Source organism: Streptococcus ictaluri 707-05 (assembly GCF_000188015.2).
Lineage (GTDB): Bacteria > Bacillota > Bacilli > Lactobacillales > Streptococcaceae > Streptococcus > Streptococcus ictaluri.
On record NZ_AEUX02000007.1, the window covers coordinates 173014 to 230684 of the forward strand.

The window sequence follows — 57671 nt, forward strand, 5'->3', positions numbered from 1 at the left end:
CCTTAGGCGCTATCATTTTTGGCTTTCTTTTCTTACTAGCATCAACTTTCTGTTTTTATGTCTTTGCGGAACCAACAGATTTGAAAGAGAGTATGATTTTTCGTCATGATGAACGAAATCGCTCTCTCAGACATAAAACCTGGTCTTATTTTGGCTATCCTCTTGTAGGCATCTTACTGCTAGTCGCCTTGTTTTTTCCTCAGTTGACACTTAAGCAGATGATGTCTATGAGTCTTTATAATATTTTAGTTTACTTGGTTAATCAGGGAAAACTAGGTAAGGACAAGAAGACTTTCAAATCTAAGCAGGCTTATATCGATTATCAACGACAACAGTTTCCTAAGGTCTCTAAACAGAACAAACACCTAGGATATGCTTTGATGATTTTTGCAACAGTCTTAGGTTTAGCTAGTCTTATGATGACTTTTTATGAGGTATCAACTTCAGCACCAGCTCATATGCTTCTAGTGATTAGTTTCCCACTGTTTTTCATGGGAAATATTCTGGCTTTTGTTCGACGTGACTTTAATGAGACGATGGTTGCTAAACGCTATGTCGTTGAAACGGATGAGCGTAATAAAGCCATAGCAGAGCGAGCAAGATGGATAGAAACGACTGTTATTGTCTTGGCTATCTTGGTCTTGGCCCTAGCCTTTCCACATTTACGCTTGAATAAGGTCATGGTTCCATTGCTAATCTTTGGAATACCATTAGACAGACTTTTACGATGGGCTCTGGGAAAATACGTTTTATAAGCAAAAAGCTCTTGCATAGGTTCATGCAAGAGCTTAGTTTTATGTGCTTATAATTCTTTGGCGCGTTGGATCGTGCGATCAATAGCAGAGCAAACCGAATGTGAAAATCTGTTTTTTTCCAAGTCCATAAGGCCAGCAATAGTGGTTCCGCCAGGACTACAAATCTGATCGATCAAGTCATGGGGACTATGGTGACTCTCTGCCAAGTGCTTGGCACTAGCGATAATGGTTTGAGTGACGATATCCAAGGCTTTTTCTTTTGGCAAGCCGTTTTTGACACCCGATTTGGCCAAGGATTTAATGAAAAGATAGATATAAGCAGGGCTAGAGCCAGCTAAAGCCGTAAAGGTATCAAAGTCTTTTTCAGAGATGGGAAAGGTTTTACCAAAAGAATCGGTCAATTCAGTGGCTAAATCAAAGAGCTCTTGGTCAACCCACTGATTTGCTGTGAGAGCCGTTGTGCTTTCTAAGATATTAGCGTTCATATTCGGCATGATGCGAAGCAAAGGAAGCCCAGAGCTAGTTAGCTCTGCTAATCTTGCTAGGCTGATGCCTGCGGCCATTGACATAATGGGTTGTTTAAAGTGTAAGTCACTAAGGACTGTCTCAAATAGTTGAGGCTTAATTCCTAAAATCACTAGGTCAGCTTGATCGATTAAGTCTTGATGAGACAAAGCGTAAGCGACCTGTAATTCTTTAGCGATGTCTTGTGAGCGTTGTAAAGATGAGCCTGAAATGATGATGTCATGTGGGCTATTTTTAATCCCTTTGATTATGGCACTCGCCATCTTACCAACACCAATAAATCCAATTTTCATAGGGTCTAGTGCTTATCCTCTTCTAATAGTTTTTGATGAGATCAACGGTTGAGCGATCTAGCTTTTTGACGATAGCTTGTAAAAAGGCTTGGGCTTCGACAAAATCATCCATAGCATAAAGGGTTTGGTGGGAATGGATGTAGCGGGCACAAACACCAATAGTTGTTGAAGGGATACCACCATTTTTAAGATGAGCCGCACCGGCATCGGTACCGCCTTTACCACAGTAGTATTGGAACTTAACGCCTGCTTCTTCAGCGGTTGTTAACAAGAAATCACGCATATCTTTTAGCATGACATGCCCTGGATCGTAGAAGCGTAGGAGTGTACCGTCACCAAGTTTGCCAGCGTCGCCATAAATATCTCCAGCAGGAGAACAATCTACCGCAAAGAAAAGCTCAGGATCAAATTGAGTGGTTGACACATGGGCGCCACGAAAACCAACTTCTTCTTGCACATTGGCACCAGCAATTAAGGTGTTAGCTAATTTTTGGCCTTTTAAGGCTTCCAAGAGTTCAGTAACCATTAAGACACTAAAACGATTATCCCAAGCTTTTGAGATGATGTTTTTTTGGTTAGCAGTGACAATAGTTTCGGATTGAGGAACAATGATATCACCAGGACAGACACCAAAGGCTTCTGCTTCAGCTTTATTGGTAAAACCGCCATCAAAAATAATATCACTGATTTTAGGCAGACTAGCAGAACCATTGGCAGCTCTTAGAAAATGAGGAGGGACAGAGCCAGAAATAACAGGAATGGCCTGACCTTGGCGAGTATATAGAGTAAAGCGTTGAGAGCTTACGACTAGCGGAATCCAGCCACCAATTTCAACTACACGGAAAGTCCCATCGGCTTTGATGTCGCTAACCATAAAACTGACTTCGTCCATGTGGGCAGCAACTAAGATACGAGGAGCCTTGTCGGCAGTGCTGTCTTTTATCCCAAAGATACCACCGAGTCCATCTGTCTCGACACGATCAACCAATGGGCTTATTTTATGTCGAAGGTAATCACGTACCTGATGTTCGTAGCCAGCAATGCCATCTAACTTCGTTATTTCTTTAATTTTTGCAATTAAATCTGTCATCTTTCTTCTCCATGTTTAGCAAGGGGAAACCCCGAAATACAGTATACCTTACTATTTTACCATTTTTTGAGTAAGTTTTAAGGAATGATTTCACAGAAAAATTAAAAAATCCTAAAGCTGTTGAGCTTTAAGATCTCTTAGGGGAATGCTTTTTAGAAAGCTGATAGCTGCCCTTTTTAGGCAGAAGGCTAATCATTAAGATGAGAAAGCAAGCAGCAATGGATAAAAAGAGAAGGGCACAAATCAAGGGAAGGGTGTCTACAGTGATTGCTAAAGATATGGGAAAGAGAGTTGGGTTCATGATTTTTTACCTTCTAAGTTATATGATAAGTTTATTTAATTTAAAAATAAACTATACTTAAAAATAGTATAACGCTCTCTCCTTAAGATTTCAAGTAAAGTTTGATGTTTTTTTAATTGACGTGAAATAAGCTGAGCCTATTTAAGAGTATTGGCTATTTCTTAGGATTAAGTCTAGCCTTTTTGAAGTGTCTTATGATAAAATGTAGGTTATGAAAGATAAAAAAAGAGGGATGATTTCAGGCCTAATTGCTATTGGAATCATAACTGGTTTAGCGCTAGTCGCTAAGAACAGGTATCAAGAACGAAAACAAGAAGAGATTATCAAGCAGATACGACAGACACTAGCGACCTTGGGGGAAGTTCAAGTCTTATACGTGGATGCTAAAGCGTCTAATCATAAGAAGGTTTGTGGAGGAGCGGTCTTAAAGGATGGTAAATCTTATGGCTACTGCTATGAGAAGGGGACAGTAAAGGTGGAGGAGGACTTGACATGATTGAGCCAAAGTCATATCAGGAATTAGCAGATATTATTGAGCAAGAGGACAAGGTGCTTTTGTTTTTTACAGCAGATTGGTGCCCTGATTGTCAGTTTATCTACCCTGTCATGCCAGATTTAGAAGCGGACTATCCTCAGTTGACCTTTGTTCGCATCAATCGTGATCTGTTTATCGATTTGGCTCAGCAATGGCATATTTTTGGCATTCCAAGCTTTGTCCTTCTAGAAAAAGGCAAGGAAATCAGCAGATTGGTGAATAAATTGCGAAAAACAAAGGCTGAGATTAGCGCATTTTTAGCGGATTTGATTTAAAAGAAAAGGAAGAAAGAGATGATTTTTGCATATAACAAGGAACAAGTTGGCGATGTCCTGATGGTGATCTTGCAAGATACCAAGGACATCAAACGTCAAGTGGAACGTAAAGGAAAGGTGGCTCGTGTATTTGAGGAAGCCACAGGTAAGACCTTGGCTTGGAATATTTTTGAGGTGTCAAGTTTAATTTCCGTTGAAGGAAATGGGCAAGTCTTTCTGTCAGATCAAGCCCTTGCTACTTTAAATGCTGAGCTAGCTAAGGAAGGTTTTGACGATCAGTTGGAAAATACGGCCGGTCCCGTTTTTGTAGTGGCTGAGATCAAAGAAATGGTGGATCATCCAGACAGCGATCACTTGCACATTTGCCAAGTGGCTATTCATGATGGGCAAATGGTTCAGATTGTGTGTGGAGCCCCTAATGCAGCAGTAGGCCTTAAGACAGTCGCTGCCCTTCCAGGAGCAATGATGCCAAGTGGCAGTCTGATTTTCCCAGGAAAACTTCGTGGTGAAGATAGCTACGGTATGCTTTGCAGCGCGCGTGAATTGGAGCTTCCAAACGCTCCACAAGTGCGTGGCATTATTGAATTAGCCAGTGATGTGACAGTTGGCGAAGCCTTTGACGCCACAAAACACTGGCAAGGTTAATAAAGAGATAAAAAGACAGAACTATCGGTCTTGGATTGAAGAAGAAATCTAATTTGGATTGTTTTCTTCAATCTTTTTTTGTTTTCCTTAACAATGTCCAACAGGTGGCTTTTCTAACTTTATTTATGCTCTGAGACGAATTTATTGGTTTGATTTGATGCCTTCAGTTGAGAAATCTTTTTCTTTTTCGAATAGTAAGATAAGGAGGTTGAAAATGTATAATAAAGTCATTATGATAGGACGTTTAGTAGCGACTCCAGAGCTAGTTAAAACGGCCAATGGAAAATCCGTTACACGTGTGACTGTTTCCATTAATCGACGCTATAAAGAGGCGTCTGGCGAGCGAGCTGTTGATTTTGTAAACGTAGTTATCTGGGGACGTTTGGCAGAAACCTTGGTTTCTTATGCTAGTAAGGGGAGTTTAATTTCTCTTGATGGTGAGCTTCGCACGCGCAAATATGAGAAAGAAGGCCAAATGCATTATGTTTCAGAGGTTGTGGTCTCTTCGTTTCAATTGTTGGAAAGTCGTGCGCAACGTGCCATGCGTGAAAATAACGTCGCTCATGAATTAGCCGACTTGGTCTTAGATGAGGAGGAGCTCCCTTTTTAAGCGCCTAAAGGAAGACATCTTATCCTATTTTGTTTACAGATAAGTCTTTTAAGTGGCTCAAAAAGACACCCTAAAAACTTTTTTCTCAAAAAACTTGACACTTTCTGCAAAAAGATTTAGAATATATAAAAAATTACAGAAAGAAAACAGGAGGTGCTGTCATGGTGACACAAAGCACAACTCATTTAACGACTAACCGTTATTACTATAGCTTCTTTAGATAGTGTTTGTAGACATGCTACCATGGATACAAACACGATGAACGTTATGTTTGTATCTATGAGGCTATAGCTATTAGAGTTGCTTGTCCACATAGATCATAAAATCTAAGTGGACACCATACAGCTATGTATTTTGTGATACTCTTGTACGCCTGTATAAGACCATTTAGATGATTCTAAATGGTCTTATTTTTATGCAGACGTAAAGGAGAAACAAAATGACAATGAAGAGAGTAAAGGTCTTTACCTTAATGATGTTGACACTAGGTCTATTGACAGCTTGTCGACAGCAAGGCCATCAAACTGGAGAAAAGGTGACGGTTGGAATTGTTCAGTATGCCGAGCATGCTGCCTTAGACCAAGCACGCCAAGGCTTTTTGGAAGTTCTTGACGAAGCCGGTTTTAAAGAAGGCAAGACCTTGAAGGTGATCAAGAAAAATGCTCAAGGTGAACAAGCCAACCTCCAAACCATGGTGGAACAAGTAGCAGGAAAGACGGACTTAAATTTTGCTATAGCCACACCTGCTGCTCAAGCTCTTTTAACGGCAGATTCTGAGACACCGTCAGTCTTTACAGCCGTAACTGATCCCGTTCAAGCGGGACTGGTGGATTCGCTGAAAAAGCCTGGTGGTAACATGACAGGTTCCATTGATGCGACAGATGTTAAGCAGCAAGTGGACTTACTTAGTCGGGCCTTTCCTCAGGCTAAAAAGGTAGGGATCTTCTACAATTCCAGTGAAGTTAATTCTGAATGGCAAGCTAAAGCTGCGCAAAAGGCTCTTGAACAAAAAAGGATTAAGGTTGTTACTAAAACAGTGACAACAAGCAATGACGTTCAAGCGGTCATGTCTTCTCTAGCCAGTCAAGTAGACGCTGTTTTTCTTCCAACCGATAATACAGTTGCTTCAACAGCTGCCACTATTGGAGAAGTGTTAAAAGAGGCTAAGGTTCCTGCTATGGGAAGTGATGAGGCTTATTTGGATGCCGTCTTGTTTACGTCAGGTGTGGATTACCATGCGATTGGAAGACAAGCGGGTCAAAAAGCTCTTAAACTTTTAAAAGGACAAAAGCCAGCCAATCTATCAGTCGCAAAACCTCAGAAAACTAAAATTGCAGTTAACGAAGAAATGGCTAAGGTTCTTGGTATTGATCCAAAGTTGATTCAAGACTTAGCTAAGAACAATCAATAGAAAAAAGAGTTGAGGAAAATATTATGACAAAAAGAAGTCGATATCTCTTATTATTACTACTTATCCCATGTTTGGTGGCCTGCCGTTCTAAAGAAAATACAAGCCATCCTAAAGGAAAAGAGTTGCGCATTGGCATATTACAGTATATGGAACATGACTCCTTGAGCGCTGCTCGAAAAGGCTTTGAAAAAGAATTAGTTAAAGCCGGCTACAAAAAGGGTCACAACATGGTACTGGATTATCAAAATGCCCAAGGGGAACAAGCTCAGCTCCAAACCATTGCTGAGAAGATGGTAGCAAAGGATGACCTTATTTTAGCTATTGCAACGCCGGCTACTCAGGCTCTAGCAAGGGTGAGCAGTGAAACGCCTATTCTTTTTACAGCTGTGACAGATCCGGTATCAGCTGGTCTTGTTGATAGTATTCAAAAACCAGGTGGTTTGATAACAGGAACAAGCGATCTGGCTCCTATCGACAAGCAAATTGGCAGTGCTCAACAAGCTTTGCCTCAGGCTAAAAAGGTTGGGATTTTATACACTACTAGTGAAGGCAATTCAGAAGTTCAGGTGAAAGAAGCCAGTAAAGAATTTGAAAAAAAGGGCTATCAGATTATCAAAAAGGGGATTTCTAGCTCTAATGATGTGCAGGATGCGACAGCCAGTTTGATGAAGGATGTAGATTTTGTCTTTGTCCCAACCGATAATACCATTGCGTCAACCATGTCTATGATTGGAGAATTGTCACGAACCCATAAAGTTCCAGTCATCGGTGGTTCAACCGATATGGTAGATGCTGGAGGTTTACTGACTTATGGCACTAATTATGAGCAGTTAGGCAGACAAGTAGCAAGGATGGCTATTCAAGTGTTGAAAGGCAAAAACCCAGCAGACTTAGCTGTTCAATATCCTAAAAAACTTGATTTGCATATCAATCACGAGATGGCTCAGCAATTAGGCATTGACTTATCCCAGCTGACAAAAGACTAAAAAAGTAGCTTCTCTTGAAAGCTCAGCTGAGACCTTTCAAGGAAGAATTGATTAAAAGGAGAAAAAGATGTCGTTAGTATTATCCAGTTTATCGCAGGGCCTACTTTGGTCCATTATGGCTATAGGAGTTTATCTGACCTTTCGTATTTTAGATATAGCCGATTTAACAGCAGAGGGGTCTTACCCACTAGGAGCAGCCATTTGTGCCACCTGTATTGTCTCAGGGATCAACCCTCTTTTGGCAACCCTCTTGGCCATGCTCGGTGGCTGTCTGGCAGGAATTGTCTCAGGACTGATCCACACCAAACTCAAAAACCCAGCCCTCTTAACAGGGATCATCACCTTAACTGGTCTTTATTCTATTAATTTAAAGGTTCTAGGAAAAGCCAATGTGGCCCTTTTACGCCAGAAAACGCTAGTAACCCAGTTATATGATATGGGCTTTACCAAACTAGGAGCGGTCTTAATCATTGGGGCAGTCTTTGCTCTTTTGGTCATTGTCTTATTGAGTTTATTGATGAAGACACGCTTGGGTCTTGCTTTACGCGCCACAGGTGATAACATCCCAATGAGCCAAGCAAATGGCATTGAGACAGATCATATGAAAATTCTGGCTTACTTGTTGTCTAACGGTCTTATCGCCCTTTGTGGGGCCTTACTTTGTCAAAATAATGGCTATGCGGATTTAAATGCCGGGGTGGGAACTATTGTTATTGGCCTAGCTTCTATCATTATTGCAGAAGTCATCATTAAAAATTTGAGTATTGGCTGGCGCTTAGCCTCTCTTGTCCTAGGGTCCATCTTATATCGTCTCATTATCTTAGCTATCTTATCTATTCCTGGAATGGATGCTGATTTGGTCAAACTCTTTTCAGCTATCTTGTTAGCTAGTGTCTTATTTATTCCAGAATTGCAAAAAAAGCTCAAGCTTGATCGTGTGAAACTAGTATAGGAGAAACGCTTATGTCAACATTATTAGCTATTAAAGATATTCACAAAACCTTTGAAAAAGGGACGGTCAATGAAAATCATGTCCTCAAGGGGTTGTCCTTAGACGTAGAAGCAGGGGATTTTATCTCCATTATTGGAGGAAATGGTGCGGGGAAATCAACCCTTATGAATAGTCTGGCTGGGACCTTAAAGGTGGACCAGGGTGATTTGCTTTTAGAAGGCAAATCCATCAAGCAGCTGTCAACCTCACGTCGCGCTAAAATGATTAGTCGTGTCTTTCAGGACCCCAAAATGGGGACAGCTTCTCGCTTAACCATCGAAGAAAATATGGCCATCGCTTATCGACGTGGTCAATCAAGAGGGCTGCATTGGGGAGTGACAGATAAGGAACGAGAGATTTATCGAAAAGCCCTAGCACCATTAGGACTGAACTTAGAGAACCGCTTGAAGGTAGACACTCAATTTTTATCTGGGGGTCAAAGACAAGCCTTGACCTTATTGATGGCTTCTTTAGTCAAACCAAAGTTATTGCTTTTAGACGAACATACAGCTGCGCTTGACCCTAAGACCAGTGCCATGGTAATGGAGCTAACACAAACCATTGTCGAAAGAGATCAGCTGACCACCATGATGATCACACATAACATGGAAAATGCTATTCGATATGGTAATCGTTTAATCATGCTCCATCAAGGGCAGGTAGTCGTGGATGTCAAAGGAAGTGCCAAAAAAGAATTGACAGTAGAAGAGTTAATGGCGTTGTTCCACCAAAATAGTGGGCAGGCTTTAACCGATGACAATCTTATTTTAACAACTTAATAGTCAAAAAGCATTGAAGAGGCTAAAGTCCTCATCCTTAGGGTTCAATGCTTTTATCATATTTAGATGTCAAAAAAATGACAAATAGGTCTCATTTATCTTGATTTTTTGAAAAGATCTTGACATACTTAACTGGTTAATTAAAATAAAGGAGACCTTTTTTATATGAAGTCCAAAAAACATATATTGTCGATTATGGGTTTACTGTTGTCATGCAACCTTTGCCTAGCAGCTTGTCATCAGCAAGAAAAGTCTGTTGATAGTAGCCCTAAGACAACTCATAAAACAAAGAAACCTTCTGCTAAGAAAAAGAAGGCTAATAAAAAAGAGGTATCTTTACAAAAAACTTCGGAGCGTAAAGGTGTTTCTGGTATTGATTTTAAAACAGATGATGGCTTTATCCTAACCAGTGAATCTCAGATTCAGAGTCGAACTTCCGATGGGATTATTGTCAAACACGGTGATCACACACATTTCTTTTTCTATTCAGATTTGAAAGGAAGCCGTTGGGAGTATTTGATTCCTAAAGACTACCAACCTAGTCATCAAGTGACTCCGAAAGCTAGCACTCTTTCAAGTGCTAGTGGTTATCGTTTAGCAGATGGTTATGTCTTTAATCCTAAGGATATTGTTGCAGAAGATGCGAATGGGTATACGGTTCGTCACGGAGATCACTACCATTACATTTACAAAAAAGATTTACCTGGTCCTGTCTACGCAGCCTCTCCATCACCAGTTAGCCCAAGTCCTATTGGTAGCCCAAGTCATTCTTCTCAAGCTGGGATTCCAGGATTAGATTTTCCAACCGATGATAATTTCCTTTACCAAGAAGGCCAGCCCTTTACTCGAACTGATTTAGGCATTGTTGTGGAGCATCATGGTCACCACCATATGATTCCTTATGATCAAATCCGTCAATCAGATAAGTGGCGTCATCTGCTACCAGATGATCAAGTCCCTAAAAAGGACTCAGTTGAGCATAAAGAGGTCCTAAGCCCTGAGATGCAAGCTTTACTAACAGCTAAGTTGCAAGAAGTGGCTAAGATGAACCCTCATATTCCGATTGAAAAGTTATTAGAAATGGTTCATATTGACGTTAAGTACAATATGATTACTTATCCACATGGTAACCATCACCACACTGACCCGATTGACCCAAGTAAACCAATTGATTGGCATGGAGTGGAAGAGCATCACCATTACCACCATCATGATCACGAAGAAAAGATGGGTGATGTGTCACAAGAAACTGAAACAGTCATAGGCCCTATTGTGACAGATTCGCAAGATGTGACTAAATTGCAGCGTGAAAGTTTGGTGAGCGATCATCATCTTCCCGTCAAGGATATCAATAGTTTTTGGGCAGTTAGCTATCGTATTGGTGATGAGCCTGAACGATTAAATTACGATAAAGATCGTGGGATTTTGACAGCCAATGGTCAAAAAGGGAAAACTGTTACTTATCTTGTTCGAAAAGATATTCCAATGGAAAAAGCGAATCTAGCTATACCTGAAACTGTAGCTAAAGAGCATTATTTCTTTAAAGACTGGGCATATGATTTGCCTAAAGAAGGATTATTAAAGGGAGATGCTATTATTAATGCTTCCTTTAGACATGAGAGACATCGCAACACGCCTTTAGTGTTTGCGGATGCATTTAATGGGGCAGATGTCAACGAAGGGGATTACACACACGTCTTATTCTCAACCCTTTATCATGGTAAATTAGGTATTGGAGACGATTTGCGTGCTGGCTTTACTTACTTTGTACGTCAAGGCACAACATGGAAAGACGCTCTTGCCAATGGTCTAAAATTACCAACACCAGACAGCACAGACCCTAATTATGAGTTTATTGACTGGGGCGGACATGGTTTCCCAGATGGAGAACAGTTAAACCAACCTGTTACTACTGAGATTTTCCTAGCTAATTTTGGTTTAAAACGTCAAGTCATTGCTAGTTATCTTCCAAGCGATGCTAAAAATCCTTTGGATACTAAGGATCCTAATCGTCCAGCTTCTGATGCGGTAGCAGCTCCTTATGATGCTAAGAAGTACTTCTCTATTGTTTTTGATGCAGGTGAGCATGCACACTTTGTAACGGACTCTGGATTGGTTAAACAAGTGGCCATGGTAGTAAGACGCGGTACTCGTTGGAGAGAACTTCAAGCGCATATTCCAACAGTTCAAGTGGAAGAAGGCTATCAACAAGGAGCTTGGCAGTCTATTATAATTAAATTAAATGAAGAAGTGAGTGAAGGAGTCTATTCCCCAACAGTCACTAAAGTTCAAGCAGATGCACCAAATACTGAATTAGCCAAGACGCAAGCACCTGTTTCTACAGAAGTGTCTAAAGCAGAAAAGGCTGAAAAAACAACGGAAACACTAGAAGTTCCTAAAGAATCAGAAGAAGCTAAAACGGAAGAGTCACCAAGCAAATCAGCTAATGATCAGGCACCTGATTTTCTTCCAGAAGATCAAAAGGCCTTATGGTCAGATGATTCTCCTTACGATGATCTTTAAAAAAACTTAGCTTAGTCTAGGCAACTGAGATATATTCTTTTACAAAAAAATAGACTGAAGCGCTTCAGTCTATTTTTGATGAGAAAACCAATGAAAAGGTTTGAAAATATAATGTTAAAATGAAAGAAAGTTTAAAAACAAATCAGTTATTAAAAGGCACTTTACAAGCTTATTAATTCGTGTTAAGGTATAATTTATAGTAATAGTATCTATGAGTTGATCCATTTAACAATCAAACGACAAGGATTAGAAAGGGATTACATGAAACAGACTATTCTTAATAAGAGGCTCACGGTTAAAGAAATCACTTTATCAGTCATTTTGATGGTGCTTTCCTACTCATTTCTAATTGGTACAGATTCTCTTTTTAAAAGTATAGGATCTTCCTTTCCAGAGCATAAGGAAGTGGTTACTAAATTAATTGCGACTATTCGATATCTTATCTTAGATGTCTTAGCGGCTTTATCCTTATATGTTCTTTATCCTAAGCGTGTCAGTCTCTTGTTTGGCAAACTAAAAAAGGGAGCTTGGAAACGTATTGTTTGGTGGACTTTCTTTGGTTTTATTTTGACCCTCTTGTTATTTTTAATAGGTGAAGTCCTTGATATGTCCTTGACAGCCAGTACTGCTGCTGGAAACTATTTCACCTTTGATTGGCATAATATTTTGTTTCGCTTGTTAGCAGGTTGGATGCCTTTATTAGGTGAAGAGTTGTGAACAGCTACCTTTACCCTTATCATCATCCATTGCCTGAGTCGTTATTTGTCTTCTCAGAAAGCTATCCTGATTGGTTCTATTCTAGGGGTTCTCATTTATGGGTTGTTACATTTACCTACCTATGAGTGGAGTTTTTATCAGTGTCTGGTTGTTATCGGACTTGGTCGTTTACCTTTTACCTATCTTTGGTTTAAAGAAGATAGTCTCAGGGCAGGTATCTATTCTTATGTTTTATATGATTATTGGCTCTTTGCCTTAATTATCTTTTTTACCCTGATTCCTTTTTAAAAATTATCAAAAATCCAATCACCTCTTTAGGGACTGGATTTTTTTCTTAGCCTAGAGAAGATCTAAGCTTTTTAATTTGTCATCAATCATAGCAAGAACCTGAGCCAAGTCTTCTGGTTTTTGCACGAAGTCAAAGGCATCGCCATCAATGCGCATTTTTGGAGAAACATCGTACTTGTCATACCAGTCAGGATATTCCCCGTGGACTTGTTGATAATAGGTTTGCAAGTCCGGGTTATCTGAGATTTGTTCATAACTACGGCCACGTTTTTGGATACGTTCTAGCATTTTCTCAAAAGACACATCGATGTAAACCAGAAGGTCAGGATGTTTTTTAGGCATGCCGTCAAGTTCTTCCAGCATGTTGGCTAATAATTCCTGATAGATTTCAAGTTCGGTCTTGGTCACGTTGCCGTTTTTATAATTGAGGGTTAAGAAGAGTTCATCCTCAAAGATAGACCGGTCTAGGATGTTATTATCAGCTTGGTAGGCTTCTTTAATGGACTTAAAGCGTTTGTTCAAAAAGAAGATTTGAAGCAAAAAAGCGTATTTTTGAGGGTCTTGATAATAAAGGTCAAGAACAGGGTTGTTATCTACGGCCTCGTAAAAAACATCTGTTCCTAAATGGTCTCCAAGAGCAGCTGCAAGAGAACTTTTCCCTGCACCGATCGTTCCAGCTAGTACAATCAACATGTTTCTCCTTCTAATGTCATTAGCGTACTTGGTTGAAAATAGCTTCAACTTCAGCTAAAGTCTCAGCGCGTGAAACGGAACCACGAACCTTAGCAGCGCCAGCTGTTCCACGTAAATAATGAGGGGCCAAGCCACGGAATTCACGCACAGCAATCATTTCTCCCTTAAGATTAATCAAGCGACGAAGATGATCTTCGGCAATGTCTAATTTTTTAGAGAAAGGAAGCTCAGGTAATTCTTGACCTGTTTCAAAGAAGTGATTGATTTGAGTAAAGAGGTAAGGGTTGTTCATGGCTGCGCGTCCAATCATCACCGCATCTACATCAATCTCTTCAATCATAAACTTGGCATCCTGAACTGTACGGACATCCCCATTCCCGATGAAAGGAATTTTGGTGATGGCTTTGGACACTCGAGCCAGGGTCTCATGGTCACAAGTGCCGGTGTACATTTGCTCACGGGTACGTCCATGCATAGCGAGCGCTGAAACACCAGCCGATTCTGCGGCTAAAGCATTTTCCACAGCTAAAGAGCTATCTGCCCAACCGGTACGCATTTTCACGGTTAAGGGAATGTCCAGGACAGAGGTCACTTCTTTGACGATGTGGCAAATCTTTTCAGGATCACGAAGCCATTTGGCACCGGCTTCATTTTTGACCACTTTATTAACGGGACAACCCATGTTGATGTCTACGATATCAGCTTTGGTATTGCTTTGGATGAAATCAGCCGCGCGCTTGAGACCTTCGGCATCCCCACCAAATAATTGGATAGACATGGGATGCTCATTGTCATCGATGTGAAGCATGTGAAGGGTTTTTTCATTATTATAAAGGAGTCCCTTTTCAGAAATCATCTCCATCACCACAAGACCTGCACCAAATTCTTTAGCAATGGTACGAAAAGCAGAGTTGGTCACACCTGCCATAGGGGCTAGGACTGTTCGATGTGGGATTTCTACTTGTCCAATCTTAAAAGAGGAATTAAGCTTTGTCATGAATGATAGCCTCCAAGTCATTTTCAGTAAATAGGTATTTTGTGCCACAGAACTGACAGATAATTTCAGCTCCCTTGTCCTCGTCCTTCATGGCTTGCAAGTCTTCTAGAGGCAATCTCATCAAAGCGGATTCGAAGCGTTCACGCGAGCAGTCACAAGCAAAAGCCAAAGGCTCTTCAGAGAGAAGCTTGTAATCGTCTTCCCCGTAAATAGCTGACAATAAAGCCTCGGTAGGATTATCAGAAGCTAGTAGGCTTGAGATAGCAGGCATCTCTTGCAGTCGTTTTTCATAGCGGGCAATCTCATCTTCAGAAGCACCAGGTAGGACTTGCACCATAAAACCACCAGCCACTTTAACCTTGTCGTCTTGGTCTAAGAGTACATTGAGACCAACCGCAGATGGCGTCTGCTCGGACTCTGTTAAGTAATAGGCAAAGTCTTCACCGATTTCACCTGTGATTAAAGGTGTGGTTGACGTATAAGGGTTTCCAGTACCGTAATCAGTGATGGTCACAAAGTGGCCATTCCCCATAAATGGTCCTACTAAGACCTCACCTGTAGCTGTTTTTTTGATGTCAACACCAGTATTTTGAATGTAGCCTTTGACATGTCCCTTGGTATCTGCCACAGAGATAATATGGCCAAAAGAAGAGTCACCAATGACTTTGACAGTGATTTTACTGTCTCCTTTTTGGTTGGCAGCTAATATTTGGTTGGCAATTAAGGTACGCCCAAGAGCCACTGTTGAGGAAGAAAGCGTCTGATGCTTTTCTTGTGCCACTTTAACTGTTTCCGTGCTATCAAGCACATAGGCGCGAAAAGCGCTAGAAGCAGCAATCGATTTAATCATTTTATCCATAACTTACATTATAACATAAAGGCAAATACTTGTGCTGCTCTAATAACTGAAAAAAATAGGAGTATGTAAGGCAAAAAATAGCTCTTCAAACAAAAAAACTTCCAGAATTTCTGGAAGTTTGGATTTACTTAAGCCTTTGTTGTTGCTGCTTTTTGAGATAATCTTTAACGGAGTTACCGGTGTGCTTTTGGAAAGTTTTGAGGAAATGTGTGGTGTCATAAAAATAGAGGAGTTTAGCTACCTCTCCAACTGGAATGCCACGTTTTAAGAGTAACTTTCCTTCATTGATTTTTTCTTTTAAAATGTATTGCTACAAAGAAATCCCAGCATATTTTTTAAAAATAGCACGCAAATGAGAATCAGAAATATAAAGATGGTTGGCGATATCGCTGACTTTTAATTTGTCGTAAAGATGATTTGCCACGTAGGATAAGATACATTGATAGAGCTGCTGTTTATCTGATATGCTTTTGTTATTTAAAGAATCGGAGAAGCTCAAAATAGCTGCGGCACGAATTCTAAAAACATCAATGGGGTTAGTGGCTTCTTCTATCATTCTTAAGTATTGTTTAGCTAGGTCATAACTTTGAGTGTTATGTGTATTTTCGGAAAACCCTAGTTCCACAAGTCTTGATAAGTAGACAATAGCTAGATCTTTTTCAGCTCTCAAGTTAGAAATAGCAGTTGTAGACACTTGTGATATAGGGATGTGATTAATCTCTTTTTTTAGTAAATCGCTGTTACCAAGTTTAACAAGCTCCATTATATGATTGAGATAAGTAAAAGCATCAGGCAACTGATAGGAGTCTCTAAGTTCATGGTTAAGATGTTTCAAAGAGTGGAGATCGGTAGTTATTTTTTGTGCATGGTGTTGTAATTGGTTGATTTTATCTTGGCATTCTTGCTCAAAATGCGTTTGAAAATAGGCATCAATCGTAATCAAAAGGCTTCGAATTTGTGCTAGAGAAAAAGTGGGCACTATTGCCATATAATCCAATAAGTCTTTTAAGGTTCGTATAGGGTATTGGCTTAGAAACTGATTTGCGAGAGTTTCTTGGTAGCTTTTTTCCAACTTGCGTGAATAAAAAGGCCCAATACAGATGATGTAGTTGCTTATAGGAAATAAAAGGAAAGATTCTTCGAGCAGGCCTTCAAGAAAGGAGAAATCAGCATCAAGTGTCATAGAGGCTTCTTTAATCACTTGATAATAAGGTGACAAATATTCTAAGTTACCGTAAGAATGGATAAGCTCGTAATCGCTTGACATAAGCAAAATTGGTAAATGAGTTAATGAATGTAACGCATGAATATGTTTTAAATCAAATACAGCCATAATCTTTTTCTCTCCTTTATTTAAGATTATGTAAAAGTTGTTGAACTGTCAATGAAAACGGTCTTTGAACAGTGGTTAAAACAAAACTAATAGCAAGCTTCTTTCCCTATTGTTATAATAACATTTTTGGAGATTAAAAGGGCTAGTTGCTTCAAATCATTTTGTGAAAATACGGGTAAAAGTAGTAAAAAACGACGTTTATTTAAAAAGTTAGAATTTTTAATTTTTTATTGTTTATAATGAATAGAGTGCCTAAATTTCTGGGCTAAAAATAAGATTTAAAATAAGATTAGGGAGAGATTTTATTAAATGAAAGTTTCAAAAAAATCATTGTACTCAGCAATGACCATGACCATGTTGATTGGGGCAAGTCTTGCACCAGTAGCTCAAACCATACCGGGGATGGTGGTAAGAGCAGAGACGGTGAAGACTGTACCAGAAAAAACGAAAGTGAACGTTTATAAGTTACAAGCGAAAGACTATGCTGATTATTTAAAATGGGATGGTATCGTTAATGATAATGGGGTAAAGTTATCCCAAGAGGAGATAGCAAAATTAGGTACTGATGTGACAATGTTAGATGGCGTTACCTTTAGAGTTTACAAGGTCAAAGATAAAAATCTGACAAATGATGAGATTAAGGCATACAGAACTAAAGAAAAAGCAGATAATGCTACGGATAAGCTAGAATATGTTAGTGAGAAGACAACTTCTAGTGGAGGATTAGCAACTTTTGAACTTGATTCAAAGTCCGATGAGCGCTATCTTTTTGTGGAATCAAATGCTCCTGAATTAGTTTCTTCAGCAATTGCCGTTCCTTTTGTGTTAGCGCTTCCAGTATCAAATTCTAAAGGTACTGGCTTTGAGACAGAAATAAATGTGTATCCTAAAAATATTTCTGGTGAAAAGCCCTCAGTAGGAAAGGATGTTAATAGTTTAGGAAATAATGCTATAGGAGCAGAAATCGGTAAAGATTTAACATTCTTCTTAAAAGGAACTATTCCAACAAATATTCAAGATTACACGCAATATCAATTTAACGATACATTAGATTCACAACTTTCATTTGTCTCAACCGCTGAACAAATTAAGGTGAAATATGGCACTAAAGAATTGACATACTCTGCTGATTATACTGTTGAGATTTCAGGTCAAACATTAACAGTGAAATTAACAGAAGCTGGAATTAATAAGATTGCAAAAGCAGTACCATTAGCAAATCGAAATAAAATTAACGCTACAACAATTGCAGATGTTAAACAAAATACTGACGAATCACCATTTATTCAAGTTGATTTTCAAGCAGAGATAAATGAAAATGCCATTTTAGGAAAAGACATTCTTAATAAAACAAGTATTACATATACAAACAGTGGCAATCAATTAGGAAATCCAAAAACGGACCCTAATAATCCATCGGTTCCTAGTCACCCTTCAAAAGAGACACCTCCATCAGATGAGACAAAAGTCTATACTGGTGGGAAACGTTTTGTTAAAACTGATGCTGGTAATGCTAATCAAAAGCTATCAGGGGCAGAATTTGATTTATTTTCTGATAGCGAAGCTCAGACAGCGATTAAATGGACTACTGAATTGTTAAAAGCCAATAAAAAAGGAATTGATGCAGGACAATTTGTTGATCCTAAGGAGAATGAAGCAATTGTTCTAAAATCTAATACAGATGGTACGTTTGACATTTTGGGGCTTTCTTATGGTTTAGAAGGTAAAACGGCAGTTGAAGGAACAACTGATTACTACTTGAAAGAAACAAAAGCTCCTGAGAACTATGTATTGTTGCAAAAAACAATTGCCTTTACTGTTAATCAAACATCCTACAATACAACCCCTGTTACAGTGACAAATCATAAGATGACGCCACCACCTGTAAAACCATCACATCCATTTGGTTGGATACCGCAAACAGGAGAAACACAGGCAATATTTTTAATGATAGTAGGGTTCATTTTTATCTTAGGAGCATTTATCCTTTTAGGTTATCGTCGTCTTAAGCATGATAAGGGGCAATATGACACCAAAAAAGAGAATGAATAAAAGAAATCTCTTTAGGGTTTGGTTATCTCGTTTTATCTTTCTGATCGGGTTACTGATTTTAGCATTTCCTATTATGAGTTAGATACTTTACTATCAGGCCTCACATCTTAAGATTAATGGGTTTAAAGAAGCAGTAACAAGGATTGACAAATCAGCAATCAAACACAGACTGTCTCTAGCAAAAGCTTACAATGCTAGCCTGGTTGGAAAGGCTAATCAGTCCGACCAAGCTTCTCTAAAATATCCCTACTCAGAAGACCAAAAACATGCAGGTCGTGTTGAGTATGCCAGAATGTTAGAAGTAAGAGAGCAAATAGGGCATCTTATCATTCCAAAGCTTAATCAAGATCTTCCAATCTATGCAGGAACGGGTGAAGAAAATCTCCAAAGAGGAGTAGGACACTTAGAAGGGACCAGTTTACCTGTTGGCAGCCCTCTATGCGGTGTTAACAGCGCATAGAGGGCTGCCAACAGCACGATTGTTTACCGATTTAAACCAGCTAAAAAAGAAGACCGATTCTATATTGAGCATATCGGAGGGAAAATAGCTTATCAAGTGGAGTCGATTAAGGTCATTACTCCTGATAGACTAGAAGACCTAGTCATTACACCGGGAAAGGATGAGGTTACTTTGCTTACCTGCACTCCCTACATGATTAATAGTCACCGTCTCTTGGTGCGAGGAAAAAGAATTCCTTATAAGGAGAAGGTGGAGGAAGGCGACAAAAAAGCAGGGCAAGTCCACCAATTGAAGCGTTACGCCAGTATAGGTCTGGTATTGATTTTCTTACGGGTTTTAGTCTGGTATAGGAAGAAGAAAAAGAAGAGAGGGAGAAAATAGATGCAAAGGATACGAGCCTTAGGTCAGCTCATTCGTGAACATAAGTTAAGAAGCATGTTATTTTTTCTAGGCATTCTTATCTTACTTTTTCCTATTGTTAGTCAGGTTAGCTACTATTTGGCCTCTCATCAAAAGATTAACCAATTTGAGCATCAAGTATCTTCTCTTGACAGGTCTGATATCAATAGACGAATAGATTTAGCTCAAGCCTATAATTCTGCTATTTCAAAACACCTGTTACTAGAGGATCCATTTACTCCGCAAGAAAAAAATGGTTTACAAGAATACGCTAGGATGTTGGAGGTAAACGAACAACTAGGCTACCTTGCCATTCCTACAATTGGACTTGATTTGCCAATTTATGCAGGGACATCAGCTAAGGTGCTTGAAAAAGGTAGTGGACATTTAGAAGGCAGTAGTTTACCAGTAGGAGGTCAATCGACTCATTCGGTTCTGACAGCTCATCGTGGCTTGCCATCGGCTAGACTATTTACTGATTTGAATCAACTCAAAAAAGGAGATCGTTTTTATGTCACTAATCTTAAAGAAACTCTGGCCTACAAGGTGAATCAGATTAAGGTGATAGAGCCTAGTCAATTGGATGCTCTTACAATTGTAGAAGGTAAGGACTATGTAACACTCTTAACCTGTACACCTTATATGATTAATAGTCACCGGTTACTCGTCAGAGGTGAAAGAATTTCCTTACCACTTAAAAAAATTAACCAAAAAAAGAGAAGCTCGATATCAATGTATCAGTATTATCGCTGGTTACTTTATGTGGTAATCGTTGGCCTACTTTTATTAGTGATGACCCTATCAAAAAGATACCTTGTTCGACGAAAATCATAACAGCTATTCATAACAGCCCCGGAGAGAGGACTAAAACTTAAAGGGGAAAGTGAGTATTGTGAATAAAGACAAAATCAAAAAGATATTACTTAAATTAACCGTTATTCTAGCCATTTGTCAATTACTTGTTCCAACAAGTCTAACAGCGATTACCGTGTTAGCTGAACAGATTGGCACAGAGACGGTTAGCAGTGGAAATGATAAGCTTCAGGATAGTGATTTGGACTTTGAAGAAGCGATGACAGAGTCAGGTGATGTCTTAAAAGACGCTTCGAAAACATGGCTATTGTTAACCTATAGCAAGATTGAAAAGGATCTTCCTTCTCAAGATTTGTTTCTAACATTACCTGCTGGTATGACAGTTGATACTGTGACAAAAGATAAACCACTAAATCTACAAAACTTATCTGTACCGAGCCAACTTGCTATTGATGAAGGCAAGGAAACCATCAATAATACGGATGTTATTTCTGGTTTTGAGCAGATTTCTGAAAGTGTTTATAAAATTAGTTTTAAGCCAACGACTCAAGTAGTCAATTTAGTATTTCAGGTGACAAATCCTGTTTCAGATGCAGCTATTGAACTCCAACTAAGTGACAAACAAGATGTCACCCAAGCTCTTCTTAAAAAGACACTGACTTTAATATCAGATTTAAAAGGTGAAGAAACACCTCCGTCATCAGCTTCATCAAATAAGATTCAGCCAAGAGCCATCCAATCATCACCATCAATGGGTAATCAAGATATCAGTAATAGCCTGACCCTTGCTAATCAGCAATTGACCTTAGTAGACAAAGATAAAAATGGCATTTATGATGTGGAAGCACCAGATTCCTTGTCATTTAAAGTTGATCTTAGTCTATTAGACCAGAGCTTAATTGTAGCAGGTAATTATTTTAACTTGAAGATATCCGATAGCATTCATTATAATATGCTCAATCCAACGGACATCAATTTTCCTGTTTTGAAGCAAGATGGTAAAGTCATTGCAGTACCAGAACTAACACAAGATAGTCCGGTAGATGGCTTGTTGAGAGCAACAGGAAAAATAGTTCGCTATACCTTTACAGATCAAGTATCGGGCTTAACCAACTTAAATTTAAAATTGGATTTAGGACATTCAGTCAATCCCAATGTTGTCCAAAAAAATGGTAAACACGATTTCAGCTATCAGATAGGTCAACAGATTATAAAACAGAATTATGATGTTCTTTATGCGAAACCGAAAGAAAATGATAAGCTTAATATCCATCAGCGCCTGACTTATACTGATTCCAAACAAAATCTTAAAGCAAGCAGTTTAATCTATGTCAATCCTAAACAGAATGTGCAAGAAGCAGGTCACCAAACATTAACGATAGATGTTGCTCCTAAAACATATGATGTAGGGGGTAAATTAGCGACTAATTTACTAAATCTAAACTCTCAAACAGATATAAAGGTTTATAAATTAAGAGATCCCAAAGGCATTACTGATGCAGTTAACCTAGACAAACAGTACTGGGAGGAAGTTAAAGGTTTATCAATTACAAAAGGAAATGATAAAATCGATATTGCTTTTGATTATAAGCAAGCAGAGAACACAGCATATGCTGTTGAGGTTACAACTACTCTTAATCAAGAAGGAGGACAGCCTCTACTAATAGCTCAGAGATCAAGTTTGCAAGCTTTAACAAAAAGTATTTCGGAAATAGATTCTATTGCCATAGTTGGTAGTGGTGGTTCTGCAATTGGGGACCAATCGCCAAAAGGGACACTCTACCTTAACAAGGTAGATAGCAAAAATTTGCACCTTGCCAATGCTACCTTCACCCTTTCTGGGACTACAACTGCAGGTCAATTTCTTTACCGTACGCTAGTAACAGATACAAAAGAAGTAGCGATATCGGACCTTCCTCCGGGTACTTATCAGTTAAAAGAAACAGCAGCTCCATCAACTTATGTTAGAATTGAAAGCCCTTGGACTGTAACAGTTGACTCTAGCGGTAAAGTCAGTATCACTGGAAATGATGCTGATACTAAGAAAACCCAAGAAGCTGCTGATATTGTGATTTTATGGGAAGCAACAAAGTGGCATTATGGAAGTTCACAATTTTATCAAGATAGAATTAAGGAGTTTGTTGATGCCATTGGAAATCCTAATGCTAGGTACACAGTTGTGGGTTATGGTGGAGATACTAGTGTAAAAGCTCAGTTCCTTCTTCAGTCAGTAACTGAGTCTGAATTAAAAAGTGCTATAAATAAGATTAGCTTAGCAACAAGCTTACCTGACAGTCGAAATTCTATACTTAATGCATATAATTTGGCACTTCAACACTTTCAAGAAAGTAAAGTAAAGCAAAAATATCTACTTCAATTAACAGAGTATCCGATTTACTATAATGAAAAAACATTGGTACCTAACAGTCAAGCGACTATGGATAGTATGAAATCTATAGATGTAATCCCGTACTTGTTAGTCGCAAGAGATCCTACACAAAATCGCAGTTCTTACTATCTCGACCCTCAAGGACCAAGCCCATCATTTGGTGGCCTATTTGCTAAAGACAATATAAAAGTTGCTTGGTCTAAGTATACTACAACTCTTTTTCAACCAGACTCATCAGATCACGGGTACGCGAATCAAATCCAAGCTATAGGATCAGCTATTAAACAAGCTATTCCAACATCTGTTTTGACTATCACAAATAAGCAAGGTGGCCAATTCAGTCTTAAGAAAATTGATGAAAATAAAAATGGTCTAGCAGGAGCGACCTTTACGCTTTCAAAGCGGACGACTGTTTTGAGTGCCTATCAAGTTCAGGGAGACTTTCCTTCTGTTAGCCAAGTGACTAGCTCCGATCGAACCACTTTAACCTTTGATCATTTAAAGCCTGGTGTTTACAATCTAAGAGAAAGTAAAGCACCAGAGGCATATGCCAAAGAAGATAAGACCTATGTGGTAGTCGTACAAAATTCTGGAAAAACAACGATTGTGGACGAAGTAAGTTTTAAAGAAACTGATTTTTCTATGACAGATGCCAGTACTCCTACAGAATACCCAACAAAAGAAATTGAGAATAAACCTAATCATATTAAATTCTTTAAAGTCGGTGACAAAGGTAAAGAACTTGCTGGTGCAGAGTTTGCCCTGAAAAAGGATAATCAAACGATTCAAACGGTGAAATCAGGCTCTGATGGCAGTTTTGGATTTAACAAACTTAAAGCAGGAAACTATGCGCTATGGGAAACCAAAGTAGCTGATAATGCCTATCAACTTCCAAAAGAAGTCGTAGCAACATTTAACGTGACCGATGATGGCGGCATTTCAGAACCTATAGGACGCCTCTTTATCCAAAATGCACAAAAGTCTGATCGCTATGAAATTAGAAATGAACTCATTAATAAAACCATTGATGATCAAAAAATTAAAGTCATCAAAAGAGATGAGCTGACGGACCTTCCTTTAGCTAATACTCAATTCCAGTTAGAAGCTTCTGATGGAATGATTTATCTGGGTCTGACAGATCGTAAAGGAGAGTATACCTTTGACAAGCTTCCTTATGGACAATATGTGTTAACGGAAATCGAAGCTCCAGATGGTTATATCCTAGATCGAACACCTCGTAAAATCAATATTACTGAAGCTAGTGGTTCTGAGACTGAGGTGGTAGCCAGCAGTCCAGTAGGTACTCAACCAGCCCCGGCTAATACGGAAAACGGGGGGGTGCCCCAACCACTACAGACACAGGCAAAGATGTTTCTGATAAAATCACCATCAAAAAATTGGAGATTACGTCTTCAAACGATGAAACACCAACTATTGTAAAACCCAACAGTGGTGAAAATATTGTCATGCGAGCTGAGTTCACCATTCAAGCAGGTAGTGACATCAAAGCTGGTGATACCTTTACAGTGACCTTACCAAATACCATTGATCCTTTTGGGATATCTGTGCCAGAAAATGTGGCTTTTCGGGTTATGGGACCACTTGGAACACTAGCACTTGGTAGCTACGATAGTACGACAAGAACCATCACCTACACCTTTACAGACTATATCACCAGATACGCGGTATCGACGTTTAGCATGATTTCGCCATTTTTCATTGATCGTCATACGGTTAAGTATAGTCAAAATATTGATATTTACCTTAAAATTGGGAAACAATCTTCACAGCCTCAAACTTTTGCTATTAATTATGATCCTTATTATGGAGCATTAGATACACATAATCCAGTTAACATTGGCTCAATGATTACAAGTTTGGATGAAGCGACAGGAGATTTTGTTAACTATATATATGTTAATCCGCTTGGAAAGAGATTAGAACAAACACAATTAACCTATACTGGAAGCGGATCAACTATTATCAATCAAGACACTAGAGTCCAAGTTTTTGAAGTTTCATATCCTACTGTACAAATGCCTCCGAGTTGGGGAGTTGACGACAAATCAATGAGAGAAGTATTTGACACTAATATTAGTAAGAGTGATGGTCGTATTCTTATTGATTTCTATGACGACCTTTTATACGGTAAATCTTATATCGTTAAAATCAGTGGCAAATCCGATTTAAAAAATAGCGATCCTATTCATACAGAAGCAGTTTTACAGCAGCGCTATTTTAATTATTACTCTTATTGGATGGAATCGGGTCTGTATGTTCCAAAAGGTCCTTTTACAGAAAGTTTTAGATTTACAGCTGATGTGACGAAGAAATCAGGCGAAAGTAATGCAGATGGTTCCATCGTTGTTAATTTGACGAACCGGAAAAATTATATCGACTTTACCAAAACAGATGCTCACGGTAATCCCCTTGAAGCGACTTTCGAGTTACGCAAAAAGTCAGGAAGTAGTGATACCGTAACTGTCGGTAGTCAGGTAAACTCAGATAAGACAACAGGTAAGTTTTATTTTGAAGGATTAGCTAAGGGAGATTATGAACTTTGGGAAGTGAAGGCTCTAACTGGCTTTAATAAACCAGTTCAAGCAGTGGCAACCTTTACCGTCAACGATGAAGGAGAAATCGTAGATAAAAGCCTAGCTGATGGTAAGATTGTCAATTACAAGGTTCCTGAATTACCAGCCACCGGCGGGATAGGAGTCCTACTTTATCTTTTAGGTGGTAGCCTATTGTGCTTTATGGCACTTTTTGGAAAGCGGCTTAAAAGAATGAAACCTTAATGGATGACTAGAGATGCTATCTTTAACGAGCTAATCTTACACAAGTAAAAGAGACAGATTCAACTGTCTCTTTTTTCTTGCCATTAAGCCTATTACTCATCTTTTTAACTTTTTGATGGTTAGTAGAAGTTTCAAACAAAAAACTTTCAGAAATTCTGAAAGTTTGGGAGGACTCATTGTAATTGTTTGGTGACAAACTCTTGGAACTTTTCTTCTTTAAGTTGATAAATCAGCTCCTGAATAGAGCGAACCGATTGGCTAGAATCATCAAAAGAAAATTCCGCAACAGCAACGCCTTTTGTAAGCTCATGCTGCACAAAGGGGATCAATCGACTGTTGGTGATGATCAAATCAGGTTTTAAATCAGGAATTTGGTAGACATTGTCTCGCAGTAGGTAGAAAGAATGAAAATCAATGCTTTTATTAGAATAGTGTGTAACAAATCATCTTTCGAATACTTATCCATTCTCAAGTCTTTGTATAGGATTGAAATGATTAACAATAATAGCAGTTTTCAGAACTTAAAATTACCTTTAAAAAAATCTAAAAAGCTTGATGATACAAGGTTTTCTCAAAAATAAGATAAAAAATGACATAAAATGGTGAAGAAATACTAAAAAAATATTTTAAATTCAGTTGGAATATGATAAGATGAGTTTGTTTGTTTGTTTGTTTTAAAAAGTTCTATAAATGATTTATTTTCATTAATAAATATACATAGAATACTAATATAAGAGAGGGTTAGTTAAAAAATGAACTATAAAAATGTGAATAAACTAGTAAGGCTAGGGGTTACTTTTGGGCTTCTTTTTTGGCAGCTAGCAACGCCAATAGGACAAGCAGCTTTTATGCAGGTAAAAGAACCTTCATCAACCTCAATTTCCAGTGACTCAGAAGACGAGTTAAGGAGTCAAAAACAAGAATCTACAGATAACAAAGAACTAGTTTCAGAAAATGGGAATGTAAAGATATCAGTAAAAAATGAGTCAGGATTTGAGCCAGATGCGTTAATCAAAGCTACTTTGAATAGCGAGTCTAAGGCGCGTGATAAGCAAAAAAATTATACTCAAGATATAGAGAAGATGTCTTTGGAATTGAGAAAGCAAGGACGATCAATAAGTGATGTCGACTTGGTTTCCATTGAATGTTCTACAAAGCAACTAAGTGATATCACAACAACACTAACTTTTATAAATGGCCTCACTTTAGCAGGCCTTGAAAAAAATAAGCAGAATATTAGAGTAGGTGTAGTTCTACCTGATGGACAAGTCCAGATAGTAACACCTGTAACTGAACAAGGAGAAGATGGTCATATTAGAAATCTAACTTTTACAGGACAAATTGGGGAAAGGCTTATTATTGTCAGCACAAACAGTCTAATGGAGGAACAATCAGTTTCATTAGCTCAGTATGGAACTTTATTAATTGATGGATCTGTTGTTGTGTCTAAGCAAGGTGTTAAGAATTACAGCAAGTCAATCACAGTAAATATTTTAAAGCCAAAGTTATCCTCAATCGAGAGCTCACTCGCATCTAAGGATTTTGAAATCGTTAAAAAGATTGACAATTTATACACATGGGATGAGCATTTTGATGTTTTAGATTTTGTTTCCGATGATTATGAAGTGCTAAAAGCAGAATTTCAGTCAGCTACAGATGCTGAACCAACTCTAAAAGAAATGTTATTTGGTCACTATAGGGTAGTGACAGCTAGGCCAGAGCAAAACAAAATAAGAGCAATTAAGAGCAATACAATTAATATTTATATTCGATCAACCAAGCCACTTGGTTTAAAACCAATGCCTATTTCTTCTTCGATAATCCAGCCAAGAGGTTTTCGTTCTTATCGCGCAGCAAGAAATATGCAAGCTGAAAATTCTCACAGTGAATTAGAGCACCACAAACGTATTGATTATCTAGGTGATCAAAAGGATAATCCTGATACCACAGTTGATGACAAAGAAAGAGGTCACGATACCTCTGACCTCTATCGTCTTTATCTCGATATGACAGGTAAAAAGCAACCATTGGATGTCCTAGTAGTTGTGGATAGGTCTGGGAGTATGCAGGAGGGAATAGGGTCGGTTCAAAAGTATAGATATTATGCTCAGAGATGGGATAATTACTATGGTCGATGGATTTATCATGGGACCTTTGATTATCCTAGCTATCAAGGTGAGTATTTTGACAGAGATCAAATTCGTTATCAATACAGAGGTACCGTATCTATATCTGATGGTATTAGAAGAGATGATGCAGTAAAAAATTCTCTTCTAGGCGTAAATGGATTGTTGCAGAGGTTTGTTAATATTAATCCAGAAAATAAATTATCAGTTATTGGATTTCAAGGTAGTGTTGATTACCCTGCAGGAAAATGGTATCCTAATCAATCTCAACGTGGTGGATTTTATCAGCCTAATTTACATAGCAGTAGGGATGCCGATACTCTCAAAGGATGGTCTACTAATTCTTTATTAGATTCTCATACTTTGACAGCATTGCATAACAATGGTACTAATTACCATGCTGCGTTATTAAAAGCGAATGAGATGCTAAATGAAGTAAAAGATGATGGTCGAAGAAAGATAATGATCTTCATAAGTGATGGAGTTCCTACATTCTATTTTGGAGAAGATGGCTATCGCTCAGGAAATGGAAGTTCAAATGATAGTAATAATGTTACACAGTCACAAGTAGGAAGCAAGCTTGCAATAGATGAGTTTAAGGATAGACATCCTAATCTATCAATATATTCATTGGGTGTCTCTAAAGATATTAATAGCGATACCTCTAGCTCGAGTCCTGTTGTTCTAAAGTATCTATCAGGTGATAATTATTACTATAGTATTACTGATACAGTAGAATTAGAGAAAACTGCAAATAAAATCGTTGAAGATAGTAAAATTTTTAACTTAATTATTTCAGATAGCTTAAGTCAGTATGTAGATTACTATGAGCAAAAACCTGACATACTTGTTACTAGAATCTCAAAGTCTACAAAAAAAGTTCAAACACTTTTTAAAAATGGGCAGATAACTAATGAGGGGAAATATATTGTTGAGAATGTCTTGTTTACTCCAAAAACTGATATTCAGTCAAAAGGCAAAGTTACTTTAACTTTTAAACCCGATTACAAGGTTGATGATGAATATACCTATACGCTTTCTTTTAATGTCAAAGCATCAGATAAAGCCTATGAATCCTATAAGGATATGCAAGGGAAGTATTCAGTGAATGGTGAGAATGATACGGATTACTCAGGTAATCAAACCAGTTCTGGAAAAGGTGGTCTTCCTTCTAACTCAGATGCTTCCATTAATTACATGGCTGATAGTCGTCAGCAGAAGTTGCCGTACCCGCACCCTGTTATTCAGGTAAAAACAATTCCTGTTAGCTTTACCAAAGTAGATGCTAGTGATACTAGTAAGAAACTTGACGGGGTTATGTTTGAACTCCGAATGGCGGACAAAAAAACTGTCTGGGAAAAAGGAACAACAGGATCCGATGGAAAAGTAACTTTTAAATATCTCCAAAAAGGGAAAACCTATTATCTTTATGAGACTAAGACCAGAATAGGGTACACTCTCCCAGAAAATCCATGGGAGGTTAAAGTTGATAGTAATGGTAAGATTACAGTAACCCATCCTATCGAAGGTAATTTGGCTTCTAAAGATGAGACCTATATCATAAAAAATCATAAGATTTATCGATTACCATCATCTGGTGGAAGAGGAAGTCAAGTTTTTATTGTTATTGGGAGTATGATGGTAACAACTACCATCCTGCTTTATAAACGTCATTCTAGAAAGAAGGTGGAAAATTAACAGATAAATACTAAGAGCTATATTAATTTAAAAATAGGAGAGAAAGAGTGAGAGAGAAAATAATGCAAAATTTGAAAAAAATATTAGTGACTTTTCTAGCTATTTTAGCCGTAGTTGGATTAGGTATGGGGACAGTTTCAGCACTATCAAAAGATGATACAGCTGAATTAAAAATTACAAATATTGAAGGTAAGCCTACCGTAACGCTGTATAAAATTGGGGAAGGTGAATACAGTGAGCGTGGAGATTCCTTTGTTAGATTTAAATTTATAAAAGGTGTTGTTTTATCAGAGGATAAACCTACCTCCACAGAAATCAATAAGATTGCCAATGATATAAATAGAGGTACTGTTAAAGCCGAACTCATTGATAAACAAGAGAATATTATAGGAGCTTATAACTATCGTGTAACTGGTGCAAGTGTTTACATAGCTAATATAATAACGGGAGCTGAGGATGGACGTACCTATAACCCGATTTTATTGACAGCTTCATATACTGGAGAAGGTGTGATTAAAGCTGGAGAAGTATCTGTAACTGATCATTATCTTTATGGGGAAACTGTAGTTGCTAAATCAAGTCAGCCCTTTATTAAAAAACATATCACGAAATCTTCAAAAGATGATAATAGAGATACTGCATCTGTGGGAGAAAAAATTGATTTCAAATTAACGATTCAGTTACCAAACTATTCTAAAGAAGCTACCAATAAAACAGTCTTCGTATCTGATGCTATGTCACAAGGTTTAACCTTTCTATCTAGTAGTTTAGTTATTAACTGGAATAGTCAAACTTTAAGAGCAAAAAACAATCGATTTGAATATAATAATAAAACAATTGCAGAGTTATCATTTAATGATAATAGCTTCCATCTTAATTTTAATTATGATAATTTAGAAAATCACGCCCCAGAAGTGATTTACAGTGCTCTTTTGAATGAAAAGGCAATTGTTGGTAAAGATGGTAACTCCAACAATGTAGAATACTACTTGAAAAGGCAACACTTTTCTGTACAACATTTATAAAGTGCTTTTTTCTTTAAGCAATTAATCTCCATGTCATGGGTGTCTGGTAGTTGAGACTGCCATGAATGCGATGGTAATTCCACCAGTGCACATAATCTTTCGTTTTAAGGATTAATTCTTCCAGTGACTGAAAGGTTTCTTGATGAATAAATTCAATTTTGAAAGCGCGATAGGTGCTCTCAGCTACCGCATTGTCATAGGGACAGCCTGCTTGGCTTAGAGAACGATTGATTCCAAAAGCTTCCAACATGTCATCAATCAGCTGATTATCAAACTCCTTCCCACGATCAGAATGGAAGATCTTGACCTTGGTCAGAGCGTAAGGGATGCTCTGAATCGCTTGTTTAACCAATTCGGCGGTCTTATGCCAACCAACTGACAAACCGATGATTTCACGATTGAAGAGATCAATAATCAAGCAAACATAAGCCCAGCTATTACCGACACGAACGTAGGTTAAGTCTGTTACTAAAGCATTTAGAGGCTTTTCTTGATGAAATTGTCTGGCTAAGTGATTAGGAATAGCTGCCACATTCTCCCTTTTGAATGTGGCTTGAAGGCTGCTTTCTGATAAACGGATACTAAGTTGAGTTTGTGCATGATGCGACGAATCCGACGACGAGACAGCTGGATGCCTTCATTTTCCAAACATTTCTTGATTTTCCTAGCCCCGTATCTGGCCTTACTTTCGAGAAAAATAGCTTTGATATTTTCTTCAAGTTCCGCTTCAGAGACTGGTTTAACAGCCTTGTAGTAATAGCTAGAACGAGGAATGTTCAACCAACGACACATGGCTGAAATGCTATATTTGTCTTTATTAGCAGTGATTACTTCTCTTTTCGTGCCATAATCACCGCCGCTTGCTTTAGGATATCTAACTGCATTTCGAGTTCTTTATTACGCTTTCGGAGTTCAATCAGTTCACGCTGCTCATCTGTAAGATTATCAATAGTTTTAAAGGAACCAGTTGTTTTAGCCTGACGTACCCACTTATCGAAGGTTGATGGGGTTAACTCATATTCTTTGATAAGCTCACTTCGTTTCATCCCTGCATTGTGAAGGTCAACGATTTGTTGCTTAAAGTCATCGGTGAAGTGGCGACGTATTTTTCTAGACATAATATTCTCCTATTTTCTTTAGTGTAGAACACTTTATAAATTCTGTCTAGTTTAGTGTAACCTATTCAACTATTCAAATAATCCCAATAAAGGGGAGACACATAAAACAACTGATAAACCTCAAGAAGGTGAAGGGTCTGGTATCACTAAAAAGACGGACAAAAAGACCGTTTACACCTATCGTGTAGCCTTTAAGAAAACAGGTAAAGATAATGCCCCACTAGCTAATGCTGTTTTCGGAATTTATTCAGATGAAACTGCCAAAACATTAGTTGATATTGTTGTGACAAATCAGGATGGGTATGCCGCTTCAAATCAAGTGGGTAAAGGGACTTATTACGTCAAAGAACTCAAAGCTCCTAAAGGATATTCACTGAACACTAAAGTATATTCAGTAGAAGCCCATTGGGATAAAGCAAAAACAACTTCTACAAATAATCGTTCAGAGACAATTTATACAACAGATGAAAGTCAAAAATCTCCAGGGACCGCCACAGTAGGTTGGTTGGTAGGCAATACCTTCTACAAAGAAAAGCCTGAAGGAAAAGATGCTAAAGTTGCTTATATCAAAAAATCTACAGAAGAGGCGTCTACAACAACCGAAGTTAAAGAAAATCAAAACGAAGGAGCAGGAACTGTTTTATTAAACGAAACAATCCCAAACACCAAACTAGGTGAATTACCTTCGACAGGTAGCGTTGGTACTTACCTCTTCACAGCTATTGGCTCGGCTGCTATGATCGGTGCAATTGGTATTTATATTGTTAAACGTCGTAAAGCTTAATGCTTTCAAAAGTCGAAATCAATCGAGACTGTCTTTATGCAGTCTCGATTTTTAATGATAAGGAACTGCTATGAAAGAAAGACTAAAAAATCTAGGGATATTATTACTATTTTTAATAGGCGTCATCATTTTTCTCTATCCTTTGGTAAGCAGTAGGTGGAATGCTTATCGAAATCAACAGTTATTGGGAACTTATGATCAACAGATTGCTAAAAGAGGTTTGTCAGAAACAGAGGTAATGTGGGAGAAAGCAAAAGCTTATAATGATCAGATAGGGATTCAGCCTGTCCCAGATGCTTTTTCATTTAGGGATGGCATTCATGATAAAAACTACGAAAGCCTACTTAAAATTGAAAACAATGATATTATGGGATATGTTGAAGTACCCTCTATTAAAGTGACGTTACCAATATACCACTATACGACAGACGAGGTGCTAACTAAAGGAGCAGGTCACTTATTTGGAAGTGCCTTACCGGTTGGTGGCGACGGGACTCACACGGTTATTTCTGCTCATAGAGGTCTCCCTTCGTCAGAGATGTTCACTAATTTAAATTTGGTCAGCAATGGTGACATGTTTTATTTTCGTGTGTTAAACAAGGTACTAGCATATGAAGTTGATCAAATACTAACTGTTGAACCAGATCAAGTGACATCGCTTTCTGGAGTCATGGGAAAGGATTATGCTACCCTAGTTACTTGTACTCCTTACGGTGTTAACACTAAACGTCTCTTGGTAAGGGGCCATAGGGTGCCATACCACCAAAAACAATACAAAAAAGCGCACACTTCGCCTAAAGGAATAGATAGAGCGAGGCTCTGGGTGGAAGTTTTATGCGCTGGCATGGGTGTGATAATAGCTGCTGTTTTGGTGCTCATCTATTCAAAGATAAGTGATAAGAAAAATAAATCTTCCCTTTAGGGAGTTTAGGACTATGAAGTAATAAAATTAAAGCGAATTTAGATGGTACTTGAGTTTTTTTGAATGTATTCTAACAAGTCGCAAAAAAAGTACACACTATAGTTAGTATCTTGGGAACTTAAAATCTTAAACAAAGTTATTTCTAGGAAATACCATTCTTAGACAAAAATAACCGATACTCTGTAAATAGAGTATCGGTTATTTTGATTAAACGATTAACTTTCTTATAATGTTTTTTCTAAAAACTCTTGGTACTTTTCTTCTTTAAGTTGATAAATCAGTTCCTGAATAGATCGAACTGATTGGCTAGAATCATCAAAAGAAAACTCAGCAACAGCAACGCCTCTTGTAAGCTCATGCTGCACAAAGGGGATTAGTCTACTGTGGGTGATGATCAAATCAGGTTTTAAATCAGGAATTTGGTAGACATTATCTCGCAGTAGGTAGTAAGAATGAAAATCAATGCTTTTATCTGAAAAATACCTTGGGAAGGAATCTGTTAGAAGATGAGCGTTCATAAAATTACTAGCTATTAAAACAACAACTAAAGGAGGTTGGATATTTCTTAGAATCTGCTCAACATGGTGGCAAAAAAGATGGAAATGCTTATAATTCAAGTAACGCTTTCCAGGCAGCTGAGCCATCCATTCTTCGACGATTAATTTTAAGGATGCATAGAGTTTTTGGTTTCCTTTATAATACGGAGAAATGAATAAATTGGTCTCAGGGATAAAATGTTGCAGATTAAACAAGAATGATTTGGAAAAAAAGATAAGTGCTTTGACTAAATTAGCCTCTTGCTCTTTTAGATTAGGTAACAGAGTAATGATAGAGTCTAGAAGTAAGCGAAAAGTATCATTTTCTTCAAACAGTTGACAACAATGTCTGATATGCTCAGGTGTCCACTGCAGGCTAGCAAAAGAGTTATTAGCGGTGATATAAGTTAAATAGAGATAATCCAAATCTCCTGTTGAAAAGCTTAGCTGACAATAAGATTCAATAATATCGTGGCTGCTTTTTTCCAAGCAATCGTAGATAAAAAGATTTTTTAATTGTCGAAAGATTCTTGTTTGGGGGATAGTAACCGTAAACTGATGTCGCTTCCATGATAAAGCTAGCAAAATATCATAGAAAGAAAAGGATTCTGATAACCAAGGTGAGGTTTTAAGATGTGTAGAACTGTGGGATAAAAAACGATGAATAATTCTTGTATCTTATTGCGTCAAATCATAAATTTTGATACCAAACTTACTATAAAGTAGGGCGATGAGATAGCGCATGCGATATTCTTCACCAACAATCTTGTTTTTAGAGAGTTTTAATTCAAAGTCTCTCAATAAAGGAATCAGTGATTCGCGCATGCGATAAGCTGAGGAACTTGACAAGAAACGTTTTCTCGCAAAATCCGTAAGAGGTCGAGAACAATCTTCATTTTTTAGACAAAAAGCTAATAATTGCAACGTATTGGAGCTTTCATAAAGTTGATGCAGATAAGTATCAATAAAAGTATGTTTGAAGGCACAAGAAACAGTATCTTTTTGAATAGACAATGTGATACTGGATGCGAAAAAAGCATTCAGTTCCTCACTGTAATGCTTTAATTGTAAAGGGGTTAAGCCGGTTTTTTCGACCACCTCAGTTATTGACAAAGAAGGTGTCTTGAAAAATAAGACAACTAGCTGGCATTTTGCTTTGATTGATGATTCCAAGTATTTTTCTAACAAGGAAAGGGTCCTCTCTTCCTACAATTAGATAGCTAAATAAACTATTACTAATTGTATTCTCCAACCTCCATTCTATCTAAGCTAGCAGCAGAAATCAACAAAATAAGCTAAAAATTTAGTAAGTAAAAAATGATTAAAAATGGCTTAAACTAAGGTTTTTCCCAAAAACAAGGATTTTAAACAGGTAATCTGGCGAAAAACTTAGTACGAATATATTTCTTTGACTTCAATAGAATGATATGATGTCACATTGAGAGGAGAGAAAATGAAAAAACAACGTTTCTAAACAAAGGAACCGATTTTTTGGTGCGCACAAAAGGTCGGCGTAAGCTAACTGTCACTTTAGTGGGAGTATTTTTTATACTTGCTGCAAGTACAAGCGGTGTGGGAGTAAGTCAAATAGTCTATGCTGCTGATGAGGTAAGCGTACCTAATTATAAAAGTCCAGATCCAGAATTTCCTTGGTATGGGTATGATGCATATAAAGGAATTAAACCAAGATATCATAGTCTTAAGGTTAACTTAAATGGCAGTCGTGAGTATCACGTATACTGTTTTAATCTAACAAAAGAATTTCCTCGTCCTTCTTATAGTATTACGAAAAATCTATATAAAAAAATTGATACTAGTGATGAGATCTTAAAGAAATATACTACAAAAGCACGAAACTTTGGTGGCAATGTAGATAAATTATCCCGAAGTATCCTCTTTATTTTTTGTTGTCGATTTTAGGTTAGCTCGGGAAATAGTTTCTCAATGATTTTAGGTGTGATGGCTTGGCCAGGCCCTTCTTGACAGTAGGTGTGCATATACATAGAAGGGTTGAAATTTAACTCAATACAGGTACAATTAGGGTTTTTAGGACTTGATACCTGGGTCATATCAGGAATGATCAAGTCAACGCCACAAACCCAAGCACCCATAGCTTTAGCCATCTCTGCAGCTAGTTGTTTGTAAGAATCATCCATTTGATCAGTGACATCTACAGAGTCGCCCCCTGTGGAGATATTAGAATTGCCGCGCAAGACAGCTTTTTCCCCAGGAGCAAGGATGGTTTCTGGGGTATAACCTTCTTGAGCTAGGTAAAGGCGCTCAATCTGTCCAAGTTGGATTTTTTCTAAAGGAGAGCGGTGATCATAACCACGAAGAGGGTTCTCATTTTTAAGGTCAATCAGTTCTTGGATGGTGTGACTGCCATCTCCAACCACATTGGCAGCAAGGCGCAGCAGAACCGCCAGACATTCCCCGTCAAGGACAAAGAAGCGGTACTCGGTTCCTGTGATAAAGTCTTCGACAAGGATAGAATGGTCTTCTGCAAAGGCGATTTCCACGGCTTTTTGGTAGTCTTCCTTACTGGCTTTTTCAGGGAAAATAGAGATCCCTAGACCAAAGTTTGTCGATTTTGGCTTAACCACAATAGCTTTGTTGGCAATCAGTGGAAAATAAGCTAAGGCTTCTGCCTTATTAGCAAATTCTTGTCCTTGAGGCGTTGGAAAACCAGCTTGGTCAAGGATTTTTTTAGTGACGGTTTTATTAGCCATGGCAAGGGGGATGACATAATTATCCTTAGCTGTCATATTGCCGTTTTTAACATATTCAATGTGATCCTGGTGCCAGAGCTTGATAAATTGATCCCTTTCATCCAAAATCTCTAAATGAAGTCCTTTTTGAATGGCATCAAACATGACCATTTGGGTAGACAATTCCATACTTTCGTAACCTTTTAAGGCATATGGGGCTTGCCATGCTAGCTGGTGATAGTTGTTAGCCATCTTCGTGCCAAAAGTCATGAGTGAGTTGTTCTCAATAGCTTTAAGCAGTTTGGCTGCCATGGTTTCTTCAGGATTTTGAATAACTCTGGTTATGTTCGTTAGGGTAGTCTGATAAATTTCATCTAAGTCAAAGTGTTCAATGACTTCTTGCATAGCTAAGAGTAGAGGCTTAGGGTCAGCTTCTTGAGGAAGAGCATCCAGAGGGTGAGCTAGAGCCACGGCTTCATTGATGGCTTTACTCATCTCTATGGTCTTATCAGAAGTCTCCCCTTCGTCCATCCATAAGAGGGCAAGGATAATAAGGTGGAAGGTATCTAGGGTTTCTTGTGACATCCCAAGAGAATCAAAAGGATTCAAGTCAAAGCTACGAAACTCCATATAAGTTACACCTTGTTCAAGGTAGTCGTGGTTGTGTTTGGCACCGCGTAGTCGAATAGGGGAGTAGAACTCTTTTTCCATGCTGAGATGACCTGAAGCAACCGCCTTTTCAATGTCTTCGATGTAGCGCTCAATACTTTGGAAAGATACCTTGACTTCTTCTTTATTGTTGTAACCATAGGCCTTACTGGAGCGTAAGGATCTGACAGCTCTCTTAGGTGAGTGGCTGTAAAACTCTCTTTCTGCCAAAGGACTAGCACCATAGAGATAAGTTAGTAACCAACGATAGGTGAGAAATTGACGAGCTAACTTCATATAGAGGTCATTTTTAAAGGTAACTCGAGAGGAGTAACCGCTTTCTTGAAAGAGCTTGTCAAGAGGCTGGCTGCCGATTTCAAAGTTATAATGAATGCCTGAAATTGATTGAAGTAGCACTCCGTATTTGTCAGCAAGATGTGAGCGGTAAGCGACCTCAGATGGATTGTCGAGCTTGGCAATGTGAATCTCAGCTTCTTGAAGATAAGGCGGCATAGATAATGGCCAGATGACTTCATCTGCCTCAAGTGAGCGCTGAGCGACGTCAGTAATAGCTCCTAGACGTCGTCTTATCTCTTTTGTTGATTTGGAGACGGGGGTGATTAATTCCAGTTGCGCCTCACTAAAGTCAGTTTGAATGTAAGGGTGTCTGTTTCTGGAACCCAGTGACTGGGGGTGTTCTCTTTGTGAGACATGTCCCTCTTGTGTGACTCTAAGACCTTCTCGTTCAATACCAAAATGGCCTTCCAAAATATGAGTGTCTTTAGGCAATGCCTGTAATAATTGATTTAGTTTCAATATCTTCTGTCCTATTTGCTTTTTATCATACCTAGTTTACAATTTTAAGACAAGAAACACAATTTTTTGAAATGCAAAGACAAAACCATGGAAAAGCCTTCCATGGTTTTTATCATTGATTAATCTGTTTCAATTTTTTTCAGATAGCGGTAGACGCTCGGTTCAGAAATATTGAGAATCTCAGCCACTTTTGAGACGGCTCCCTTCAATTGGAACACGCCTTTCTCGGACAGTTTTGAGACAATATCTACTTTGACCTCTTGGCGCAAGTGAACGTCTTGATTTAAAAGAGCTGGATCAATAATTTCACTGATAATATCTTGGATATTATTGGATAAGACTTCCACGGTTTCTTCTGATTGAGGTGAAGAGATTTTGCTACCTGTTTTGGGGACTAACTGGTTAAGGTTCAGGTTGGCTAGGTTTAAGATGTTTTCAGCGATACCTTGATAGGCTGAAATATCCATATTGATGCACAGCATACCTTCTAGCTTCCCATTTTGGTCCTTAATAAAAAAGGTGGAGCCACGGACTTCCTTGTTTTGAGGGCTTACAATAGCCTTATAGTTAGTGACATAGTCTTTTTCTTGATAGACCTTGTTGGTGATTAAATCAAGGGCGAAGGCTGTCAAGGGTGAATTAGTGGTTCGGCCGCTAATCTGATTATTAACAATTTCTCCTATGTAGATATCGTTTTTGTCAATGACGTGTAAGACAATCTCATAATTGTCCCCTAAAACCCCATGTAGGAACCCGATTACTGTTTTCCAGTATTGCAGTCTTTCTCTATCCATAACACACTTCCTATAAGCTTTATTACTAATATAGTAATATATTTCACTCTAAAAGACAATCTATATTGATTACAATAATTGACGATTAAAAATAATAAAATTTTATCAAAATAAAAATTTATTATTGACTATGAATACGGTTTCATGTAAAATTTAACTATAAAAAAATGAAGGAGGGTTATTTGATGAGCAAATACCCAAAAGCAATCGGTCCATATTCTATTTATAGCATTCAAGGAAATGTCTTATATACATCAGGTCAATTACCTGTCGATCCAGAGACAGGTGACTTAAAAGAAGGATTTGAAGCACAGTGCCGTCAGTCATTTGCTAATATTGCGGCCATCTTAGAAGAGCAAAAGCTAGGCTTAGGTGATGTCTTCAAATTGACCATTTATCTGTCTGACCTAACTTATTTTGGACAGTTAAATCAGATTATGTCAGAGCTCTTTGAAGAACCTTACCCAATTCGTACAGCTTATCAAGTAGCTGCTTTGCCAAAGGATGCTTTGATTGAGATTGAAGCTATGGCAAGTCTGAAAAACTAATGACGACTATATAAACTGTGATTAATAGGATGGTGGAATAATTTTATGGATATTATTATTGGGACGAGTCTTTTGATTCTTGTGTTGGCTATTTTTACTTTATTTAACTATAAAGCACCTTACGGTGCCAAGGCTATGGGGGCTCTTGCTTCTGCAGCTTGTGCTTCTTTTTTAGTTGAAGCCTTTCAAGATTCCTTTTTTGGAAAACTCTTAGGCTTTCAATTTTTAAGTGAGGTTGGTGGTGCAAATGGTGCCTTATCTGGCGTTTCAGCGGCAATCTTAGTAGCTATTGCTGTAGGTGTGACACCGGGCTATGCGGTTCTGATTGGCCTTGCCGTCTCAGGAACAGGAATTATCCCAGGCTTTATTGCAGGTTACTTAGTGGCTTTTCTCGTTAAATGGATGGAAAAAAATATTCCAGGCGGCTTAGACTTGATTTCGATTATTATTGTTGGGGCGCCATTGACCCGGTTAATTGCACAGCTCTTAACACCAGTTATCAACAATACGCTCTTAACTATTGGAGATATTCTCACTTCAAGTGCTAATAGCAATCCTATATTGATGGGGATTATTCTAGGGGGAACCATTGTAGTAGTGGCAACAGCTCCACTTTCATCTATGGCCCTAACAGCTATGCTAGGTTTAACAGGTATTCCAATGGCTATAGGTGCCCTGTCTGTATTTGGTTCTTCCTTTATGAATGGGGTACTTTTCCACAAGCTCAAACTGGGTGAGCGTAAAGACAATATTACCTTTGCTATTGAACCACTGACTCAGGCTGATGTGACCTCTGCCAACCCAATCCCTATTTATGTAACCAATTTCTGCGGTGGCGCTCTGTGTGGTGTCTTGATTGCTTTAATGAAATTAGTCAATGATACGCCAGGAACAGCGACACCAATTGCGGGCTTTGCGGTCATGTTTGCTTATAACCCATTAGCAAAAGTCCTTATAACGGCAGTCGGCTGTATCATTATCAGTCTCACAGTCGGATTCTTGGGGGGCACTTTCTTTAAAAACTTTAAACTGATTACCAAACAACAATTACAAGCCATGGACAAGTAAGCATTCCATTGTCTTTATCTACCATCTTTCAATTGTTTATAGCTAATTAAAAATCAAGGAAAAGACTTTCCTTTTAGAAATGAATTGACTTAGGAGGTTATGTATGTCTCTAGAAACATGGAAAAATGAAATTCCTGAAATCCAAAGAATGATGCGTTATGTGCCTATTTTTTGGATGAATGACCACTACAAAGGTGTCAAAGAGGCTAATAAGGTCTCACGTTTTGGTAAAGAAGATATTCGCGATGCCGAAGCACGTTTGCAACGTTTTGCTCCCTACTTTGCAGAAAATTTTGAGTGCACACGTGATAATAATGGGATTATTGAGTCTGAGATTACTCATATTCCCAATTTTAAAGCCTTTTTGGAAGAGGATTATCAGGTGACTATTCCAGGGAATATGTACTTGAAACGTGATGATACCTTACCTATTGCTGGAACCATTAAAGCACGTGGCGCTATTTATGAGGTCTTAAAACATGCCGAAACCCTAGCTATTGAAGCAGGGATACTAAGTGGCTTTGACGATGATTACCGCAAGTTTGGCAGTCAAGAATTTAAAGATTTCTTCCGTCAATATAAAATCATGGTGGGAACAACCGGAAACCTTGGTATTAGTGTTGGTCTTATGGGAGTGTCTTTAGGCTTTGAAGTGGTGATTCACATGTCTTATGATGCCAAAGAATGGAAGAAAAAGTACTTGCGTGATTACGGAGTTGTGGTGATTGAACACAAGACAAACTTCACTGAAGCTGTTAACCAAGGTCGTGCTGAGTCAGATGCTGATCCTAAGTCTTACTTTGTTGATGATGAGCATTCGGTTGACTTATTCTTAGGTTATACCGTGGGACCTTGCCGATTGAAGAATCAATTGGAAGAAGCAGCTATTAAGGTGGATGAGGATCACCCACTATTTGTCTTTTCTCCTTGTGGTATTGGAGGAAGTCCTGGTGGAACAGCCTTTGGTCTCAAACAAATTTATGGGGATCATGTGCATTGTTTCTTTGCCCAGCCAACACATATGCCTTCTATGTTAGTAGGTCTTCTTACTAAAGAATATTCAAAAGTATCTGTAGCTGATATTGAAGTAGATGCCAAGACCAATATGGATGGCTTAGCTGTGCCAAGAACGTCTGGATTTGTGGCAGAATTAATGCATCATTACTTTAATGGAGGCCTTACCATTTCAGAAGAAGAGCAGAAAAAATTACTAACTAAAATGGCTGATTTAGAAGACATCAAATTAGAGCCTGCTGCCTTAGCTGGAACGGTTGGCCCAGCCATGCTATTTGCAACTGAAGAAGGTCGTCAATACTTAAAAGCCCATCATTTAGAAGATAAGATGGCCAATGCAACTTATATTGCTTGGGCTACTGGTGGTAGTATGGTTCCTAAAGAAGACATGGATGCTTTCTACCAACAAGGCAAGTAAAACAACCAACCTATTTCTCTCCTAAAAAATGATAACTCCTTATCAAAAAAAGCCTGATAGCTGATGTTAAACAAGCTATTAGGCTTTTTTGTTTTTGATGGTATTACTCTCAATACTCGCTCTTTTTTGAGGTTAGCTTTCTTGGTCAATGCTTTCTTGCTTAATTTTTCCTTCATTAAGAAGGGCTTGAACGATTTTTTGGTCACGCAGTTTTACCGAATCGTTAATGGTCTCAGCAGATTTGACAATGACACTTTCAAGAGCAGCGCGTTCTTTACGACCTTGATCAATGGCTGCGATGATGCCATTATTTTGAGCCACTAAACTTTCAGCTAGAGCAGTAACGGATTTGATAGAGACGGTTGGACTCTGTGCAGAGCGCTCTAGGGCTGGAATAGCTTCTTTGCTGGTCTCAGCTAACATCTGGAGGGCGGCGTTATTAGCATTGACAATGGCATCAGCTGTCATTCCAGAGCGAACAGATTGTTGCATGATGCCTAATTGGGCAATAGACAGTTTCATTGTCGGAATAGTATTTCGACGAAGCATTCCCAATTTTTGTCGCATATCAGAAGAGACCTTGACCAAGTTACGCATCTGAGGTGTTGTCGCCCAAGCGACGTATAAACGGCTAAGGTACTCTGTGTGTTGTTGCTCTAAGGTATTGATGACTTCAGTCATTCGAGCCAGCGCATCACTCTCAACTTGGTATTCGTGAGTAGCACTATCTAAAGAAGCGATTTTATCTTGTAGCTTAGCAGCGCGTGAGGAGCTTTCTTTTTGGCTGGCTTCGATAAAGGCAATGACCCCAACCAGGTGTTCGATGGATTTGGTATTATCTTCGATTAATAGTTCAGCTGAGACAATATTACGAGCCAAGGTGTCTTCTTGCTTAACCACAGCAGCTGCCATGCCATCCATTTTTTGTTCAATAGATTGGGAATCAAAATAGAATTCTTGAAGGCCATTTTTACTTTGCTTGAAGAGTTTTTGAATGAGGTTTGGTTTTTTCTCTAAGTCAGCTGGGCTAGCGTCTTTGTATTTTGCGATAAAACCATTGAGCTCACGGTTAGTGTTTTTAAGCAAGTCATCCACTTGAGGAATCTGTAATTTTTTTTGCTCAGCAAGGATATGATTAACAGTGACATTCACGGCTTCAACAGCCGATTGACCAAAATCAAGAAGGGCATTTTGGTCAGACAAGAAGGTGTCGACAAGAGCCGGTGTTTTAGCAGTAATAGCAGTCTGCTGATCTGGGCTTAATTTCTCAAAAAAGACAATTTGACCAGTATTACTGGTGTTAGAGTCTGTGATAATTTCAGTCGTTTTATCTGTTTTAGTGATGGTATTATTAGCAATTTGGTCAATATCAAAATTAAATTCAGACATAAGGGCATCTCCTTTTTAAGGGTTTTCTGATGGGTGTTGGCGTGACTTCTCTTGCATGAGACGTAGACTAATGTCAAAATCTTTGAGGTCACTTTCGTTTAGTTGACGTAAATTTTCATCCAAATCCAAATCAAATTGTTTCATGGCTTCTAAAGCACCCTCTAAGGGTTGTTCTGCTTTGTAATAGTCTTTTGGGGAAGCTTTAATGCTTAAATAGCCATTTAAAATATCGTAGAATTTTTGCATACTACTGTCATGGATGGCTTCAAGTTCAGCCCTATTATCAGCTTTTTTGATTTTGTCTAAAATGGTCCGATGATCGGATCGAATACTTAAATAGATATCCTTGAGCTCAGGTGCTTTTTGGATAATCATCACATCCATATCTTGATGATCGGTGGAAGGGTCCTCTAACGCCTGTAATTGTTCTAACTGTAAGACAGTATCAACCTTGACATCATCTGCTTTTTGGTTGATACGATGAAAGGTGTCTTTTGAAATCTGTTTTTGTAATTGTAAGGATTCTCTTTTAATGTAATCTAGCTTGGGCAGCAACTGCTCAGCGGTTTGGCGGTAATGTTGATAATCATGAATCAACAAGTAATCATTTAAAAGCTTATGTTGTTTATCAGCCAAATGAACAGTATCCTTGAGGTCTTGAATACGTTTGGCTAGGCCTTGACTATGTAAGTATTTTTGTCGCTTATTAACTTTAAACACACCAATCCCAAGCGCAATGGCTGTTAATCCTAAAAGACTACCGTTGAGGATTTCTATTTCAGAGAGGAATCCCAAGGTAAATAGATAGATGAGTAGCCAAAGCCATTTTGGCAGTCGAGGTAATTTTTGAAGGAATAAATCGATTTGTTTTGCCATTTCTCTTTCTTTCTCATTTCTATGGATAAATACTTGTTACTAGTTATTTTACCTTAAAAGTTTGAATACTAAAAGAAAACACCTTATCTATTTAAGGCTTTTCTGAGCTTTTAGAAGAAAGGTGTTTGGCTTACCAGTTCCTAAATCTACCTTTAATGGCGGAATGTTCGTTTTTTCTATTTATTTTTCGCATTTAAAAAATGAATGAAACTATTTTCCTAATAATTATGTGGAAGGTTGGCGAAACATATCCTTTTTTGCTATAATAGGGTGTAAGATAAACTGCAGGTGAGATTCCTGCCATGTTTTCAAGAAAGGTGAAGGCCTCTGCTCTGCCATTCTAGAGTAAGCCTATATCGTATACATATGACATCAGTAGTAGTAGTTGGTACCCAATGGGGTGATGAAGGTAAAGGTAAAATCACTGACTTTTTATCTGCAGATGCAGAAGTGATTGCGCGTTATCAAGGTGGAGATAATGCTGGACATACCATCGTCATTGATGGTAAAAAATTCAAATTGCATTTGATCCCATCAGGTATTTTCTTCCCAGAAAAAATTTCTGTTATTGGTAATGGGGTGGTTGTTAACCCTAAATCATTGGTTAAAGAACTAGCTTACCTTCATGAAGAGGGTGTGACAACCGATAATTTACGTATTTCAGACCGTGCCCATGTTATCTTGCCTTATCATATTAAATTGGATCAATTACAAGAGGATTCAAAAGGTGATAACAAAATCGGTACAACTATCAAAGGGATTGGCCCAGCTTACATGGATAAAGCTGCGCGTATTGGTATCCGTATTGCCGATTTATTAGACAAAGAAATCTTCGCTGAACGCTTGAAAGCTAATTTGGCTGAAAAGAATCGTTTGTTTGAAAAAATGTACGATAGTACAGCTTTAGAATTTGATGACATCTTTGAAGAGTACTATGCTTACGGTCAAGAAATTAAAAAATATGTTACTGACACATCAGTTATCTTAAATGATGCTCTTGATGGTGGTAAACGTGTTCTATTTGAGGGTGCTCAAGGGGTTATGCTTGATATCGACCAAGGAACTTACCCATTTGTAACATCTTCAAACCCAGTTGCTGGTGGTGTAACCATTGGTTCTGGTGTTGGCCCAAGTAAAATCAATAAAGTCGTTGGTGTATGTAAAGCCTATACTAGCCGTGTTGGTGATGGCCCATTCCCAACTGAATTATTTGATGCAGTTGGCGACCGTATCCGTGAAGTTGGTCATGAATACGGCACAACAACTGGCCGCCCACGTCGTGTTGGATGGTTTGACTCAGTTGTGATGCGTCATAGCCGTCGTGTATCAGGGATTACAAATCTTTCACTTAATTCAATCGACGTTCTATCAGGACTTGATACTGTTAAAATCTGTGTCGCTTATGACCTTGATGGTGAACGTATTGATTACTACCCAGCTAGCTTAGAGCAATTGAAACGCTGCACACCAATCTATGAAGAATTACCAGGTTGGTCTGAAGATATTACAGGTGTTCGTAGCCTGGAAGATCTTCCAGAAAATGCACGTAACTATGTCCGTCGTGTTGGTGAATTAGTAGGTGTTCGCATCTCTACTTTCTCAGTAGGACCAGGTCGCGAACAAACAAACATTCTCGAATCAGTTTGGGCAAATATTTAAAAACAAAGATAATAAAATAAATATAAGATTGAATGCTACGGTCAGTAGTGTTCAATCTTTTTATTTTCTTTAAAGAAGGTAAACTAATAAACGACTCATTTTATCATTTAAAAGAAATTAATCTCATTTATTTTTAAATATTGTTGTCTATTAACAAAGTTATTAAAACTAATTTGAAATAGTTCATTCTGGCTTATATTGTCTTGTTATAAAGAAAAATACATAAAAAAATCAAATAGACAAAAAACTTATTTTTTTAAAAAAATAATAGACAACATTAACAAAAAAACACATTAATATTTAATTAAAAATAAGTTAATATATTATTCATAAATTAAAAATATAAAAGAGGAGTTAACATGCGTTTTCAAACAAAGCAAGTTTTCAGTATTCGTAAATTTAGTGTCGGTGTAGCATCCGTATTATTAGGTGCTTTTCTAATAGGGGGACAAGCCTCAGCAGATACTGCAACCATCACAACAACCACCGTAACAACAACAGTTACAACCACCGTAACAACCTCAGTTACCACAATTGAGTGGGGACAAATTGGATTAGGAAATCAACTACCTGAGACAGGACCAGGACTTCATGGCCGTACAGAAAATCTTCCAGGTCTAGAAGGTGGAAATCAGTCAGAAGAAATGACTTTTGAGACTGGTCCACAAATCGACCTTCCTAAATTAGAAGATCAAATGCCTCCAAAAGACAGTCCAAAGTTAGCTGATAAGGCAGAAGAGAAGGGTCATGATGATTCTCAACAAATGTTAGAGTTTCCATCTATCCAAAAAGAATCAGAAGCAGTGACACCAAAAGCAGATGACACAAAAGCTCCTGAATTAAGCGGAACAACATCAGAATTGCCAGGGTTATCAGGTGAGCGTGAGTCTGAAAAACTTCCAGAAGATGCACAAACTGTTCCAGAATTGTCCCACGTTGATCAAGATTCAGAAATCATTGGTCAAGATGAAATCATCCTTCCAAAAGAAGATGTCGAAAAATTGCCTGAATTAAGCGGAACAACACCAAAATTGCCAGGTTTATCAGGTGAACGTGAGGATGACACATTACCAAACAATGCGCCTGTTGTCCCAGAATGGATTAACTGGGAAACAGGCGAAAATATTTTCTTGGAAGAGGAAGAAATCCTTCTAGAAGACGCCAAAAAAGAGACAGAAAAACCAAACTTAGAAATGCCTAAAGTCTCCGATGAAGGCACTCAACAAATGCTAGACTTCCCAACTATTAAGCTTGATCCAAAAGCCGATAGCCAGGAGGAAGAAAAGCTTCCGGAAAATGCACAAACTGTTCCAGAATTGTCCCACGTTGATCAAGAATCTGAAATCATTGGTCAAGATGAAATTATCCTTCCAAAAGAGGATGTTGAGAAACTGCCAGATAATGCCATCATTATTCCAGAATTCACAGATTGGGAAGAAGACGAGCAAACGGAAATGGAAATGCCTAAAGTCTCCGATGAAGGCACTCAACAAATGCTAGACTTCCCAACTATTAAGCTTGATACAAAAACTGATAGCCAAGAGGCAGAAAAACTTCCAGAAGATGCACAAACTGTTCCAGAATTGTCCCACGTTGATCAAGAATCTGAAATCATTGGTCAAGATGAAATTATCCTTCCAAAAGAAGATGTTGAGAAACTTCCAGAACTAAAAGGAACAACACCAGCATTGCCAGGTTTATCAGGTGAGCGTGAGGATGACAAATTGCCAAATGATGCGACTGTTATCCCAGAATGGATCAACTGGGAAACAGGCGAAAACATCTTCTTGGAAGAGGACACTGTTGTCCCAGGAGTGAAAGTACCAAGTCGTCCTAACTTTGGAGGCAGCTGCGCTATCATGACGCCGGAAGATGCTAAAATGTACCAAGATGCTTACTTGGAAGGTTATCGTTTCAGATACTTGGATACACCGTACCCAGTATCTGATAACTGGCCAGAAGTTTACAAAGAAGGTTTTAAAAAGGGTTATATCGATGCTATTGAAGAAATGACTCAGATGAAATCTCAAGAAGAAAAACTTGCCAAGCAAAAAGAAATGGCAGTAGCTCCTATTATTAATGTCAATAGTGTGGCTTACCAGGATGGCTACAACCATGGCTCAAAGGGATGGGCAAAACTTCCATTTACACCCAGTTATAGCCAAGAATATATCAATGATTATAATCTTGGTTACGACGCTGCTATCCAAAATTCTAAATCTACTCGCTAATTAATAAGTAGATACCAATAAAAACTTGAAGAGAAAAAGAGAGAACGTTGTTCTCTCAGACGGTAGACAAACCCCATGTCTTTGTACCAATAGGGTGAGGAGCTTTGCAGGGGATTTACTAAATATCCTATTTCTGCGAGCGATAGCGAGCTTATTGAGACTACTTTCGCCGTGCTGAAAGTGTCTAAAACCCCTTTAATAGAAAGATTTTAGACACTCGGAACTGGCGAGACCTTAGGCTCGACAGTTAGGTATGGAATTCTTATAAGAAGTCGCTACCGTCCGACAGCACCTAAGGAAAGTAGCAAAAAGTGACTTTTTCTTCAAACTGAGAGAGAACGTTGTTCTCTCTTTTATTATGCCTCCTAGACAAAAAGTTGGTTCATATTTGCTAGATTTTGCAAACAATCTTGAAAATAAAGTTCGGTTTTCATAAGAAATAAGGTCTCAATGATAAAAATAATAGGTTTTTAGGGTATTTTTTGGTATACTGAAACTATATTCATTAGAATGTCACACGACTATGACTAAAATAAGTCATTTTAAGAAATAAGCAATTAGGAGATTAATGATGATGACAAAAAAACAATCGCTTCTCTTGGACTTGCGGCTACAGCGCTCTTAGCACTTGGTGCTTGTTCTAACCGCTCCGCTAAAAAAGGGTCAGATTCAGACTTAAAAGTCGCTATGATTACCAACCAAACAGGGATTGATGATAAGTCATTTAACCAGTCTGCTTGGGAAGGCTTAAAAGCTTGGGGTAAAGACAATGACCTTGAAAAAGGAAAAGGGTTTGACTACTTCCAATCAGCCAATGAAGCAGAGTTTACCACCAACCTTGATTCTGCCGTAACAAGTGGGTATAACTTGGTATTTGGGATAGGTTTTCCTTTGCATGATGCTGTTGAAAAAGCTGCAGCAGACAACAAAGACACACATTTTGCTATTGTTGATGATGTGATTGAAGGCAAAGACAATGTAGCAAGCATCACCTTCTCAGATAATGAGGCAGCTTACTTAGCGGGTGTTGCAGCTGCTAAAACCACAAAAACAAAACAAGTTGGTTTTGTTGGCGGTATGGAAGGTGTTGTTGCTAAGCGCTTTGAAAAAGGCTTTGAAGAAGGTGTTAAATCCGTTGATCCTTCTATTAAGGTTAGAGTCACTTATGCTGGTTCCTTTGCAGATGCAGCTAAAGGCAAAACCATTGCTGCAGCGCAATATGCTGAAGGTGCCGATGTGATTTATCAGGCAGCAGGTGGAACAGGTGCAGGCGTCTTCAATGAAGCTAAGTCAGTTAACGAAACAAGAAACGAAGCTGATAAAGTTTGGGTTATCGGTGTTGACCGTGACCAAATGTCAGAAGGAGACTATACTTCAAAAGATGGTAAGAAATCTAACTTTGTCTTGACATCAAGTATTAAAGAAGTTGGTCAAGCCTTACGTAAAGTGGCTGATAAAACGGCTAAAGGACAATTTCCTGGTGGTAAGGTGACAACCTTTGGCCTCAAAGAAGGTGGGGTTAACCTAACAACTAAGGGTCTGCCAGAAGATGTCAAAGAAGCTGTTGAAGCGGCTAAAAAAGACATCATTGATGGAAAAACAAGTGTACCAGAAAAATAAGTTGGTTTAGAAAAAGAGAAATCGAGAAATCGGTTTCTTTTTCTCTTTCTTGAAATTGAAAGCGATAACGTTCGTCTTTTAGCTTGAAAAGTCAAATTTTTTGAAAAAAGAGTATGATAAGTTTGTTTTTTTGTTATACTAGGTTTTCATTTCTTAACCATTTTGTTTTTGAAATGAAACTAAAGGAAATTAAGATATATATTATTTAGGAGGTTCGTTTTTCAATGAACAAAAAATTAGTGTCACTAGGTCTTGCGTCTACTTTGTTGTTAACTTTGGGTGCTTGTTCTAACCGTTCGCAAAAATCAAATGAAGCCAAATTGAAAGTGGCTATGGTTACAGACCAAGGTGGTATTGATGATAAATCATTTAACCAATCGGCATGGGAAGGTCTTCAAGCTTGGGGTAAATCTCAAGGTCTTAAAAAAGGTTCTGGATTTGATTATTTTCAAACGTCAAGTGAGTCAGAATACATGACAAACTTAGACACTGCTGCAACTAGTGGTTACAACCTTATCTTTGGTATTGGTTTTGGTTTAAGAGACAGCATTGAAAAAGCAGCCTCAGAAAACACAGATACACACTATGCTATTGTGGATGATGTTATCGAAGGAAAAGATAACGTGGCAGGCGTAACTTTTGCGGATAATGAAGCGGCATACCTTGCAGGCGTAGCAGCTGCTAAAACCACTCAATCAAAACAAATCGGTTTTGTTGGTGGTATGGAAGGTGTTGTTGTTAAGCGTTTTGAAGAAGGTTTCAAAGCAGGCGTGACTTCTGTAGACCCAAGCATTAAAGTATCAGTTGCTTATGCAGGTTCATTTGCAGATGCTGCTAAAGGAAAAACAATCGCTGCAGTTCAATATGCTAATGGCGCAGATGTCATCTATCAAGCAGCTGGTGGTACTGGAGCAGGTGTCTTTAACGAGGCTAAATCTGTTAATGAAAACCGTAATGCTTCTGACAAAGTTTGGGTTATCGGTGTTGACCGTGACCAAGAGCCAGAAGGCAACTACACTTCTAAAGATGGTAAAAAAGAAAATTTTGTCTTGACATCAAGTATTAAAGAAGTTGGTCAAGCCCTTAATAAGATTGCTACAGCAGCTGATTTAGGTAAATTCCCAGGAGGTAAAATCACAACCTTTGGTCTTAAAGAAGGCGGTGTTAACTTAACGAGCGATAAATTACCAAAAGAGGTTAAAAAAGCTGTTGAAGATGCTAAAAAAGCCATCGTATATGGTAAAATCACTGTTCCAGAAAAATAATCTAATGGATTAAGTGGTTAAGGTTTTTCCTTCAATCAAATAAAACTAAAAAAGCGATAGCGTCCTTTAAGGAGCGCTGTCGCTTTTTAGCTGTTTTTAAAAATAACAATGAATCTGGTGCTGTAAAAAAATCTCCTGATAAGCTTTAAGGTCTTCAGGATGATAAGCTTTGACATCTGCCACTTGGTAGTCCCTCTTCAAGAGTTTGTACTTGTTTTCGCCAAATTGATGAAAGGGCAGCAGCTGAACGTCCTTGATATTAAGCTTAAGAAAGAGTTGAGAAAAAGCTTTAGCATCCGCTAGGGAATCGTTGAAGTTAGGAATAACGGGGATACGCAGAACAATTTCTTTACCAGATTGAAAGGCATACTGGATATTTTGGATAATCACATTGTTATTGACACCAGTTGTTTTTCGGTGTTTAAGTGTTTCATAATGTTTTAAGTCGGTATAGATAAAATCAACATAGTTAATGAGTTGGACAAACTGTTCATGCTTGGCAAAGGCAGTGGTTTCGATAGCAGTATGTAACCCTTGCTTTTTGGCTTCTTTTAAAAGGGCTAGTGCGAAGTCAAACTGGGCGAAGAGTTCACCTCCTGATAAGGTCATGCCACCACCGGATTCCTCATAAAAATCACGGTCTTTAAGGACTTCTTCCATAACTTCAGAGACGCTCTTTTCTTGGCCAACGATTTCGGTTTTGCAGCCATCAGCACTCAGCATTTCCTCAGGAGCTTTTTGTTGTGATTCAGGATTGGCACACCAAGGGCAGCGTAAAGGACATCCTTTTAAGAAGACAGTGGTTCTGATACCTGGACCGTCATGGATACTGAAATGTTGAATGTTAAAGACGATGCCACGCTCTGTCATAAGCAAGTCCTCTCTTTCTTTATAGGCTAATGATATCAAATAAACGTAAATAAATCAATTACGAATGAAAGCTATTTTATCTTTTCAATTGTGAAGATAACTGATACAATAAGTGAGAGGCATCTTATGAATCGTTTAGAAAAAATCATACAATTAGTTTCGCAAGAAAAGAAAATAGATGTTAACAGCTTATCCCAGCTTTTGGGCGTGTCAAAAGTGACTATTCGTAAGGATTTAGACAAGTTAGAAGGAAAAGGACTCTTACGACGTGAGCATGGTTATGCTGTTTTAAACAGCGGGGATGATCTGAATGTCCGCTTATCCTATCAGTACAATATCAAAAAGAGTATCGCTCAAAAGGCTGCTGAATTGGTACAAGATAATGATACGATTATGATTGAGTCAGGGTCTACCTGTGCCATTTTGGCGGAGGTACTTTGCCAAAGTAAGCGTAACATCAAAATTATCACTAATTCTTGCTTTATTGCCAATTATCTTCAACACTATAACAGCTGTCAGATTATTTTACTAGGAGGTTACTACCAGCCCAACTCAGAAGTGACAGTTGGTCCTCTTTTAAAAGAAATGATTGCTTTGTTTCGTGTTGACCGTGTCTTTATTGGCACAGATGGCTTTGACCCTCACTATGGTTTCATGGGTAAGGACTTAATGCGATCTGAAGTCGTTCGCTATATGGCGGATGCTTCAGACGAATTGGTGATTTTGACAGATTCTAGTAAATTTGCAAAAACCAGTCTGGTGCATCAAATGTCCTTGGAACGTGTCAATCGTGTGATTACGGATAAAGGCTTAGACAAAGAGCACGAAGCGCTTTTGAAGCAGCACAACATTAACATTGATTTTGTTTCTTAGAAAATAGGGGTTAGGATGAAGGAAGAATGCAGACGATTGCTGGCCAAGGTGGCTTATTTGCATTATGTTCAGGGCAAGAGTCAGACAGAAATATCAAATGAAATGGCCATTTACCGCACTACCATTTGCCGTATGTTGGCCAAGGCTAGATCAGAAGGTATCGTTCGAATCGAGATTGCTGGTTATGATGCCAATTTATTTGCTCTTGAAGAATACGTTCGTCAAAAATATGGTCTGGAAAAAATTGATATTGTGGCTAATCAAATGGAAGACAGTGCAGACGATACTTTAGTCAAGGTAGCTAAAACAGCCGCAGAATTATTAAGGCAGACCATTAAAGATGGCGATAAGGTCGGCCTTTCTTGGGGAGCTACCCTATCTCGGGTGATTGATTATTTAGACCCTAAGACCCTAAAGGACACCATCATCTGCCCTTTGGCAGGGGGTCCAAGTCATATCAATGCTAAATTTCATGTTAATACTCTGATTTATCGCTTAGCGCGAATTGTACATGGTAATAGTTCTTTTATTAGCGCAATGGTGGTGCAAGAAGATAAAGGGTTAACCAAAGGCATTTTACAGTCTAAATATTTCCAAGAAACCCTAGATTATTGGAATCATTTGGACTTGGCGCTTGTGGGCATTGGTGGAGAGCCAAATGGACAACAAGAGAGTCAGTGGCGTGACTTGTTGACAGAGCAAGATTACCAGCAACTCAAAAATGAGGAAGCCGTAGGAGAAGTTTGCTGTCGCTTCTTTGATCAAGAAGGACACGGTGTGTATCAAGATTTACAGGATAGAACAATAGGCATTAGCTTGGAACAACTGAGAAGGGTTCCCAAAACAATTGCAGTAGCAACTGGTCAAGCAAAAGCAAAAGCCATTTTAGCTGCTTTGAAGGCAGGTTTTATCAACTATTTGGTAACCGATAAGGATACCATAATGGCGGTTCTTGAACTTGAAAAAGATCAAGAGTTTTCTGAATTTACTTAAAAGCAAAACCAGAGAAGAGTCCCCAATGTGTTGGGGCTTTTTCTTTTAGTAAAATTATCGAAAAATGTACCTTTGTTCGCTATCAAAAAACTGGCACTTTATGTATTGACGCAAGAAAGGAAGATGATAAAATGAGGTTATCAAAGAAATGTAAACGATCACAAACGTAAGGGATATTGCTTTTCAAAGGAAAGTCTCTTAGGAAAATGAGAAAAGGAGCCTAACTATGGAACTAATCGTCGCGGATCAAATCATTATGGGATTGATTTTAAATGCGGGGGATGCCAAACAACACATCTATCAAGCCTTAAAATGGGCAAAAAGAAAAGACTATGAAGCCAGTCAAAAAGAAATGGCCTTGGCTGATACGGCCTTATTAGAAGCTCATAATTTGCAGACCCAATTTTTAGCACAAGAAGCTAGTGGCAAAAAATCAGAAATCACAGCTTTGTTTGTGCATTCTCAGGATCATTTGATGACGACCATTACCGAAATCAATTTGATAAAAGAAATTATTAGTCTACGTCAAGAATTAGCTGAAAAATAAAATATAAAAAAGGAGATACTTATGATGAAGATTGGATTGTTTTGTGCCGCAGGTTTTTCAACAGGTATGCTTGTCAACAATATGAAAGTAGCCGCAGAAAAAGCAGGTTTGGATTGCCAAATTGAAGCCTATTCCCAAGGAAAACTGGCTGATTATGCTCCTCAATTAGATGTAGCCCTCTTAGGCCCTCAAGTCGCTTATACCTTAGACCAATCACAGGCCATTTGCCAAGAGCATGGTATTCCTATTGCCGTTATTCCAATGGCTGATTACGGCATGTTAGATGGAAAGAAAGTACTTGATTTAGCGCTCAAACTTGTCAACGAATAGGAGAATATCATGTCAACCATGTCTGTTCAAAAAATCATCACTCCAATCATGAAATTTGTTAATAGTCGCCCTATTATCGCACTGAAAGATGGCATGCTAGCTATTTTGCCTTTAACAGTAGTGGGAAGTCTCTTTTTGATTGCTGGTCAAATTCCTTTTCAAGGGGTAAATGATGCGATTGCCAGTCTTTTTGGTGCTGACTGGACGGAACCTTTTATGCAAGTTTATCATGGGACCTTCGCTATTATGGGCTTGATTTCTTGCTTTTCCATTGCTTATTCTTATGCTAAAAATGCTGGGGTAGAACCTTTGCCAGCAGGCGTTCTTTCCTTATCAGCCTTCTTTATTTTGATGCGGTCTTCCTATGTTCCTCTAGTGGGAGAGCCTATCGGTGATGCTTTGAATAAAGTTTGGTTTGGTGGGCAAGGGATTATAGGTGCCATTATTATTGGTCTGGTAGTTGGTGCTATTTACACAACTTTTATTTACCGCCATTTAGTCCTTAAAATGCCTGAGCAAGTCCCACAAGCCATCGCCAAACAATTTGAAGCCATGATTCCAGCTTTTGCTATCTTTATCTTATCCATGATTGTTTACCTTGTGGCTAAGCAATTGACAGGCGGGGGTACTTTTATTGAACTGATTTATTCTGTTATTCAAGTGCCATTACAAGGCTTGACAGGATCACTTTATGGAGCTATTGGTATCGCCTTTTTCATCTCTTTCTTATGGTGGTTTGGTGTTCATGGTCAATCTGTGGTCAATGGTATTATGACAGCCTTGTTGCTCTCTAATTTGGATGCCAATAAAGCCCTTCTTGCAGCGGGTGATTTGTCCTTAGATAAAGGGGCGCATATTGTTACTCAGCAATTCTTGGATAGCTTCCTTATTTTATCTGGTTCTGGAATTACCTTTGGTTTGGTTGTGGCCATGCTTTTTGCAGCCAAATCAAAACAGTATAAAGCTCTCGGAAAAGTGGCGGCCTTTCCAGCTATCTTTAACGTTAATGAACCGGTTGTCTTTGGTTTTCCAATTGTTATGAATCCCCTGATGTTTTTACCATTTATCTTAGTGCCAGTCTTAGCAGCTCTATTAGTCTATGGTGCCATAGCCTTTGGCTTTATGCAGCCTTTTTCTGGAGTCACTTTGCCGTGGTCTACACCAGCTATTATCTCAGGATTTATGGTAGCCGGTTGGCAAGGCGCTTTAATTCAGTTGTTGATTTTAGTCATGTCGACAGTTATCTATTTCCCATTCTTTAGAATTCAAGATAAGATGGCTTATCAAAGTGAGCTTACTCAGCAAGAATTATCATAATGCTCTTAAACCATCTCAGACGAGGTGGTTTTAAGGCTGCGGTATGAGGTTTGCACAATAGTGCAAGTGAACTTGACTTTTAAGAAATGCCTCCATAAGCTCAAAAAAGTAAAGAGATATGGTAAAATAATTACGAAAGAAACATTTTTATTTTCGTAAGAAAATAAGGAGATAAAAGATGACAGAAAGTAAAAGCTCTTATTTTGGGTCACTAACCCCACGAATGAACAGCTATCGTGAAGCTGTTTTAGAAAAGAAACCCTATATTGATGCAGAGCGCGCTATCCTAGCAACGCAAGCCTATCAGAAGCATCAGAATAAGCCAGCTAATTTAAAACGAGCCTACATGCTGCAAACCATTTTGGAAAACATGACCCTCTACATTGAAGAAGAGAGTCTGATTGCTGGTAACAAAGCGTCCTCCAATAAGGCTGCGCCTATTTTTCCAGAGTATACTTTAGAATTTGTTCTCAATGAGTTGGATCTGTTTGAAAAGCGTGACGGGGATGTTTTCTACATTACAGAAGAGACCAAGGAGCAATTACGGTCCATAGCACCTTTCTGGGAAAACAATAACCTACGAGCCCGCGCTGGCGCCCTCCTTCCAACAGAGGTGGATGTCTACATGGAAACAGGCTTCTTTGGCATGGAAGGCAAGATGAATTCTGGTGATGCCCATCTGGCTGTCAACTATCAAAAATTGCTTGAGTTTGGGCTTAAAGGGTTTGAAGAAAGAGCGCGTGAAGCAAAGGCTGCGCTTGATTTGACGATTCCTGAGAATATTGATAAATACCATTTTTATGATGCAGTCTTTATAGTAATTGATGCGGTCAAAACCTACGCCAAACGTTATGCTGATTTAGCAAGAAAAATGGCTAAGACGGCTAGTCCAGAACGGCAAGCTGAGCTACTTGAAATTTCCCGTATCTGTGATAAGGTGCCTTATGAACCAGCCCAGACCTTCGCAGAAGCGGTCCAATCTGTTTGGTTTATCCAGTGTGTTCTCCAAATCGAATCTAATGGACATTCTTTATCTTATGGTCGTTTTGACCAGTACATGTATCCTTATGTCAAGGCTGACTTGGAAGCCGGCCGTGAGACAGAAGATAGTATTGTTGAGCGCTTGACTAACCTTTGGATTAAGACCCTAACCATTAACAAGGTACGCAGTCAAGCCCACACCTTCTCTTCAGCAGGAAGCCCCCTTTATCAAAACGTAACCATCGGTGGTCAAACCAGAGATAAAAAAGATGCTGTTAACCCTCTGTCTTATCTGGTTTTACGAAGCGTGGCTCAAACGAAACTCCCTCAACCTAACTTGACGGTTCGTTACCACAAGGGCTTAGATAATCACTTTATGAATGAGTGTATCGAAGTCATGAAGCTTGGGTTTGGGATGCCAGCTATGAATAATGATGAAATTATCATTCCTTCCTTTATCAAAAAGGGTGTTTTGGAAGAAGATGCCTACGATTATTCAGCTATTGGTTGTGTGGAAACTGCTGTTCCAGGTAAATGGGGCTACCGTTGTACGGGGATGAGCTACATCAATTTCCCTAAAATTCTCTTGATTACCATGAATGATGGCATTGATCCCGCCTCAGGTAAACGCTTTGCGACGGGACATGGTCATTTTAAAGACATGACCTCCTATGCTCAATTGAAAGAGGCTTGGTATGCTACCCTTCGTGAAATCACTCGAATGAGTGTTATCGTGGAAAATGCCATTGACTTAGGCCTTGAACGTGAGGTACCAGATATCTTATGTTCGGCTCTGACAGATGATTGTATCGGCCGTGGCAAGACCTTGAAAGAAGGCGGAGCGGTTTACGATTATATCTCTGGCTTACAAGTGGGTATTGCCAACCTGTCAGATTCCTTAGCTGCCCTTAAAAAATTGGTCTTTGAAGAAGGACGCTTAAGTCCAGAAGCATTGTGGCATGCTCTTGAAACTGATTTTG

At 38.6% G+C, this 57671-nt stretch carries 47 protein-coding genes and 3 pseudogenes (2 of these 50 only partly in view); 35 read left to right on the forward strand and 15 right to left on the reverse strand.

The annotated features are described in order from the left end of the window. Positions 1-755: the 3' portion of a hypothetical protein gene (locus STRIC_RS11600; RefSeq protein WP_008090293.1), read on the forward strand. It extends 85 nt beyond the left edge of the window; only the last 755 of its 840 coding nucleotides appear in the window; its start codon lies off the left edge, out of view; the stop codon is at positions 753-755. Positions 756-802: 47 nt separating this feature from the next. Here STRIC_RS11600 and proC read toward each other — a convergent pair whose 3' ends face one another. After that, complete coding sequence (proC, locus tag STRIC_RS08585) at positions 803-1573, reverse strand: pyrroline-5-carboxylate reductase (RefSeq protein WP_008090237.1); 771 nt, start codon at positions 1571-1573, stop codon at positions 803-805. Positions 1574-1595: 22 nt separating this feature from the next. Then, positions 1596-2663: a glutamyl aminopeptidase gene (gene pepA / locus STRIC_RS08590; protein ID WP_008090390.1), complete on the reverse strand. Its 1068-nt coding sequence runs from the start codon at positions 2661-2663 to the stop codon at positions 1596-1598. Positions 2664-3175: 512 nt separating this feature from the next. Between pepA and STRIC_RS08595 the strand changes: the two genes are divergently transcribed. The 11 genes from STRIC_RS08595 (at position 3176) to STRIC_RS08640 (ending at position 12724) form a co-directional block, all read left to right on the forward strand. Continuing rightward, on the forward strand, positions 3176-3460 hold the full coding sequence (locus STRIC_RS08595; protein ID WP_008089864.1) for a DUF4651 domain-containing protein: 285 nt from the start codon (positions 3176-3178) through the stop codon (positions 3458-3460). Continuing rightward, on the forward strand, positions 3457-3774 hold the full coding sequence (locus tag STRIC_RS08600) for a thioredoxin family protein (protein ID WP_008089749.1): 318 nt from the start codon (positions 3457-3459) through the stop codon (positions 3772-3774). Before STRIC_RS08595 ends, STRIC_RS08600 begins: the two co-directional genes overlap by 4 nt. 18 nt (positions 3775-3792) lie before the next feature. Next, on the forward strand, positions 3793-4419 hold the full coding sequence (ytpR, locus tag STRIC_RS08605) for a YtpR family tRNA-binding protein (protein ID WP_008090085.1): 627 nt from the start codon (positions 3793-3795) through the stop codon (positions 4417-4419). Between the two features lie 214 nt (positions 4420-4633). Further along, a complete protein-coding gene (locus STRIC_RS08610) occupies positions 4634-5029 on the forward strand; it encodes a single-stranded DNA-binding protein (RefSeq protein WP_008090409.1) in 396 nt (131 codons plus the stop codon). 439 nt (positions 5030-5468) lie between these two features. Continuing rightward, the gene (locus STRIC_RS08615) at positions 5469-6440 is read left to right on the forward strand and encodes an ABC transporter substrate-binding protein (RefSeq protein ID WP_008090185.1); all 972 of its coding nucleotides are present in this window, start codon (positions 5469-5471) and stop codon (positions 6438-6440) included. Between the two features lie 23 nt (positions 6441-6463). Then, a complete protein-coding gene (locus tag STRIC_RS08620; protein WP_008089876.1) occupies positions 6464-7426 on the forward strand; it encodes an ABC transporter substrate-binding protein in 963 nt (320 codons plus the stop codon). Between the two features lie 67 nt (positions 7427-7493). Next, positions 7494-8378, forward strand: coding sequence for an ABC transporter permease (locus tag STRIC_RS08625; protein WP_008089879.1), 885 nt, complete (start codon positions 7494-7496; stop codon positions 8376-8378). A gap of 11 nt (positions 8379-8389) precedes the next feature. After that, positions 8390-9196: an ABC transporter ATP-binding protein gene (locus tag STRIC_RS08630; RefSeq protein WP_008090205.1), complete on the forward strand. Its 807-nt coding sequence runs from the start codon at positions 8390-8392 to the stop codon at positions 9194-9196. Between the two features lie 165 nt (positions 9197-9361). After that, on the forward strand, positions 9362-11719 hold the full coding sequence (locus tag STRIC_RS11605; protein WP_008090242.1) for a pneumococcal-type histidine triad protein: 2358 nt from the start codon (positions 9362-9364) through the stop codon (positions 11717-11719). 261 nt (positions 11720-11980) lie between these two features. Next, positions 11981-12436 carry a hypothetical protein gene (locus tag STRIC_RS11610; protein WP_008090371.1) on the forward strand — a complete coding sequence of 152 codons (456 nt, stop codon included), beginning with the start codon at positions 11981-11983 and terminating at the stop codon, positions 12434-12436. 45 nt (positions 12437-12481) lie between these two features. Beyond that, complete coding sequence (locus STRIC_RS08640) at positions 12482-12724, forward strand: hypothetical protein (protein WP_008090343.1); 243 nt, start codon at positions 12482-12484, stop codon at positions 12722-12724. Positions 12725-12775: 51 nt separating this feature from the next. Here STRIC_RS08640 and STRIC_RS08645 read toward each other — a convergent pair whose 3' ends face one another. From STRIC_RS08645 to STRIC_RS08660, 4 genes and pseudogenes are all read right to left on the reverse strand, one after another. Beyond that, positions 12776-13417, reverse strand: coding sequence for a deoxynucleoside kinase (locus STRIC_RS08645; protein WP_008090037.1), 642 nt, complete (start codon positions 13415-13417; stop codon positions 12776-12778). A gap of 19 nt (positions 13418-13436) precedes the next feature. After that, complete coding sequence (gene dusB / locus STRIC_RS08650; protein ID WP_008090246.1) at positions 13437-14414, reverse strand: tRNA dihydrouridine synthase DusB; 978 nt, start codon at positions 14412-14414, stop codon at positions 13437-13439. After that, complete coding sequence (gene hslO / locus STRIC_RS08655; RefSeq protein WP_008090432.1) at positions 14401-15273, reverse strand: Hsp33 family molecular chaperone HslO; 873 nt, start codon at positions 15271-15273, stop codon at positions 14401-14403. The genes dusB and hslO overlap by 14 nt, the downstream gene beginning before the upstream one ends. Before the next feature lie 124 nt (positions 15274-15397). Beyond that, positions 15398-16606 (reverse strand): annotated as a pseudogene (locus STRIC_RS08660) (YSIRK-targeted surface antigen transcriptional regulator). Positions 16607-16915: 309 nt separating this feature from the next. Between STRIC_RS08660 and STRIC_RS08665 the strand changes: the two are divergent. The 5 genes and pseudogenes from STRIC_RS08665 to STRIC_RS12730 all read left to right on the forward strand — a co-directional run bounded on the left by STRIC_RS08665 (position 16916) and on the right by STRIC_RS12730 (position 25517). Further along, entirely contained in the window at positions 16916-18658 is a 1743-nt protein-coding gene (locus STRIC_RS08665; RefSeq protein WP_008089672.1) for a SpaH/EbpB family LPXTG-anchored major pilin, read from the forward strand. A 292-nt stretch (positions 18659-18950) separates the two neighbouring features. Next, a pseudogene (locus STRIC_RS12725) lies at positions 18951-19499 on the forward strand (sortase). Beyond that, complete coding sequence (locus STRIC_RS08675; RefSeq protein WP_008090404.1) at positions 19500-20351, forward strand: class C sortase; 852 nt, start codon at positions 19500-19502, stop codon at positions 20349-20351. It abuts the pseudogene before it with no gap. Between the two features lie 58 nt (positions 20352-20409). Then, positions 20410-24159, forward strand: a complete 3750-nt coding sequence (locus STRIC_RS11620; protein WP_008090428.1) for a SpaA isopeptide-forming pilin-related protein — start codon at positions 20410-20412, stop codon at positions 24157-24159. Continuing rightward, on the forward strand, positions 24117-25517 hold the full coding sequence (locus tag STRIC_RS12730; protein WP_234944207.1) for an Ig-like domain-containing protein: 1401 nt from the start codon (positions 24117-24119) through the stop codon (positions 25515-25517). The genes STRIC_RS11620 and STRIC_RS12730 overlap by 43 nt, the downstream gene beginning before the upstream one ends. A 173-nt stretch (positions 25518-25690) precedes the next feature. On the opposite strand, the gene STRIC_RS12990 is transcribed toward STRIC_RS12730, so the two are convergent. Then, positions 25691-25846 (reverse strand): hypothetical protein, encoded by a 156-nt coding sequence (locus STRIC_RS12990; protein WP_327083086.1) that lies wholly within the window; start codon positions 25844-25846, stop codon positions 25691-25693. Between the two features lie 423 nt (positions 25847-26269). Between STRIC_RS12990 and STRIC_RS08690 the strand changes: the two genes are divergently transcribed. Then, the gene (locus STRIC_RS08690) at positions 26270-29341 is read left to right on the forward strand and encodes a DUF7604 domain-containing protein (protein ID WP_008089797.1); all 3072 of its coding nucleotides are present in this window, start codon (positions 26270-26272) and stop codon (positions 29339-29341) included. A 47-nt stretch (positions 29342-29388) separates the two neighbouring features. Then, the gene (locus STRIC_RS08695) at positions 29389-30366 is read left to right on the forward strand and encodes an isopeptide-forming domain-containing fimbrial protein (RefSeq protein WP_008089910.1); all 978 of its coding nucleotides are present in this window, start codon (positions 29389-29391) and stop codon (positions 30364-30366) included. Between the two features lie 13 nt (positions 30367-30379). Here STRIC_RS08695 and STRIC_RS08700 read toward each other — a convergent pair. Next, positions 30380-31484, reverse strand: a pseudogene (locus STRIC_RS08700) (IS3 family transposase). A gap of 142 nt (positions 31485-31626) precedes the next feature. On the opposite strand from STRIC_RS08700, the gene STRIC_RS08710 reads away from it, so the two are divergent. Together STRIC_RS08710 and STRIC_RS08715 are read left to right on the forward strand one after the other, a co-directional pair. Next, on the forward strand, positions 31627-32268 hold the full coding sequence (locus tag STRIC_RS08710; protein ID WP_268741225.1) for a SpaA isopeptide-forming pilin-related protein: 642 nt from the start codon (positions 31627-31629) through the stop codon (positions 32266-32268). 70 nt (positions 32269-32338) lie between these two features. Beyond that, positions 32339-33190, forward strand: a complete 852-nt coding sequence (locus tag STRIC_RS08715) for a class C sortase (protein ID WP_008090262.1) — start codon at positions 32339-32341, stop codon at positions 33188-33190. A 224-nt stretch (positions 33191-33414) separates the two neighbouring features. Here the strand turns inward: STRIC_RS08715 and STRIC_RS08720 are convergent, their stop codons facing one another. Together STRIC_RS08720 and STRIC_RS12995 are read right to left on the reverse strand one after the other, a co-directional pair. Continuing rightward, positions 33415-34395 carry a M protein trans-acting positive regulator PRD domain-containing protein gene (locus STRIC_RS08720; protein ID WP_327083098.1) on the reverse strand — a complete coding sequence of 327 codons (981 nt, stop codon included), beginning with the start codon at positions 34393-34395 and terminating at the stop codon, positions 33415-33417. A gap of 9 nt (positions 34396-34404) precedes the next feature. Further along, a complete protein-coding gene (locus STRIC_RS12995; RefSeq protein ID WP_008089904.1) occupies positions 34405-34914 on the reverse strand; it encodes a helix-turn-helix domain-containing protein in 510 nt (169 codons plus the stop codon). 306 nt (positions 34915-35220) lie between these two features. On the opposite strand from STRIC_RS12995, the gene STRIC_RS08725 reads away from it, so the two are divergent. Further along, positions 35221-35646 carry a thioester-forming surface-anchored protein gene (locus STRIC_RS08725; protein WP_234944208.1) on the forward strand — a complete coding sequence of 142 codons (426 nt, stop codon included), beginning with the start codon at positions 35221-35223 and terminating at the stop codon, positions 35644-35646. On the opposite strand, the gene gshAB is transcribed toward STRIC_RS08725, so the two are convergent. After that, positions 35643-37898, reverse strand: a complete 2256-nt coding sequence (gene gshAB, locus STRIC_RS08730) for a bifunctional glutamate--cysteine ligase GshA/glutathione synthetase GshB (protein ID WP_008090171.1) — start codon at positions 37896-37898, stop codon at positions 35643-35645. The genes STRIC_RS08725 and gshAB overlap by 4 nt on opposite strands. Positions 37899-38017: 119 nt before the next feature. Continuing rightward, positions 38018-38692 carry a helix-turn-helix transcriptional regulator gene (locus tag STRIC_RS08735; protein WP_008089956.1) on the reverse strand — a complete coding sequence of 225 codons (675 nt, stop codon included), beginning with the start codon at positions 38690-38692 and terminating at the stop codon, positions 38018-38020. A gap of 185 nt (positions 38693-38877) precedes the next feature. Between STRIC_RS08735 and STRIC_RS08740 the strand changes: the two genes are divergently transcribed. The 3 genes from STRIC_RS08740 (at position 38878) to STRIC_RS08750 (ending at position 41740) form a co-directional block, all read left to right on the forward strand. After that, positions 38878-39240 (forward strand): RidA family protein, encoded by a 363-nt coding sequence (locus STRIC_RS08740; RefSeq protein ID WP_008089728.1) that lies wholly within the window; start codon positions 38878-38880, stop codon positions 39238-39240. A 45-nt stretch (positions 39241-39285) separates the two neighbouring features. Further along, on the forward strand, positions 39286-40308 hold the full coding sequence (locus tag STRIC_RS08745) for a PTS fructose transporter subunit IIC (protein ID WP_008089779.1): 1023 nt from the start codon (positions 39286-39288) through the stop codon (positions 40306-40308). Positions 40309-40411: 103 nt separating this feature from the next. Next, positions 40412-41740, forward strand: a complete 1329-nt coding sequence (locus STRIC_RS08750) for a D-serine ammonia-lyase (RefSeq protein ID WP_008089716.1) — start codon at positions 40412-40414, stop codon at positions 41738-41740. A gap of 132 nt (positions 41741-41872) precedes the next feature. Here the strand turns inward: STRIC_RS08750 and STRIC_RS08755 are convergent, their stop codons facing one another. Beyond that, the gene (locus STRIC_RS08755; RefSeq protein WP_008090434.1) at positions 41873-43129 is read right to left on the reverse strand and encodes a toxic anion resistance protein; all 1257 of its coding nucleotides are present in this window, start codon (positions 43127-43129) and stop codon (positions 41873-41875) included. A gap of 15 nt (positions 43130-43144) precedes the next feature. Next, positions 43145-44005, reverse strand: a complete 861-nt coding sequence (locus STRIC_RS08760; RefSeq protein WP_008090084.1) for a hypothetical protein — start codon at positions 44003-44005, stop codon at positions 43145-43147. A 366-nt stretch (positions 44006-44371) separates the two neighbouring features. Between STRIC_RS08760 and STRIC_RS08765 the strand changes: the two genes are divergently transcribed. The 4 genes from STRIC_RS08765 (at position 44372) to STRIC_RS08780 (ending at position 50780) form a co-directional block, all read left to right on the forward strand. Further along, positions 44372-45664 carry an adenylosuccinate synthase gene (locus STRIC_RS08765; protein ID WP_008090201.1) on the forward strand — a complete coding sequence of 431 codons (1293 nt, stop codon included), beginning with the start codon at positions 44372-44374 and terminating at the stop codon, positions 45662-45664. A gap of 359 nt (positions 45665-46023) precedes the next feature. Beyond that, positions 46024-47895, forward strand: a complete 1872-nt coding sequence (locus STRIC_RS08770) for a YSIRK-type signal peptide-containing protein (protein WP_008089880.1) — start codon at positions 46024-46026, stop codon at positions 47893-47895. 564 nt (positions 47896-48459) lie between these two features. Next, positions 48460-49515 carry a BMP family lipoprotein gene (locus STRIC_RS08775; protein WP_040832328.1) on the forward strand — a complete coding sequence of 352 codons (1056 nt, stop codon included), beginning with the start codon at positions 48460-48462 and terminating at the stop codon, positions 49513-49515. A gap of 224 nt (positions 49516-49739) precedes the next feature. Beyond that, positions 49740-50780 (forward strand): BMP family lipoprotein, encoded by a 1041-nt coding sequence (locus STRIC_RS08780; RefSeq protein WP_008090019.1) that lies wholly within the window; start codon positions 49740-49742, stop codon positions 50778-50780. 96 nt (positions 50781-50876) lie between these two features. Here STRIC_RS08780 and STRIC_RS08785 read toward each other — a convergent pair whose 3' ends face one another. Further along, positions 50877-51650, reverse strand: a complete 774-nt coding sequence (locus STRIC_RS08785) for a glycyl-radical enzyme activating protein (RefSeq protein ID WP_008090093.1) — start codon at positions 51648-51650, stop codon at positions 50877-50879. 126 nt (positions 51651-51776) lie between these two features. Between STRIC_RS08785 and STRIC_RS08790 the strand changes: the two genes are divergently transcribed. The 6 genes from STRIC_RS08790 to STRIC_RS08815 form a co-directional block, all read left to right on the forward strand. Continuing rightward, entirely contained in the window at positions 51777-52523 is a 747-nt protein-coding gene (locus STRIC_RS08790) for a DeoR/GlpR family DNA-binding transcription regulator (RefSeq protein WP_008090134.1), read from the forward strand. A gap of 15 nt (positions 52524-52538) precedes the next feature. Next, entirely contained in the window at positions 52539-53516 is a 978-nt protein-coding gene (locus STRIC_RS08795) for a sugar-binding transcriptional regulator (protein WP_008090130.1), read from the forward strand. A gap of 226 nt (positions 53517-53742) precedes the next feature. After that, positions 53743-54063: a PTS lactose/cellobiose transporter subunit IIA gene (locus STRIC_RS08800; protein ID WP_008090402.1), complete on the forward strand. Its 321-nt coding sequence runs from the start codon at positions 53743-53745 to the stop codon at positions 54061-54063. A 21-nt stretch (positions 54064-54084) separates the two neighbouring features. Then, positions 54085-54393 (forward strand): PTS sugar transporter subunit IIB, encoded by a 309-nt coding sequence (locus tag STRIC_RS08805; RefSeq protein WP_008090304.1) that lies wholly within the window; start codon positions 54085-54087, stop codon positions 54391-54393. Between the two features lie 9 nt (positions 54394-54402). Beyond that, positions 54403-55710 carry a PTS sugar transporter subunit IIC gene (locus tag STRIC_RS08810; protein WP_008090419.1) on the forward strand — a complete coding sequence of 436 codons (1308 nt, stop codon included), beginning with the start codon at positions 54403-54405 and terminating at the stop codon, positions 55708-55710. A gap of 178 nt (positions 55711-55888) precedes the next feature. Further along, positions 55889-57671, forward strand: the 5' portion of a protein-coding gene (locus STRIC_RS08815; RefSeq protein WP_008089615.1) for a glycyl radical protein. 635 nt of this gene lie beyond the right edge of the window; the window shows 1783 of its 2418 coding nt (coding positions 1-1783); the start codon lies at positions 55889-55891; its stop codon lies off the right edge, out of view.

Coding starts and splice junctions, on each gene's coding strand:
- proC (WP_008090237.1), bottom strand. CDS start 1,573: ATGAAAATTGGATTTATTGGTGTTGGTAAGATGGCGAGTGCCATAATC.
- pepA (WP_008090390.1), bottom strand. CDS start 2,663: ATGACAGATTTAATTGCAAAAATTAAAGAAATAACGAAGTTAGATGGC.
- STRIC_RS08595 (WP_008089864.1), top strand. CDS start 3,176: ATGAAAGATAAAAAAAGAGGGATGATTTCAGGCCTAATTGCTATTGGA.
- STRIC_RS08600 (WP_008089749.1), top strand. CDS start 3,457: ATGATTGAGCCAAAGTCATATCAGGAATTAGCAGATATTATTGAGCAA.
- ytpR (WP_008090085.1), top strand. CDS start 3,793: ATGATTTTTGCATATAACAAGGAACAAGTTGGCGATGTCCTGATGGTG.
- STRIC_RS08610 (WP_008090409.1), top strand. CDS start 4,634: ATGTATAATAAAGTCATTATGATAGGACGTTTAGTAGCGACTCCAGAG.
- STRIC_RS08615 (WP_008090185.1), top strand. CDS start 5,469: ATGACAATGAAGAGAGTAAAGGTCTTTACCTTAATGATGTTGACACTA.
- STRIC_RS08620 (WP_008089876.1), top strand. CDS start 6,464: ATGACAAAAAGAAGTCGATATCTCTTATTATTACTACTTATCCCATGT.
- STRIC_RS08625 (WP_008089879.1), top strand. CDS start 7,494: ATGTCGTTAGTATTATCCAGTTTATCGCAGGGCCTACTTTGGTCCATT.
- STRIC_RS08630 (WP_008090205.1), top strand. CDS start 8,390: ATGTCAACATTATTAGCTATTAAAGATATTCACAAAACCTTTGAAAAA.
- STRIC_RS11605 (WP_008090242.1), top strand. CDS start 9,362: ATGAAGTCCAAAAAACATATATTGTCGATTATGGGTTTACTGTTGTCA.
- STRIC_RS11610 (WP_008090371.1), top strand. CDS start 11,981: ATGAAACAGACTATTCTTAATAAGAGGCTCACGGTTAAAGAAATCACT.
- STRIC_RS08645 (WP_008090037.1), bottom strand. CDS start 13,417: ATGTTGATTGTACTAGCTGGAACGATCGGTGCAGGGAAAAGTTCTCTT.
- dusB (WP_008090246.1), bottom strand. CDS start 14,414: ATGACAAAGCTTAATTCCTCTTTTAAGATTGGACAAGTAGAAATCCCA.
- hslO (WP_008090432.1), bottom strand. CDS start 15,273: ATGGATAAAATGATTAAATCGATTGCTGCTTCTAGCGCTTTTCGCGCC.
- STRIC_RS08665 (WP_008089672.1), top strand. CDS start 16,916: ATGAAAGTTTCAAAAAAATCATTGTACTCAGCAATGACCATGACCATG.
- STRIC_RS08675 (WP_008090404.1), top strand. CDS start 19,500: ATGCAAAGGATACGAGCCTTAGGTCAGCTCATTCGTGAACATAAGTTA.
- STRIC_RS08690 (WP_008089797.1), top strand. CDS start 26,270: ATGAACTATAAAAATGTGAATAAACTAGTAAGGCTAGGGGTTACTTTT.
- STRIC_RS08715 (WP_008090262.1), top strand. CDS start 32,339: ATGAAAGAAAGACTAAAAAATCTAGGGATATTATTACTATTTTTAATA.
- STRIC_RS08735 (WP_008089956.1), bottom strand. CDS start 38,692: ATGGATAGAGAAAGACTGCAATACTGGAAAACAGTAATCGGGTTCCTA.
- STRIC_RS08740 (WP_008089728.1), top strand. CDS start 38,878: ATGAGCAAATACCCAAAAGCAATCGGTCCATATTCTATTTATAGCATT.
- STRIC_RS08745 (WP_008089779.1), top strand. CDS start 39,286: ATGGATATTATTATTGGGACGAGTCTTTTGATTCTTGTGTTGGCTATT.
- STRIC_RS08750 (WP_008089716.1), top strand. CDS start 40,412: ATGTCTCTAGAAACATGGAAAAATGAAATTCCTGAAATCCAAAGAATG.
- STRIC_RS08755 (WP_008090434.1), bottom strand. CDS start 43,129: ATGTCTGAATTTAATTTTGATATTGACCAAATTGCTAATAATACCATC.
- STRIC_RS08760 (WP_008090084.1), bottom strand. CDS start 44,005: ATGGCAAAACAAATCGATTTATTCCTTCAAAAATTACCTCGACTGCCA.
- STRIC_RS08765 (WP_008090201.1), top strand. CDS start 44,372: ATGACATCAGTAGTAGTAGTTGGTACCCAATGGGGTGATGAAGGTAAA.
- STRIC_RS08770 (WP_008089880.1), top strand. CDS start 46,024: ATGCGTTTTCAAACAAAGCAAGTTTTCAGTATTCGTAAATTTAGTGTC.
- STRIC_RS08780 (WP_008090019.1), top strand. CDS start 49,740: ATGAACAAAAAATTAGTGTCACTAGGTCTTGCGTCTACTTTGTTGTTA.
- STRIC_RS08785 (WP_008090093.1), bottom strand. CDS start 51,650: ATGACAGAGCGTGGCATCGTCTTTAACATTCAACATTTCAGTATCCAT.
- STRIC_RS08790 (WP_008090134.1), top strand. CDS start 51,777: ATGAATCGTTTAGAAAAAATCATACAATTAGTTTCGCAAGAAAAGAAA.
- STRIC_RS08795 (WP_008090130.1), top strand. CDS start 52,539: ATGAAGGAAGAATGCAGACGATTGCTGGCCAAGGTGGCTTATTTGCAT.
- STRIC_RS08800 (WP_008090402.1), top strand. CDS start 53,743: ATGGAACTAATCGTCGCGGATCAAATCATTATGGGATTGATTTTAAAT.
- STRIC_RS08805 (WP_008090304.1), top strand. CDS start 54,085: ATGATGAAGATTGGATTGTTTTGTGCCGCAGGTTTTTCAACAGGTATG.
- STRIC_RS08810 (WP_008090419.1), top strand. CDS start 54,403: ATGTCAACCATGTCTGTTCAAAAAATCATCACTCCAATCATGAAATTT.